A 57,671-nucleotide genomic window follows, 5' to 3' on the forward strand; every position below is an offset into this window, starting at 1 on the left:
ATGTTCAACCAGCACGCGAAATGGCTGGAAAAAGCGAAGAACGAACTCGACTGGCGCGCGCCCGTGCCTTCGGTGAACCTGCTGATCACGTCGCTGGTATGGCGTCAGGATCACAATGGTTTTACGCATCAGGACCCGGGTTTCCTCGATGTCGTCACGAACAAGAGTCCCGAAGTGGTGCGCATCTATTTGCCGCCCGATGCGAACTGCCTCCTGAGCGTGATGGACCATTGCCTGCGTTCCCGCGACTACGTGAACGTGATCGTCGCGGACAAGCAGCCGCACCTGCAGTATCTCGACATGGAGGCGGCGCTCGCGCATTGCGCCAAGGGCATTGGCATCTGGGACTGGGCGTCGACAGACCAGAACAGCGAGCCCGACGTGGTCATGGCGTGCGCCGGCGATATTGCAACCATGGAGTCGCTGGCCGCCGTGGAAATCCTCAAGGAGCGCTTCCCGGACCTCAAGATCCGTTTTGTCAATGTGGTCGACCTGTTCCGCCTGATGCCCGACACCGATCATCCGCACGGTTTGTCGGATCGCGATTTCGATTCCATTTTCTCGCGCGAAAAACCGGTCATCTTCAACTTCCATTCGTATCCGTCGCTGGTTCACAAGCTCACGTACAACCGCACGAATCACGAGAACATGCACGTGCATGGATACCGTGAGCGCGGCAACATCAACACGCCGTTCGAACTTGCGGTCATCAATCAGGTGGACCGCTTTTCATTGTGTGTCGATGTGATCGATCGTGTGCCGCGCTTGCGCGATACGGGCGCGCATACGAAGAACTGGCTCAAGGATCAGATCAACGAGAGCATTGGCTACGCGCACGCGGAAGGCATCGATCGCGATGAAATCCGCAACTGGGCGTGGAAGGGCTGACGCCATGGCACAGGACATCCTGGTGTTGAACAGCGGATCGTCGTCGCTGAAGTTTGGCGTGTATGCGCCGGACAGCGGCGACGAGAAAGCATGGTTGACGGGCAGCGCGAAAGGGATCGGGCGCGAGGATGGGTCGTTGACCATGCGTTCCTCGGACGGATCCATAGATGTTCAGCAGAGCCATGTAATGGAGTCGCAGCACGACGCGCTGCAGCACGTGGCCGACGCCTTGCATGAGCATCTCGGTCAACCGCTTGCCGGAGTTGGGCATCGCATTGTGCATGGCGGTCCGCACCTGCGAGCGCACGCGCTGATCACGGACAAGGTCACGCAAACGCTTCGCGACGCCGTGCAATTCGCGCCGCTGCATCTGCCGCAATCGCTCGCGCTGCTCGAACAGGCGCAGGAGATTTTCAACGATGTGCCGCATTACGCCTGCCTCGATACCGCGTTCCACCAGACCATGCCCGCGCGCGCCACGCACCTGGCGCTTCCCAGGCACTACGCCGCCGAAGGCGTAGTGCGCTACGGCTTTCACGGCCTCTCGTATGAGTCGATTGTGTCGAGTCTCGGCCATGATCTGCCTGAGCGGCTCGTGGTCGCGCATCTGGGAAGCGGCGCGAGCCTGTGCGCCATCCACAATGGCCGGTCAATCGATACCACCATGGGCCTGACGCCAACCGGCGGCATCCCCATGGCGACGCGCACCGGCGAACTCGACCCCGGCGTGTTCGTGTATCTGATGCGAACAGGCGGACTGGACGCCGACACGCTCGAGCATCTGATCAACAAGGAGAGCGGCCTGAAAGGTCTCTCCGATTCGAACGACGACATGCAGGCCCTGCTGCAACGCAGTGACGCGGACGCTGAACTTGCCATCGATATTTTTTGCACCGCCGTGCGCAAGACCATTGGCGCTTATGCGGCGTTGATGGGCGGACTAGACCGTGTGGTGTTCACGGGCGGAATTGGCGAACATGCCAGTTCGGTGCGCGAACGCATCTGCCAAGGCCTCGAATTCCTCCACGTCCGGTTCGACGTGATCGAGACGCAAGAGGAAAAGCAGATTGCGCGTCACTGCCGCACGCTGCTGACCGAAAGTATTTAGTAGGGAATGTGAATTGCTGAAGGCTTGGTCCATGTGAGTTCAAGGACGCCGGAGCATTCAATGCCAGACCGCAGCCGTCGCAGTTCGACATGCCGCTGACCGCGCCCGTACAGCACATTCACGGCAGCGACAGCGCACCGCTGAACTATTTCCTTCACGCGGCAGGTCCCGCGGCTGCTCCTACGCTTACGCTGGACTGGATTTTTACGGCTATCTGCGTTCTGGTATGCGTGATCGTCGGCGTCTTGCTGATCGTCGCAATCCTGCGTCGGCGGGCAAACGGGCCGCTCGATCAACTGGTTCCGGGCAACGATGGCATGCGATGGATCGTGATCGGCGTGGGTCTGTCAGTGCCCGTGCTTGTCGCCATGCTGGTCTATGCGCTCGTCACGCTCAACCGTGTCGCGACGCCCGCTGAAACGCCCGCATTGACGATTACAGTGACGGCGTACGACTGGTGGTGGAAGGTCGCCTACGACGATGCCGCCGACGCTTCCCTGCGTTTCGTCACCGCGAACGAAATTCATATTCCCGCTGGCGAACCCGTACGCATCAAGCTGAAAAGCGCGGACGTGATTCATACGTTCTGGGTGCCGAGACTTGCTGGCAAGACGCAGGCGATCCCCGGCCAGACCAATGAGCAATGGCTTCAGGCCGATGTGCCTGGGGTCTATCGCGGGCAATGTTCGCAGTTTTGCGGCGCACAGCATGCGCATATGGCGTTCGAGGTAGTCGCCGAAAACCGTGCGGAGTTCGCCGCATGGAGCGCGGCGCAAGCGCGCGTGCCCGCGTCATCGAACAATGCGAATGTCAGCGCCGGCAAAACCCTCTTCCTCGATAAATGCGCCGGCTGTCATGCTGTGCGCGGCTCGGACGCGCAAGGCACTCAGGCGCCCGACCTCACGCATCTGGACTCGCGCCGGCTGATCGCGGCGGGCACGCTTACGAACACGGCGGAAAACCAGCTTGCATGGATCACGGGTGCGCAACGCATCAAGCCTGACTCGCTGATGCCGGGCATTGCGTTGAAACGCGAAGAAGCGGCGAACTTGTCCGCGTATCTCGCCACACTCAAATAGACCAACGAGGAGCGACGGTTCATGAGCGACCTGTCATCGGTGGATTCGCGTGTTCCTGAAACCGGCCGCGTGCCCGAGGGAAGCGCGCGTGAAAAGCGTCTTGCCGAAATATGGGAAACGGCGCCCGGCTGGCGCGGCTGGTTATCGACGGTCGATCACAAAAGCATTGGCTTGCGTTATCTCGTGACGGCGTTCGTGTTCCTGCTGATGGGCGGCGTGGAAGCGCTGATCATGCGCGTGCAGCTTGCACGCCCTGACGCCACCGTACTCACCCCGGAGCAATACAGCCAGCTCTTCACCATGCACGGCGTAACGATGATTTTCCTCTATGCCCTGCCTGTACTTTCAGGGTTTTCCAACTACCTGTGGCCGCTGATCCTCGGCGCGCGCGACATGGCGTTCCCGCGCCTGAACGCGCTTTCGTACTGGCTGTTCCTCTTCGCGGGCATCTTCCTTTATTCGAGCTTTCCATTCGGACAAGCGCCCAACGCGGGATGGTTCAACTATGTGCCGCTGTCCGGCCTCGAATACAACACGGGTCCGAACATCGATATCTATGCGCTCGGCATGGTGCTGCTCGGTGCCTCGACCACGGTGGGCTCCGCCAATTTCGTGGTCACGCTGATCCGCATGCGCGCGCCGGGCATGTCGATCGACCGCGTGCCAGTGCTCGTGTGGGGCACGCTTACGGCATCGGGCGGCAACCTGCTGGCAGTGCCCGCGGTTAGCCTCGCGTTCTTCCTGCTCTGGCTCGACCGCCAGTTCGGCACGCATTTCTTCGATGTCCTCAACGGCGGCCGTCCCTTGCTCTGGCAGCATCTCTTCTGGATGTTCGCCCATCCGTGGGTCTACGCCGTCGTGCTGCCAGCAATGGGCATTGTGTCCGACGCGCTGCCGGTTTTCTGCCGCCGCCGGCTGGTCGGTTATACGCCCGTGGCGTTGTCGACGGTCGCGACCATGGTGATTGGTTTTATCGTGTGGATCCATCATATGTTCGCCACTGGCATTCCGGCGCTGGCGCTCGCGTTCTTCGGCTCGGCGAGCATGGTCATCGCGATTCCCAGCGCGGTGGCGACCTTCGCGTGGATTGCGACCATCTGGACGGGACGCCCCGTATTCAGGGTTCCGTTCCTTTACTTCGCGGGTTTCGTGCTGCTCTTCGTGATCGGCGGCGTCTCTGGCGTGATGACGGCCGCAGTTCCGCTCGACTGGCAACTCAACGATACCTACTTCGTCGTCGCGCATCTGCATTACGTACTGCTCGGCATCAACGTGTTTCCCGTGATTGGTGGCGTGGTGTTCTGGTTTCCGAAGTTCACCGGACGCATGATGACGGAACGATTCGGCAAGCTCACCTTCTGGGTGATGTTCATTGGTTTCAATCTCGGCTTTTTTCCGATGCACATAGCGGGACTGCTCGGCATGCCGCGACGCATCTATACGTACTCCGGCGACATGGGCTGGAACACGGTGAACATGGTGACGTCCATCGGCTCGTTCGTATTTGCGGCGGGGGTGCTGATGTTTATCGGCGACCTTGTGTGGAGCTATAAACGCGGGCCTGCCGCCGGCAAGAATCCGTGGGATGCGCCCACGCTCGAATGGTCGGTTTCGTCGCCCCCTCCGCCCTATAACTTCGCGACCATACCGGTTGTGGAAAGCGGTCATCCGCTGTGGGAAGAACGCATCGAAGCAGGGAATCCGCGTGCGCGCCGGAGCGTGCTCGACGAAGGCATGATCCTCGATCACGGCCGCGAAGCGCTCGCCACGCGCGCGCTCGACGGACGTCCCGACGCCATCCTGAAGATGCCCGGCGACTCTTACGCGCCGTTCTTCCTTGGCCTGTTCGCCATGCTGCTGTTCGCCGCCATGCTGTTGCACATCTGGTGGCTCGCGTTCGCCACGCTGTTGGGATTCGCCGCTTCGCTCGTGGCATGGCTGTGGCCCGAGCGTGCGCTCGTTCAACGCGAACCTCAGGGAGACGCGCTTGGCTGATCTGACGAACGATGCGTTGGACGCGGCGCGGCCGCTGCCCGTGGGCACGGCAGGACGGCACTCCGCCGGCTGGTGGGGCATGTGGATGCTGATCGCAACCGAGGCGGCGCTATTCGCTTATCTGATCTTCAGCTACCTGTATCTCTTCTCGCAGGGCGGCGGCAAATGGCCGCCCGACGGCATGCCGAAAATGGGGCCGGCGCTCTTCAATACCGCCGTGCTGCTGACCAGTAGCGTCTTCGTGGTGCTATGTGAGCACGCGGTGAAACGCGGAAGGCGACGCCTTGCAGTGATCTGGATGGGCATTGCAATCGTGCTGGGCATGCTGTTCACAGGCGTGCAATTGAAGGAGTGGCACGACCATCCGTACGGTCCCGCGTCTCATCTGTACGGCTCGCTCTACTTCACCATTACGGGCTTTCACATGTTGCACGTGGTGGCTGGGCTTATCGTGCTCGGCTTGCTGCTGGCGTGGACCGCGCTAGGTTACTTCGATGACCGGCGCCATACGGTGCTGACTATAGGCGGGATGTACTGGCATTTCGTCGATATCGTCTGGCTCTTCATCTTCACCACGCTTTATATCAGCCCTTACGTGCTCTAGGAGATACGCCGTGCCGGCACGCCGACCCACCACGCTTCAGGTCATGCAGCAGATATACGCGCTACTCGGCGCGCCGCTCGCGTGGATCGTGCAAATCTGCGTGTGCGAAGCGCTCGCGGCGCAGGCGTGTTATCCGGCGCAGGATCCATTGGCGCATCCCAGGCTGCCGGCCTTGCATGCCTACATTGGCGCGGTGAGTCTGGTGGCGCTTGCCGTCGCCTTGGGTGGCCTTGCCGCCGCCTGGCGCGGCTGGCGCTCGACCGGCGCGGGTAAGGAACCCGATCCCGACCGCAGGGCCGCACGCTTCGTGTATCGCGTTGCAATCCTCGCGAGCCCCATGTTCGTGCTCGGCCTGATTGCGACGGCGCTCGCCGCGCTTATTGTTTCGCCGTGCAAACCCTGGTGAGCCCGATGCGATCCGCCATCTTCGCCCTCCTGTGTCTGTTTGCGCTTGTAAGGCAAACTTACGCCCAGGATGCCGGTCAGGCGCTGATCGCACGCGGCGGCTATCTGGCGAAGGCTGCGGACTGCGCCGGTTGCCATACCGCGCCCCAGGGCGGCGCGCCCTTCGCGGGCGGCCTCGGCATGGCCTCGCCCTTCGGCACGATCGTCAGCAGCAACATCACGCCCGACAAACAATACGGCATTGGCGACTACAGCTATGACGACTTTGCGCGAACCTTGCGCGAGGGCGTGGCGCGCGGCGGCAAGCATCTTTATCCGGCGATGCCCTACCCGTCGTTCTCGAAGATCAACGACGACGACATGCACGCCCTCTACGCGTATTTCATGCACGGCGTTGAGCCCGTCGCCCGCGCTGCACCGCCGACAAAGCTGCCCTTCCCGTTCAATCAGCGCTGGGCGCTCGCCTTCTGGAATTTCGCATTCGCGCCAAATGGGCTGTATGTGGTCCGCGCGGATCGCGATGTGCAATGGAACCGTGGCGCGTATCTCGTGCAATCCCTGGGGCATTGCGGCGCGTGTCACACGCCACGCGGTCCGGCGTACGAGGAACGCGGCTACACCGAGTCGTCCCGGCAATACCTCACGGGCGGGACCAACGATCACTGGTTCGCCCCCAATCTCACCGGCGACACGGGCGCTGGCCTCGGCCGCATGCATGAGGATGAGATCGCGGCGTTCCTGAAATCAGGACATGGCGGCGGCCTGGTCAGCTTTGGCAGCATGGTGCAGGTCGTGGAAGACAGCACGCAATACATGAACGACGATGACCTGGACGCCATCGCGCATTATCTGAAGAGCCTGCCGCCGGAGAAACCCTCGGGGACGTACGAACCTCGATCGCTTGCGGCAAGGCAGACAACTGCGGCGGCGCGCACGGGTAATATCGAACGGCCCGGCGCGGGAGTCTACCTTTCGTACTGCGCCAAGTGCCACGGTGATCAAGCACAAGGCACGCCACAAGAGTATCCAAAACTCGCGGGCAACCCGTCCGTGTTGAGCGCCGACACCACGTCGCTGATTCGCCTCATGATCGAGGGCGGCAATTCGCCCGACACAAGACAAGGGCCGCCGCGCAAGAACATGCCCGCCTACGCGGGCACGTTGACCAACACCGAGATCGCACAGGTGCTGACGTTCATCAGGACGACCTGGGGTAACAATGCGTCCCCCGTCACCACGCGCGATGTGATCCGGCTACGCGAGGAGATTCACAAATAGTCGCGCGCTCAAGCCTGTTTATCTGTATCACCGCCGCGCTCACCACCCGTGTCACCGTCGTGCGTCTCCCCGCCATGCGCGCCGCGCCAGAAAAACACCTGCTCGACGGCGGCAATCAGCGCATCGAGCGAAACAGGCTTTGTCAGCGAAAGGTCGAATCCGTTTGCCCTTGACCCGGCCTCATCCACGCTTGCCAGGTAACCCGTCAATGCAATTGCGGGCAAGTTCGCGAACTGAGGGTTTGAGCGCACCTGGTCGATGAGTTCATGACCACTGATTCCAGGCATGCCGATGTCGCAAAGCAGAAGGTCGACAGGTTCATGATCGAGGTACGCAAGCGCTTCGCTGCCGCTGTGCGCAGTCATGACCACGGCGCCTTCGAGTTGCAGCAATGCGGCGAACGCAATCGCGGTTTCCGCGTCGTCGTCGACCACGAGCGTGCGCACGCCCGCCAGCAAACCGTTGCGCTCCTGTTCTTCCGTGGTGGTCCGGGCAGGCCGGCCTTCCACGAGCGGGAGCCAGACGCTCACGGAGGTCCCGCGCCCCGCGCCATCCGACTGCGCGAGCACGCGGCCCGCGTGCATTTCCACGAGTTGCTTGACCAGCGCGAGTCCAATTCCCATGCCACCGCCTGTCCTGCGGCGTGCTTCAATCCCCTGAGAGAACATCTCGAAGATGTGCGGCAACAACGACGCTTCGATGCCAATGCCGGTATCGGTCACGTCGATACGCAGTTCGTCGCCTTCCCGGCTTAAGCGCACGGAAACCGACCCGCCGCGCGGCGTGAACTTCAGTGCGTTGCTCAGCAGGTTCCACACGATCTGGTCGAAGCGTACCAAATCCACCTTGGTCCAAAGCGGCTCGTCCAGCCCGACGAACGACAGCGCAATACCGCGCGACGCGGCTTCGGCCTCGGCGGCGGCTGCAATGGTTGCAAGCATCTGTGCGACGTCGCCCGCCGCAAGATTGAGCGCGAGCTTGCCCGTGCGTACACGCGACAGATCCAGCAAGTCGTCGATGATCTTGGCCTGTCCCACTACGGCCCGCTGGATAGCCTGCGCTGCAAGCTGGATGACCTGCACGCCGCGCGCTTCCGGAATGCGCGACAACATCTCCGCCTTCACATGGATCAGGTTGAGCGGATGTTTCAATTCGTGCGACAGCACGGCCAGGAAATCGTCTTTCAACCGGTTCGCGGCTTCGGCTTGCGCGCGCACGGCACGCTCTTGTGCAAGCTGGGTCTGGCGTGCATCGTCCTGGGTCTTGCGATCGGTCAGGTCACGCAGGATCTTTGCGTATCCGGTGAATTTTGGATCGTTGAGCGGCGTCACCACGCCGCTGCAATACACGCGGCGGCCGCCCTTCGCGACGTGCCAGCGTTCGTCGTCGGCGCGCCCGTCGTGCTGGGCGATTTCACGCTCGCGCCCAGGGGCGCCTATCTCGCGATCCTTCGAGGTGTAGATCACTTCTATATTCAGCCCGACTGCTTCGTGCTCCGAATAACCGAACACACGCTCGGCGCCAGCATTCCAGCTCACGATACGGCCATCCGGGTCCTGCACGATGATCGCGAAGTCGTTGGTCGTCTGGGCTGCGAGCCGCAGGCGCTCTTCGCCGGCCCGCACGTTTGCCTCGGCGCTGCGGCGCGCGGTCGTTTCGATGAGACTCAGCAGCGCGCCGTCGATCCGATCGTCTGCCGTCCGGTATGGCAGCAAACGTGCGAGGAACCACCGGCCGTCGCTGGACGCCACTTCCCGCTCGATCAGCCTCAACGACTGGAATGTCGCGCTGACGTCATCGGCGAGTTCGGGGTAGTTCAGCTTGTGCGTGATGTCAAAGAGCGAGCGCCCCACGTCCGCGCCGATCAGGTTGAACACCGTGGCGGCGCTGGGCGTGTAGCGCTTGATGAACATCCCGCGGTCGACAAAGATCGTCGCAATGTCCGTGGACGTGATCAGGTTCTGCAGGTCGTCGTTGGCCTTGCCGGTTTCCTCGATTCTCGTCTGCAGTTCCGCGTTGACCGTGATGAGTTCCTCGTTGACCGACTGCAGCTCTTCCTTGCTGGTTTCGAGTTCTTCCGTTGCCGACCTCAGTTCCTCGTTGATGGCCTGCAATTCCTCGTTCGACGCTTTCAGTTCCTCGGTCGACGTTTCATACTGCTCGATAGTCGTCTGCAACTGCTCCTTGCTCAGGTGCAATTCCTGTTCGAGCTGCTGCATCACGGTCTCGTGGCCGGCATCGTATTGCGCCGCCACCACGTTTTCCGTCATCGCCTCCTGTACTTCATCGAACAGGACGAGGACGAAGTCCCCATCGGCGGCGGCGTCGTGAAACGGGCGCACCGTCATGTTCACGAAGGACGGATGCCCGTCACGCTGCAGCTTCACGCGGCGCGCTTCCACGCTGTTGCCTGTCTGCACAGCCTGAAACAGCGCCGTGCGCAGGTCGAGCCGCAGTTCGGGCAACACGACTGCAATCAGGTTGCTCGATGGCTCGCCGCCGACATAACGCAGGAAACGGCCGGCGTTGTCGGACATGTGAACGATCTTCGAATCCCGGTTCACGATCACGCTTGGCGGCGCATATTGTTCCAGCACGCGCTGGTGCAACGCGTTGAACGAGAAGTTGCGGCGTCCCGGAACCATCGCGTACGCCCGCTCCTCATTGCTCGGAGCCCGTCCCGCGTTTATGGTCGGCGAAGCCAGCGCAGGACGGTGCGGCAACTTGGCCGCCTTCGCGCGATACACCCGGTTCTTCTTGTCCACGATCGTGAACAGGTCTTCCACCGAGTCGGCCGATTCGGAACTGCCAAGAAACAGATATCCGTTGGGATAGAGCGCGTAATGGAACATTTCGAGCACCTGATGCTGCACGCTCCGGTCCAGATAGATCAGCAGATTGCGGCAGGAGACCATGTCGAGGCGCGAGAACGGCGGATCGCGCAGCACGTTGTGCATGGCGAACAGGATCTTCTCGCGGATGCTCTTCACGACCTCGTAGTGCGCGCCCGTCTTGACAAAGAATTGCCGCAACGAAGACGGCGGCACATCCGTCATGATCGACTCCGGGTACACGCCGGCCCGCGCGCGGGAGACCGCGCTTTCGTCGATATCGGTGGCGAACACCTGGATATTGGCCGTCGAGCGAAGCAACTCACGCTGCTCTGAAAGCAGGATGGCAAGCGAATACGCTTCTTCGCCCGACGAACATCCCGCCACCCACGCCCTGACCTGATCGCCCTCGTTCTTGCCCTGGAACAGCGCGGGCAAGACGTCGCGCCCGATAGATTCGAAAGCTTCCCGATCGCGGAAAAAGCTCGTCACGCCAATCAGCATGTCCTTGAGCAACGCGCCCGTTTCGCGGCCGTTTTCCCTCAACAGGTCACGGTACGCAATCAGGTCCGGTACGCCGTTCACTTGCAGACGCCGCTCGATGCGGCGCAACATGGTGGCGCGCTTATAAAAACGAAAATCGTGGCCCGTGCGCGATCGCAAAGTGGAAAGGATGTCTTGCAGCGCTACCTCTGCTTCACCCCGGCGGTCGGCTCGCTCATTCGGGCTCAACGAGGGTGGATCTGCCTCGGGCAGCGCAATACGCTTCGCGTTGTTCCATATATCCAGCAACCGCTGCGGCATTTCCACGACAGGCATCACCAGATCGACCTGGTCTGTCTGGATGGCGTTCTGTGGCATCTCGGCGTATTCGGCGTCGTTCGGTTCCTGCGCGAGCGTCACGCCGCCGCGCTCCTTCACGGTCGCGATGCCTACCGCGCCATCACTGCCGGTTCCCGACATGACGATGCACATGACATGCTGGCCATGCGCCTCGGCGAGACTGCGAAACATCCGGTCTATGCTGACCGGGCGGCCGGTGTTGGGTTCGACATCGCGTGCATTCAGATAACCGTCCGACATGGTCAGGTTCTTGCCCGGCGCGATGACATACACGTGATTCGGTTCAATTGGAATCGGCCCGCTGACCTGCAGCACACGCATGCGGGTCACGTTCTGCAGGACCTTGTCAGCGCTGCTGACGTGCTTCGCCGACATATGCAGGACGACAACGAACGCCATGCCCATATCCGCCGGGGCATTTTCGAAAAAACGCAGCAATGCCTGGACGCCACCCGCGGAGGCGCCTATGCCAACGACGGGAAAACTCAGCGAACTCGAACGGTGCGCGGAGCCGGGGCCGTCATCGGCCGCGTTCTCATGACCGGCGCCATTGCTCTTCGGCGGGACCGTCGATGTTGATATCTCACTCACTCCAGGGCCTCGCTCGTGACGCTTCAATGGTCGATAGATGCCGCTTCGCCTGACTCACAGCGGGGCAACGATGATCCTCGCGGGCGCATCCAAACGGATCCGACCGGCTAAAAACGCCATCCATGCTCGCTCGCTTGCTTGTGTCTCGCTTGGGCGGACGCCATTATATTCAAGCCGCGTTCAATAGGGACAGAAGGACGATTCTCGACAGACTTGCTTTCTCAACAGAAGTGCTTAATAGCCATGCGCCCGTCAAACCTGGAAGAAAGCGTTCCAGTCCGCTAATCAGAGCCGGCAAGGGCCGATGCGTGTTCAACCCGTTTTCGGTTTCACGCTGACTCATACACACGAAAGCATCACCACCAGGTGACACTGTATCGACTGCCCCATCCGGCAATTCCGCGCGCGGACCGATTGGCAATTTTAACTCCGATACGAGGCTGGCCGAGGCTTAACTCCGATACGAGGCTGGCCGAGGCATGCATCCAAAATGGTGCGCAATGCACATGCCGTTGGTAATCATCGTTTGCCCGAGGTTCGCGGCGTGCAAACGCGCTGCAACGTACCTGAAGAACTTTCAGTCTTCAGGGGAATGCGACGGTGTTTTCACAGCACTCGGAAATTCCTGCGTGTCCCCACTTTTAGTAAAGCAAATCCCTATGTTTAGCCGTCAACTTTTCCGTTGACGGCCCGTTAAAGTGTTTGGAGCAGTATGGAAAACCGATTCATTCGATGGAAACCGCGCCGTGGCATCACTTCCCCTCTTCGATCCGACCCTGCAAACTACCCTCGTGGCGCCCAGCAGCCGTGAACTGACGTACCGGGCACAGCGACTGATCGCCGATATGCGCGATAGCCTCACCGCAACGGTCACGCTCGCAGTCACCGGAGTGCTCGCAATTTTATTGCTTGAGGCGTGGGATCTTCCGGATACGCTGGTCCTCGGCCTCCAGGAGATCGTCGGCGTTGTCGTATTCGCTACGTGCACATGGCTCATGTATGAACGCGGCGAGAAAAAACTGCAGCTGTATTCATTCGAACCCGCAGACCACACCATGACGGGCGAAATACGCGCACTGCTCAATCGCCTGCCGGACGGAGCAGCGTATCAGCGCGCCATCGATGCCGAACAGCGCCCATACACGACAGGCGAACTGGACGAAATTCGTACGCGCGTGAGAGCTTTCTTCCCGGCTGAGTAAGGCAAGACGTCTTCGGCACTCAAAACAGTGATTTCTACGCGGACGTGAGCCCGTGGGACAGCGTCCCCGGTATCAGGTCCGCGTTTTGCGTTTTCAGGCGCATCGTGTCCTGCCCGAAAACGCCATGTCCGAAACTTTTTCGCGGCCGCTGGTCGTGTCCCCGCATTTCGACGACGCCGTCTTCAGTTGTGGCGCCCTGCTCGCCGCGCACGCCGGCGCGGTCGTTCATACCGTTTTCTCCGGCTGCCCGGCTGACCAAGTAACAACGGATTGGGACCGGCAGTGCGGCTTTGACAATGCGGCGCAAGCGATGCAAGAGCGTGCCCGCGAGGACGACCGGGCACTGCATACTCTCGGCGCAACGCCTGAGCGGGGCGGATTTCTCGACGCGCAATACGTGCCTTACGGCGCACATCCAACCACTGAGGCAATCGCGCGGACACTCGACGAAGCAGTTCACAGGTGCAGCACGCACACACTCCTCATTCCGTTCGGGCTCTTCCACTCGGATCATGAACTCGCGCATCGGGCTTGCATCGACGTCTGGCGGGCAAACCCCTCGCTCGAATGCGTCGCTTACGAAGATGCGCTCTACCGGCGCATGTCCGGACGCTTGCAAGCGCGCCTCGCGGAACTCGCCACGCGCGGTATCGTCGCAACGCCGGAGCCTTTGCATCGGCATGCGAATCAACGCGAACAAGCGCTCAAGCAAGATGCCGTCAGAGCATACGCGAGTCAGCTCAAGGCTTTCGGACCGGAGGGGTACGACGACGTCTTTTGCACCGAACGCTTCTGGAAGCTCGAGCAAGCCAAATGAAAAACGATGCACTGCGCATTGACCCAGACGCTGCTCCGCAAACGGCCCCGGGTCCGCGTATATCGGTCGTTGTGCTCACTTATAACCGCTGTGCGCAAGTACTCGAAACGCTCGGCCGGCTGTGCGCGTTACCGGAACGACCGCCCGTGGTGGTCGTCGACAATGGCTCGTCCGATGGCACGGCACAACGGATCGCCGAACGCTTTCCCCATGTCACGCTCGTGATTGCGCAGAAAAATCTTGGCGCGGCCGGTCGCAATCTAGGCGTAGCGAGCGTCATTACCGAATACGTGGCGTTTTGCGACGACGACACGTGGTGGCATGCAGGGTCGCTGCCGCGGGCTGTGGAGCTATTGGATCGAACACCGCGCGCGGGCGTGCTCAATGCGCGGGTTCTCGTTGACGAAGCCGGTGAAACCGATGACACGTGTAAGCTGATGGCGCGCAGCCCGCTTGATTCCACCGGTCTTCCGGGGCCTTCCCTGATTGGTTACATGGCGGGTGCATGTGTGTTTCGCACGTCGCTCTATCGGCAGATAGGGGGCTATGAGCCGCGCTTGTTCATTGGCGGCGAAGAAGAACTCGTGTCCCTCGACGTTCTGGCAAGCGGCTTCGCCATCGTGTATGCCGAAGAACTCATTCTTTACCATCATCCCTCGCCGCTGCGGGACAGCGGCTTGCGCAGGCGCATGCTCGCCCGCAATGCCGCGTGGGTCGCATGGATGCGCCTGTGGTGGCGTGAGGCGTGGACCGCCACGCGGTTCGCTTTCAATGTCATTCGCCGTGAAGGTGCTTTTCCTCGCGACGCCGTCACGCTGGTTGCAGCATTGCCGTGGGCGCTGTCCCGGCGCCGCAGGATTTCTGCTGACGTTTCGCGCATGCGCGAAGAGGTGTGGCGTGCCGAGCGTGACATCGCAGCCGAGAGATAACCCGGATACGCATTGCATCACTAACTAAATAAACAAGGATACGCACGCAAAATAAATGCGTGGGTATCGCAACGAACCAACGCTTCTATCGTTCACTCGGCGAGTGGCACAACGAATGCTGTGTCTGGTGCAGTCCGCAATTCGCCAGCGGCCGTCATTCTCCAGTAAAAGACCTTCTCCAGGGACGCCATCGTGAAGATCGCACTCGTCAGCGAACATGCGTCGCCGCTCGCCGTTGCCGGCGGCGTCGATAGCGGCGGTCAAAATATCTACGTCGCAAATGTAGCGCGTCAACTTGCCCGCAAGGGACATCAGGTCGATGTCTTTACGCGCTGTGACAGGTCGTTGTTGCCGCTTGTATCCCGCTTCGATGGGACACGTGTCATCAATGTACCGGCCGGTCCCGCGAAGCAATTGGCAAAAGAGAATTTACTGCCGTATATGGACGAATTCGCCCGTTTCGTGATCCAGTTTTTTCGCAATGAACGCACGCAATATGACGTAGTCCATGCGAACTTTTTCATGTCGGGCCTCGTGGGATTGCGCGTGAAGCAAGCCCTGGGCATACCTCTGGTGACGACCTTCCATGCGCTGGGTCGCGTGAGACGCCTGCATCAGGGAGCAGACGACGGCTTCCCGGACGACCGCTTCGCCATAGAAGACGCGCTCGTTCGGGGTTCGGATTCGATAATCGCCGAGTGTCCACAGGATACGTCCGACCTGGTGTCGCTTTATGAAGCGGACCCGGCGCGGATCGATCTCGTGCCGTGCGGCTTTGACAGCGACGAATTTCATCCTGCTGACAAACACGCGGCACGCCTCGAACTGGGCTGGCCGCACGACCGCTTTATCGTGCTGCAGCTTGGACGCATGGTGCCGCGCAAGGGCATTGACAACGTGGTGCGGGCCATTGGCCTGTGCAACAGGAAACTGGATGAAGACGCACATCTCTATGTGGTCGGCGGTAACTCGGATGAAGCGAACGAAATCGCAACGCCCGAGATCGGCCGCTTAAGAGGCGTTGCACACGAGTGTGGCGTGCCGGAGAACGTTCACTTTCTCGGCCGTCGCTCGCGCGCTCGTCTGCGTCTTTATTACAACGCGGCGGATGTATTTGTCACAACGCCATGGTACGAACCGTTTGGCATCACTCCGCTTGAGGCAATGGCATGCAGCACGCCGGTGATAGGCGCGGACGTGGGCGGCATTCGCTACTCGGTCGCGCATGGCGAAACCGGATTGCTCGTTGCGCCGAAAGATCCATTGGCGTTGGCGCATGCACTCGTCACGTTGAAGACCGACCCTCAGCGCGCACGCTCGATGGGGGAAGCAGGCCTTGTACGTGCCCGCGAGATGTTCACATGGGACGGTGTTACGGACACCTTGGCAAGCGTCTATGCGCGCGTCTCGGGCATTGCTGCGAGCGAAGCGGATGTGACAAGACAACGCGCGGCCGGAGGCGCATCGGCATGACGTCCCGGCGCGTAATGCATGAACCGCGGAAGCGTCGAGCGGCTGTGTTCCTCGACAAGGATGGCACCTTGCTCGTCGATGTTCCGTACAACGTAGAACCGGAACTGATGCAACTCGCGCCCGGTGCGTTCGAGGCACTGCAGATTTTCGCGCGCATCGGGGTTCCGGTTTATGTGATCAGCAACCAGAGCGGCGTGGCGCTCGGCAGGTTTCCTGTCGAAGCCTTGAATGTCGTCGAAATGCGGCTGCACGAACTTGTGAAGAGATGCGGCGCGAGCCTGTCCGGCATCTACTGGTGCCCGCATCACCCACAAGGCAGTATCGCGCCCTACAAGCGCTCGTGCAGTTGCCGGAAGCCCTCACCCGGCATGTTGCTGGCGGCGGCAGACGATCATCACATCGCACTGGATTCGAGCTGGTTCATCGGCGACATTCTGGACGACGTCGAAGCAGGCAATCGCGCGGGGTGCCGCACCATCTTGCTGGACAACGGCAATGAAACCGTCTGGCGTCGCGGGCCGTATCGCGAACCGTTTTGTGTCGCGGGCGATCTTCAGCAGGCGGCGCTCAAGGTTCAAAGCGCCCTGCAGGCGACGGAGCTTGTGCAATGAAAGAAGCGCCCGTGGTCAACATCGTCATGGATTCCCATGCGCGCGCACCCGCGGCGCAGCCGGCACGTCCTTGGGGCGAGGAAGTCAGGCGCATTCTCTGCGTCCGGCTCGACAACCTGGGCGACGTGCTCATGACCACACCCGCCTTGCATGCGTTGCGTATATCGGCGCCGGGTCGCCACATCACACTGCTCGCATCGCGTTCGGGCGCACAGGCAGCCGGTTACGTCGACGACATCGACAATGTGATCGACTACGACGCACCCTGGATCAAGAACGATCGCGCAGCCGATGCGGCCGTCGATCTCGACATGTGTACATGTTTGCGCAACGCGCGCTTCGATGCGGCCGTGATCTTCACGGTCTATAGCCAGAATCCGATGCCGGCCGCGATGCTGTGCCATCTGGCGGGCATTCCGAGACGGCTTGCGCATTGCCGTGAAAACCCCTATGCCCTGCTGACGGACTGGGTCGCCGAACCAGAGCCGCAGACGGGAATACGTCACGAAGTCGAACGGCAACTGAGCCTCGTGCAGCACATTGGCGCGCATTCGGCCGACCAGCGCATGCACTTCAACGTGCGTGCGCACGATACGGCGTCGCTCACGACCAAACTCGCCGAGCGCGGAGTTTCGCTCGACACACCCTTCCTCACGATGCATCCCGGCGCGACGGCAGCTTCCCGGCGTTATCCGGCGGAGCGGTTTGCGCAGGCGGCCGCAAAGCTCGCAGAGTCGACTGGCTGGCCCGTGTTGATTACCGGCGGTCCAGGTGAAGCCGAGCTCTGCGCTCAGGTTGGCGGATCGCACGAAAAGACCGTCAATCTGGCGGCCACGCTTGAACTCGGAGAGCTCGCCGCGCTGATTGCGCGCACGAAGGTACTGATATCGAATAACAGCGGTCCCGTGCATATTGCGTCCGCACTTGGAACGCCAGTCGTTGACCTGTATGCGCTCACGAATCCTCAGCACACGCCTTGGAAAACACCGCACGTCGTACTCAATCACGATGTGCCATGCCGGTGGTGTTACCGCAGCGTATGTCCCGAAGGACATCATGCGTGCCTCACTGGCGTACCGGTGGAGGAAGTCGTCAATGCAGCCATGCGGCTTCTGCGCGACGCGGAATCGCCGGCAGCAGCACAGGCCTTACTTGCAACCTCATGAACCCTTTTCTCAATCAAGGCGACAGGACATGTACACATTGGGAATCAACGCGGTGTATCACGATAGCGCCGCTGCGCTGATCAAGGACGGTACGGTCGTTGCGGCCGCTGAGGACGAGCGCTTCACGCATATCAAGCATGCAAAGCGGCCGGTGCCGTTTTCGACGTGGCAATTGCCGTTCGACGCCATCGACTATTGTCTGAAGGAAGCGGGGATCGAACTTGCCGATGTCGATCACGTCGCCTATTCATACGACCCGAAACTGCTTTCGTCGATGCCCTCGCACGTAGGTGCGACCATCGAACTGCCGCTCGAACCTGGCGTGAAGCCGCTGACCAATCCCTCGGAATCGCCGTGGGATCCCTTGTTCTTAAGCTACATAGTGAACGCGCGCGCGCAATTGGTGGACGGCGCACCGCATCATCTGATGAAACGCTTTCGGAGCGGCGGCCGCAAACCGCGCTTCGAATGGCATTACGTCGACCATCATCTTTCCCATGAAGCGAGCGCGTTTCTGGCCGCGCCTTTCTCCAATACCGCAGTGCTTACCATGGACGGACGCGGTGAAGGAGTGACGACCAGCCTCGGGAAATTCGTCAATGGAGAATACACGCGGCTCAGGCAGGTCGAGCTGCCGCATTCGCTAGGCCTTCTTTATGAAACGGTAACGAGCTATCTGGGTTTCCTGCACTCTTCCGACGAATATAAGGTCATGGCGCTCGCCTCATACGGCAGGCCTGAGTACGTCGATGTATTCCGGCAGATCGTGAAGTACCGGCAGGACGGAACCTATACGGTCGATGCGCCTCGCCTTGTTGACCGCTTTGGCCCACCGCGTGAACGTGGTGGGCCGCTTGCGCAGCGGCACTTCGACATCGCCCATTCCCTGCAAGTCGTGCTAGAGGAAACCGTGCTGAAACTGGCCGGATGGCTGCACGAACAAACCGGTCTCGGCAATCTCTCGATGGCCGGAGGCGTGGCGCTGAACTGCGTGATGAACTCACGCGTCCGTGATCGCGGCCCGTTCAGCGACGTCTGGGTGCAACCCGCATCGGGCGATGCCGGAACCGCGCTGGGCGCGGCGCTCTGGACCGACTATCGCAAGCGTGCAGAGGCCGGCGACCGTTCGCGCAAGTGGCAAATGGATAACGCCTACCTTGGACCCGCGTTTGCCGACGAAGAGATCGAACGACTGCTCAAGTGGACGAAAGCGCCGTATCGGCGGATGCGCGACGTGGCGGCGGAGACTGCAGACATCCTCGCGCAAAACAAGGTCATCGGCTGGTATCAGGGCCGCACGGAGTTCGGCCCGCGAGCGCTTGGTGCACGCTCCATTCTTGCGTCGCCCGTGGATCCGTCCATGCAGGCGAAGCTCAACGAAATCAAGGATCGCGAAGACTTCCGGCCGGTCGCGCCCGTTGTCATGGAGGAATACGCAAACGAATGGTTCGTGGACGGTGGCGTGGCGCCATTCATGTTGTTCGTTTTCGACGTGCGTCCCGCGAAGGAAACGCAAATTCCCGCCGTGCGTCACGTCGATGGAACCGCGCGCGTGCAGACGGTGAACCGCCAACAACATGCGCTTTACTATGACCTGATCGACGCCTTCCGCAAACGAACCGGCGTGCCGGTGCTTGTCAACACGTCGTTCAACACGCGCGGTGAGCCGATGGTGAATTCCCCACGCGATGCACTGGAATCTTTCTGGACTTCGCCGCTGGATGCACTCGTGATCGGCTCGTTCCTGATCGAAAAAAACGGAGTTCGCGCATGAGCACGTTCACGGCGGATTCGCTCGATACCTTCGAGAACGCAGAGTCCGGCGCAAACGCGCTGGCAGCCGATTCCACATTTTCCGCAACGCCGGACATCTCCGTGGTCGTTCCAACCTACAGGCGCCCGGCAATGCTCGAGCGTTGTCTTGCGTCCATCCTGACGCAAGACTTCGATCCAGCGCGCTTCGAAATCATCGTGTGCGATGACGGTCCGGACGAAGCCACTCGCGCGAGCGTTGAACGTATCGCGCTCGGGCATGCGAACACCGGACCTCATGTGCGATACGTGGCCGTCACCGCGACCCAGGGGCCTGCCGGCGCACGCAACGCGGGATGGCGTCTTTCGCGAGCGAACAACATAGCGTTCACCGACGACGATACACAGCCCGATGCACGCTGGTTATCGTCGGGGGTGAAGGCGCTTGCGGCGGGGGCCGACGCGGTATCGGGGCGCATCATCGTGCCATTGGGTGCTCGCCCGACAGACTACGAGAACGACGCCGCCGGTCTCGCCAATGCCGAGTTCGCAACAGCCAACACGTTTGCGCGGCGGTCCGCGCTGGAACGTATCGGAGGGTTCGATGCAAGGTATACGTCGGCCTGGCGTGAAGACTCCGACTTGCAGTTCGCATTCATGGAAGCAGGCGTCCCGATTGCCCGCGCCGAAGACGCAATCGTGCTGCATCCCGTTCGCCCGGCACGCTGGGGCGTGAGCATCTCGCAGCAAAGGAAGAGCCAATTCGACGCGTTGCTTTATAAAAAGTATCCTGCACTTTTTAAGGCCCGCATCCGCAGCGCGCCGCCATTGCTGTATTACGCAATCATCGTGGCCGCTATCGTCACCCTCGCCGGCAGTGCTTACGGTCATCATCGGCTTGCGGGATTTGCAGCTGTTGCATGGATCGCTATGACAGCATGGTTTTGCACCCAGCGTCTGCGGCATACGTCGCGCGCGCCTTTTCACGTGATGGAAATGGCATGCACGTCAATTGTCATTCCTTTCCTTTCGATCTATTGGCGGCTCTACGGCGCGCTGAAATTCAGGGTGCTTTTCTTATGACCGAACGCATCGCGATCTTCCGCGCATTGCAGTTGGGCGACATGCTATGCTCCGTTCCCGCACTGCGCGCATTGCGCCGGGCGAAACCCGACGCGCATATTGCATTGATCGGCTTGCCTTGGGCGCAGAGCTTCGTCATGCGCTATGCGCATCTCGTCAATGAATTGATCGTGTTCCCCGGCGCTGTCGGCTTTCCCGAGCAAGCCGAGACGGATGAGTATCTCGAACGCTTTTTGGACGAGATGCGCGCGCGGCGTCTGGACCTCGCCATTCAGATGCATGGAAGCGGCGGCGTTGCAAACGACATTGCCGGGCGAATGGGTGCACGCGCCAACGCGGGTTTCGTTCAGCCTGGCGAAGTGAAGCGTGATGGCATGTTCATCGAATGGCCGGATACGCTCAACGAAATCCTGCGCTATACCGCCTTGATGAGCGCCTTGGGCATCGGCTCTCACGACACGAGCCTCCAGATTCCCTTGAAGGTCGAAGATCTGGCCGAATACCACGAGCTTGTTCGCCGTTTCGACTTGAGACCGGACCGCCTTGTACTGATCCATCCGGGCGCTCAACTGCCATCGCGCCGATGGCCTGCGGAGCGCTTCGCTCAGGTAGCCTCAGCGCTTGCCGGCGAAGGCTGGCAGATCGCGATCACGGGCGCCGCCAGCGAACACCCGCTTGCTTCGGTCGTCGCTGCCGCAACCACATGCCGCCCGATCAATCTTGCAGGAAAAACGTCGCTTGGAGGTCTTGCCGCGCTCGTATCCAATGCCCGGCTGGTGGTCTGCAACGACACCGGTTTGTCGCACGTCGCCGCCGCGATGAGGACATGCAGCGTGGTAATCGCATCGGGCAGCGACACGCGCAGATGGGCGCCACTCGACCGAGACCGGCATCACGTTCTTGCGGACTATCCATCATGCCGCCCGTGTGCGTTTCGCGAGTGTCCCTACGGGCATCCGTGTGCGCGCAACGTGCGTGTTGAGCATGTGGTCGAGGCCGCCCTTCATCAACTCTTTCAGTTCTCGACCGCTCATGCCGAATAACGCTCCCCGGCGCCTGCGCGTTCTTACATGGCATGTGCATGGCAACTATCTTTACTACCTGACTCAGGCGAATCACGACTTTTACCTTGTGACCAAGCCCGGCAGTCCACCCGGTTACGCCGGCGCTGGCGGCGTCTTGCCATGGGGCGCCAACGTGCATGAGGTGCCTGCGGATCAAGTGGCATCGCAGGAATTCGATGTGATCCTGTTTCAGCATAAAACCCAATGGGACGACGACCGCATTAACGTCCTGAACGACGAACAACGCCATCTGCCGCGAGTTTATATAGAACATGATCCGCCGCAGGAAAACCCGTTCGCGCAGCAGCACTGGGTGAATGATCCCAACACGCTGCTGGTCCACGTGACGCATTTCAACCAGCTCATGTGGGATTCCGGCGAAACGCCGACGCGTGTGATCGAGCATGGCGTAGTCGTGCCCGAGGGCGTGCGTCATACCGGGGAGAAAGAACGTGGCGTGGTGGTCATCAATCATCTGCGGCAACGCGGCCGGCGTCTCGGCAGCGACATCTACGCCGATGTAAAAAACCACGTACCGCTGGATCTGGTCGGCATGGACGCACAGTCCGCGGGCGGCCTGGGCGAGATCGGCAATCTGGACCTGGCGGCATTTACCGCGCAATACCGCTTCTTTTTCAATCCAATCCGCTGGACCAGCCTCGGTCTCGCGATAGTCGAGGCCATGACCATCGGCATGCCGATTATCGGACTGGCGACAACCGAACTCGCGACGGTCATACGCAACGGAGAAAGCGGTTACATCGATACGAACGTGCCCGCGTTGATCGACGTGATGCAACGCCTGATTCGCGATCCGTCCGAAGCGCGACGGCTAGGCGACGGCGCGCGAAAAGTCGCAATGGAACGCTTTCACATAGACCGGTTCGTCAAGGACTGGGACGAGACGCTGCGGTATGTCGCGACTTAACCTTGAGCACTTGGGGGCATCATGAAAGAACATCATCGCAAGCGCATTCTGGTGACGGGCGGCGCCGGGTTCCTGGGCTCGCATCTGTGCGAGCGGCTCGTGGCGCAGGGACATGATGTCCTCTGCGTGGATAACTTCTATACCGGCACCAAAGACAACATTGCGCACTTGCTGGATTGCGCGAACTTCGAACTGATGCGTCACGACGTGACGTTTCCGCTCTATGTGGAAGTGGACGAGATCTACAACCTTGCATGCCCTGCCTCACCCATCCACTACCAGCACGACCCCGTGCAGACCACGAAGACGAGCGTCCATGGCGCGATCAACATGCTCGGTCTCGCCAAGCGGGTGAAGGCGCGCATCTTCCAGGCTTCCACGAGCGAAGTCTATGGCGACGCGCGCATTCATCCGCAAAAGGAAGATTATTGGGGTCACGTGAACCCGCTTGGTCCACGCGCCTGTTACGACGAAGGCAAGCGCTGCGCCGAAACACTCTTCATGGATTACCGGCGGCAACACGGCCTGTCGATCAAAATTGCACGAATCTTCAATACATACGGTCCCCGCATGCATCCCTCGGATGGCCGGGTCATCTCCAACTTCATGATGCAGGCGCTTGCCGGCAAACCGGTCACCATCTACGGCGACGGCTCGCAGACGCGTTCATTCTGTTATGTGGATGACATGATCGACGCATTCATTCGCCTCATGAACAGCCCGGAAGAAGTCACAGGGCCGATGAATCTCGGCAATCCGCACGAGTTGTCCATGCTGGCGATTGCGCGAAAAATAATCGAGTCGACAGGGTCGTCTTCCGAAGTCATGTTCGAGCCGCTGCCGATGGACGATCCATGTCATCGGCAACCGGACATAACGTTTGCCCAGAACACGCTCGGCTGGCAACCCGCCACCGGACTCGACGATGGATTAAAACGTACCGGAGACTATTTTCGCCGGTTGACCCAGGCGGCTGCGGCCCGGGCGAAGCTGCCGTCCATGGCGTGACTTGCAGCGCGCGACGCCCGTGTGATTGGACGCCACGCGTGCCGACTAGCTCTTCGAAGGAAGCACGCTCGACAACACCTGTTTAGCCGTATCGAGTATCACGCTGCCTTGATCCGGATCGCCTTGCAACAACGTGGAAGCAAAAGCCTTCGCCTGCTTCACGGTGATATGCGGCGGCAGCGGCGGCACGTTCGGGTCCGTTTTCACCTCGACAAGAACCGGCCGGTCTGAAGCAAGCGCTTCATCGAACACAGCGCCGAGCCGCTCGGGATCGTCCACGAAGATTCCTTTCATGCCGATCAGTTCCGCGAACTTGTGATAGGGCACGTCGGGAATCTGTTGCGACGCCTCGAACTTCGGGTCGCCTTCCATCACGCGCTGCTCCCACGTCACCTGATTCAGATCCTGATTATTGAAAACGACACAGACCCATGCGGCGTCAGCTGGCTGCCGATATTTCATCAATGTGATCAACTCGGCCATGTTATTCATCTGCATGGCGCCGTCGCCGACCATTGCGATCACAGGCCGGTCACGATACGCAAAACGCGCAGCAATCGCGTACGGAACCGCAGCGCCCATTGACGCGAGTCCGCCCGAAAGCGAGCACATCATGCCGCTCCTGACCTGAATATCGCGGGCATACCAGTTTGCGCACGATCCGGAATCGCTTGTCACGATGGCATTTTCCGGCAGCCGCGATGAAAGCTCGACCGCCACGCGTTGCGGATTGACCGGCGTGGCGCTTTGCATTGCTCGGTCGTGAAGGGTCTCGTGCCAGTTCCGGTTCCACCGGGAAATCCGGTCACGCCAGCTATTTGCCGTCTTTTGCTCGAGGAGCGGCAACAGCGCCCGCAAGGTCTCGGCTGCGTCGCCCTGCAGGTTGACATCCATTGGATAACGCAGGCTCAGCATGTCGCCTTTCACGTCGATCTGGACACCCCGCGCCTGCCCCTCCTTCGGCAAGAATTCCGCGTACGGAAAACCCGAACCGATCATCAGCAAGGTATCGCATTCGGTCATCAGCTTATAGCTCGGCTCGGTGCCGAGCAGACCGATCGAACCCGTAACCCAGGGGAGATCGTCGGGTAGCACGGCCTTGCCGAGCAGCGCCTTGGCGACACCCGCGCCGAGCCTGTCGGCGACCGCGATCAGTTCGTCTCCTGCTTCGAGCGCACCCGCGCCCGCGAGTATGGCGACGCGCCTTCCTTCGTTGAGCACCGCGGCCGCGCGTTCCAGATCGGCGGCGTATGGCACTATTTTCGGCGCGGTCCATCCCACGCCCGAGTGCAACGTTCCGTGTGCACGGCCGGGCTCTTCATACGGCGTCTCCTGCAAATCGTTCGGTAAAATGATCGCTGTCACGCGGCGTTCGGATAGCGCAATCCTGACTGCCCGGTCAACGAGATGGCGCACTTGCGAAGGCACGCTCGCCTGCTGCACGAACGAACCAGCCACGTCCTTGAACATCGAGGCCAAATCCAGTTCCTGCTGGTAGTGGCCGCCAAGCGCGGACCGCGCCTGCTGCCCGACGATAGCAAGTACCGGCATGTGGTCCATGCGTGCGTCGTAGAGTCCCGTAATCAGGTGCGATGCCCCAGGCCCCGAAGTCGCAATGCATACGCCCAACTCGCCAGTGAATTTTGCGTGCGCGCATGCCATGAACGCGGCCATTTCCTCGTGCCGTGCCTGGATGAATTCGATCTTGTCGGGCGCGCGGCCCATTGCGCCGAATACGCCGTTGATGCCGTCACCGGGATAACCGAACATCCTGCGAACGCCCCACGCGTGGAGCCTCGCTACGATAAAGTCGCCTACTGTCTGCGTCACTGCAGCCTCCTGTACGTTTGCGTGCGTTCACTCGACGCAAGGCCCGCGCCCGGCCTCAGTCGCGACGCACATGAAAAAGCGCGACTCGAAGAGCCGCGCTTTCTTCATACAGCCACGCCTGAAGGTGTCACTGTCCCTTCGTGTCGCTGCTTGCGTTTGCTCCGGGCATGTTGGTTGTGTCGGTTGCGGATTTACGCGCCATCTTCTTGTGAGTCTTGCCGCTTTTTGCCATGGTTCCGGAAGCCGGATCGCCGCCGCTTGTCACGCCCGCGGTCGCAGCGCTATGCGCGTTGCCGCCGCCCGACCCACCGTTGCCATTGCCTCCGCCTGCACCGCCACCGCTTTGCGCAAGCGCGGCAGTGGATAAAGCTGCGAACAAACCTGCCATCAAGATTCGTTTTCCATCTTTCATGGAATCACTCCAATGTTGTATCGAATGGATTTCGCGCTGGCTGCTTACTGCGCCGTGACACCCTTCTTCGCCGCAAGCGCCTGCGCCATCTTGTAGTGATCCTCGATCGTGGGCAGCGCCTTGGTCGCAGCCTTCTTCAAGTCCGCGTTTTGTCCGTCCGAGATTTCCTTCTGGAATGCGTCGACAGCCTCCTTGTGGCCTTCAACGCCTACCTTGCTGATATAGGCCGTGTCGAATTCCTTGCCCTTCAGCGGCTTCAACGAATCAAGGATCGACGTGTCCGAGTTGTCCTTGGGTACGGTGACGCCCTTCGGTGCGGCCATCTTCAACTGCACAGTCAGTTTGGTGTGATCCATCATCATGTGCCGCGCGAACGACTTCACGTCCTTGTCGCTGGAATTGGTCATGGCGATCTTGGCTGCATCTATTTCCGTGGACGATGACATCGAGGCCGCCTGCACAAATGCCTTGTCCTGATCCGGAAGCGGATTTGCCATTGTGGTGGAAGCAGCTTGCGTCTGCGCATGAACCAGCGGCGCGCTTGTTATCAGGCAAGCTGCGAGCAATGCGGAAAGAGTCGTGGTCTTCATTCGGTTCTCCGTAGATCGAAATTGAAAGTCGTATCGGAGACACAGCAACCCTCATACCAAGCGGGCATGTTAGTATTTTACTGTACATCCATACAGTAATCATGCCCGAGCAATCCTGCTATGTCGTCGCGGTCCGCGCGCTTTGCGAATTCACCGCGAAGCAGGGCGACCTCGACTTGCGCTTCACGCCATCGCCTACCGCACAACAGGGCATGGCCGGGCACAAGGTTGTCGCCGGGCGTCGCAACGACCGCTACCAGACGGAAATCACACTGTCCGACACCTTCGGCGCGCTGCATGTGCGCGGTCGCGCCGATGGATACGACCCCGGCCTGAACCAGCTCGAAGAGATCAAGACGTATCGCGGGAAACTGGATGCGATCCCCGAAAACCATCGGCATTTGCATTGGGCGCAAGCGCGAATCTACGGGTGGCTGTGCTGCAGGAAAATGGCGCTCTCCGAAATCAACATCGCACTGGTTTATTTCGATATCGCCAGCGAGAAAGAGACCGTATTTGCGGAAACACAATCCGCTGATGCGCTGCGTGAGCATTTCGAACTGCAGTGCGCCCGGTTTCTTTCTTGGGCGCAACAGGAGATGGCGCACGCTTCACAACGCAACGCCTCGCTCGATGCAATGGTTTTCCCGCATGCGTCGTTTCGCACCGGCCAGCGCGAACTGGCAACGTCGATCTATCGCGCCGCCATGCATGAACGCTGCGTGATGGCGCAAGCGCCAACAGGTATTGGCAAGACGCTCGGCAGCCTGTTTCCGCTTCTCAAAGCGTGGCCCGCGCAACAACTCGACAAGATCTTCTTTCTTACGGCCAAGAGTTCGGGCCGCCAGCTCGCACTTGACGCCCTGACCACGCTTGGCCGTACAACACCACTGCGCGTCCTTGAACTGGTTGCGCGCGACAAGGCCTGCGAGCATCCCAACCAGGCCTGTCACGGCGAGTCCTGTCCCCTTGCGCGCGGTTTCTACGATCGTCTTCCCGCCGCTCGCACGGCGGCGTTGAAAGTGACGCAACTCGATCGCGAGAAGCTACGCGAGGTCGCCCTCGAACATTCGGTATGTCCGTATTACCTGAGCCAGGAACTGGCGCGCTGGAGCGACGTGATGGTCGGCGACTACAACTATTACTTCGATACCAGCGCAATGCTCTTCGCGCTTGCCGAATCGAAGGAATGGCGTGTAAGCGTTTTGGTCGACGAAGCGCACAATTTGGTCGAACGGGCGCGCGCAATGTACTCGGCAACGCTTGACGAAGCGCGTTTTCGCAGCGTTCGCGGCGGTGCGCCTGCGCCGCTCAAGCGCGCGTTCGATCAGGTGGGGCGTGCATGGAAAACGCTCTCGGGCGCCCAGACCATTGAATATGCAGTGCATGAAACGCTGCCGGCGCAGTTGCTTGCGACGCTGGAAAACATGGTGGCAGTCATCACGGAATTCGTCGGCGAGCAGCCTGCCGCGCTCGATCGCGACACGTTGCGTTTTTACTTCGACGCCATGCATTTCGTGCGCATTGCGGAGCGTTTCGACACGCATTCCCTCTTCGATATCACCCTCGCCGGCGCGCGCCAACAGAGCGTGCTTTGCCTGCGTAACCGCGTGCCAGCGCCCCATCTCAAAGCGCGCTTTGCACGGGCGCACTCGGTGGCGTTATTCTCGGCCACGCTCGCACCCACGCATTTTTATCGTGACATGCTTGGCCTGCCCGAAACCTGCATGAACGTGGACGTCGCCTCGCCGTTTCATGCGGATCAGTTGCAGGTTCGCGTGGTGGCGAACGTCTCCACGCGTTATCGTGATCGCGAGCGGTCCGTGCCGCAACTCGTCGAACTCATTGCCGCACAGTATCGTCGGGCGCCAGGCAACTATCTCAGCTTTTTCAGCAGCTTTGAATATCTCGAACAGGTCGCAAGCGCGTTGCGCCGCGAATATCCGGACATCGAAGTCTGGCAACAAACGCGCGCGATGAGCGAAGCAGATCAGCAGGGATTTCTCGCGCGTTTCACCGAGACCAGCAGCGGCGTTGGTTTTGCGGTGCTCGGCGGATCGTTTGGAGAAGGTATCGATCTCGCGGGGAAACGCTTGATTGGCGCGTTTATCGCCACGCTTGGATTGCCGCAGATCAACCCGGTCAACCAGCAGATGAAAGCGCACATGGAGCAGCAATTTAGCGCGGGATACGACTATACCTATCTGTTTCCGGGCCTGCAGAAGGTGGTGCAGGCGGCTGGCCGTGTGATCCGGGGACAACATGACCGTGGCGTTCTTTATCTCATCGACGACCGCTTTGCGCACGCCGAAGTGCGCCGGCTGTTCCCTGCATGGTGGGAAGTGCAAATCGTGCGTCACGTGAGCATGCCTCGGGCACCGGTATTGCTCTGAGTACGTGACCCCCCACACACGGAGCCATCATGGCCGACACAAAAAAGCAGGATGCGCTGACAATGCTCGAAGAAGAGCATCGCGCGGTAGAAAAGCTATTCGATGCCTTCGAGCGCGCCGAGGAAGACGATCTGGAACGCAAGGCGACTCTCGTGCAGCGTGCCTGCGAACTGCTGACCATGCATGCGATCGTGGAGGAAGAGATTCTCTATCCCGCCGCGAAGGATGCGCTGGACAAGGACGACAAGGACGATGTCAACGAAGCGTACGTGGAACACTTTCTCGTCAAGACGCTGATCGAGAAGTTCACGACCATGCAGGCTGGCGACGAAGGTTTCGACGCCACCTTCAAGGTGCTGACCGAAAACGTGAAGCACCATGTGGAAGAAGAAGAGTCGGAACTGTTCCCGGAACTGCGTAAAACCAGGCTTGATCTCGTGGCAATGGGCGAACGCATTGCAAAACGCCGCGCGGCGCTGCAAAATAAAATTACCGAGGTTGCCACTTCACACTGACGGCGCGCGGGGCATTGAACCCGGCAGACGTATTGAACGGTCTGCAGCTTTGCTAACATGCAAAACAACTGCCGATCAGATCAACACGTCCCGCATCGCGGGCACGGCTTTCCCTGGAGGGCAACTTGTGACCCTATTCGTCTATATAAACACCGCTGGCCATCATCAGGCTCGCGAAAGCGACCTGATTGAAATCGACGCAGCAGGTTTTCTTGTCGACATGGGTTCCGTGCTGGTCGATCAATGCAGCAACGCATTGGTATCGACTGCCCGTCCGGCGTTGCAGCAGGTCATTCGCCGCATCAAGCCGGGCGATACGCTGGTGGTGGCCCGCCTGGGCTACCTCGGAAATGGCGTGGGCGATGTGGTATCCACACTCAGCAGGCTCGCGGCCAAGCGCGCGCACGCCATCTGCCTCGACTCGGGCAAGAACGACTTATGCATCAACGGCGACGACTCGCCAATTCGCATGCTGCAGCTCGCCGCAGAACTCGAACGCGATGCAAAACGCGCCCGCGCGCTCGACGCCGCCGCCATTGCGAAGCAAATCGGTGCTCCGCAGGGACGGCCGGCGTCGTTGTCTGCTTTGCAACGGCAGCAGGCGCTGAGCGCGCTCGCTGCGGGCAGCACCGTGACGGCCGTTGCGCGAGTGTTCAGTACGTCGCGCCAGACGATTATCCGGTTACGCGACGCGAGTCCCAGACCGATGACAACGCGGGATAGCGTCGTGTGACAAGCGGTTTGGCTTGACGTGCGTATAGATGTACCGCTCTCCAACACCACATCGCTTCAGCGCGCGGTTCGAGAATTAGAGAGCAACATCCGGCGTGCACAGGAACGGCAAGTCGCGCAAACTCGGCGCATTGAATTCGCCAGGAAAAACCGCCGATGGACCTTCTGAATACCGATCTCGCAACACGCGTCGACACAATCGACTGGCGCCGATTAGAAGATGATCTGAATCAATTCGGATGCGCGACCGTCGATCAACTCCTCACCGCCGGGGAATGCGACACGCTCTCAGCGCTTTATGCGCAGGACGCGTTGTATAGAAGCCGCGTGGTCATGGCGCGTCACGGATTCGGGCGCGGTGAGTACAAGTATTATCGCTATCCGCTTCCCGAGATTATTGGCACTTTGCGGGAAACGGTTTATCCGCATCTTGCGCCAGTCGCGAATAGATGGAATGCGCTTATGGGTATCGACGCGCGTTATCCGGCCGATCACGCGGATTTTATAAATCGATGCCACGCCGCGGGGCAAACCCGCCCCACGCCTTTGATCCTTCAATATGCCGAAGGCGACTACAACTGCCTGCATCAGGATCTATACGGCGAGCACGTGTTTCCAATACAGTTGGCGATCCTGTTGTCCGTTCCGGGACGGGATTTCACGGGCGGCGAATTTGTCATGACCGAGCAGCGGCCGCGCATGCAGTCGCGGGCCGAAGTTGTGCCCCTGGCACAGGGCGATGCCGTGATCTTCGCCGTGCATCACCGCCCGGTGAATGGCACGCGCGGGGTGTATCGGGTCAATCTGCGGCATGGCGTAAGCCGGTTGCGTTTCGGGCACCGGCATACGGCGGGCGTGATTTTCCATGACGCGACGTGACTTGACGTGAACCAACCCATTGCAGGTCAGGTCACCAACTCACTCATTCTCGTCGAAGTAATGCCCAAAACGAACCTGCTTCGTCTTGATATAGCGTTCGTTTTCCTCGCGCATTGGAATGGCCAGCGCCACGCGCTCGCATACCGGAATGTCGTGCTTCAAAAGAGTATCGAACTTCGAAGGGTTATTGCTCATCAGGCGCACTGAACGTACATCCAGCGCCCGCAAGATCGCGGCGGCGGAGTCGTATTCCCGGGCGTCGTCCGGAAGACCGAGGTGCAGGTTGGCGTCGACGGTGTCGTAGCCCTGCTCCTGCAACGCATATGCACGGATCTTGTTTGCGAGACCAATGCCACGCCCTTCGTGACCGCGCAAATAAAGCAGGATCCCACGGTTTTCCGCCGCGATATACCGCATCGCCAGGTCAAGCTGCTCGCCGCAGTCGCACCGGTACGAGCCGAACACATCGCCGGTGACGCATTCCGAATGCAGGCGGCACAGCACGGATTCGCCATTGCTGACATCGCCCATCACGAGCGTCAAATGCTCCGCACCCGTGCTTTTCACGCGATACACATGCGATTCGAACACGCCGTAACGCGTGGGAATCGTGGCCTTCGCCACGAGTTCGACGCATTCGTCGTTGGCAGCAACCGCTGCGACAGCTTCGGCAGTGGATGCCGTTGAATCGGAAACGTTTTTCATGTTCTCTTGTACAGCATTGAAAGGCGTGAACCGCATGCCGGGATGTTTTTGGGCCGCCGGCTGAACCGGTAACTTTATCAATATGCGGTGTCGCCCGGTCCGACATGTTAAAACGCCGGGGAAATATTTGCAGCCGGCGCAACCCGCAACCTTCGCTTTGCGCATGAAAGCGCACGAGTTCGACTCGAATCCGGCATATGGAAAGAAGAACGTCTCGCTTCGATAAAAATTCCCCGGTTGGTAAAGTACATGACTACCTAGCCAACTACTCCAGTCATCGTCCATGCCCAATCCAAGCCGCCTGCCCCGTTTGTCTTTCATTCCCGCCCAAATGGCCCGCGCCGCGGCGTCCGTGCTGATTGCTCTGGGCGCATCAGGCGCCATATCGGGCGCGGCGCACGCGGCGGGCGGCACGTTCGTGTTCTGCTCGGAGGGCAGCCCGGCCGGCTTCGATTCCGCGCAATACACCACCAGCACCGACTTCGACGCCGGCGCGCACGCGGTCTACGACACACTGGTCGAATTCAAGCGCGGTTCACTGGACCTCGTTCCAGGCCTTGCAGAAAGATGGGACGAGTCCGCCGACGCGAAGACCTTCACGTTCCACCTGCGACACGGCGTCAAGTTCCAGACAACCGACTGGTTCAAGCCGACGCGCGACTTCAATGCAGATGACGTCGTCTTCACGTTCAAACGCATGATCGACCCGGAAAACGCCTTTCAGAAAGCGCACCCGGTCAGCTTCCCGTATTTGAGCGACCTCGGATACGACAAGAACATTGCATCGGTGGAAAAACTCGATGACTACACCGTGCGCTTCACGCTGCACACGTCCGACGTGGTTTTTGTGCGAAACATTGCGATGGAGTTCGCATCGATTCTCTCGGCGCAATACGCCGACCAGTTGCTCAAGGCGGGCAAGACCGAAGACCTGAACCAGAAGCCCGTGGGCACCGGCCCGTTCGTGTTTCGCGACTATCAGAAAGACGCAACCATTCGCTATGACGCGCATCCGGACTTCTGGAACAAGAAGGACGTGCATATAGCGAAGCTGGTGTTCTCCATCACGCCCGACGCCGCCGTGCGCATGCAGAAACTGACGAGCGGCGAATGCCAGATGACTTCGTACGCCCGTCCCGCGGACATCCAGAGCGCGCGCAACAATCCCAAGCTGACGGTGTTGTCAAGTGTCGGGTTCAACGTGGCTTATGTAGGTTACAACACCACGCACAAGCCGCTGGATAACGTGCTCGTCAGGCGTGCACTGGATATGTCCATCGACAAACAGGCGATCCTGAAGAGCGTCTATGAAGGTGCGGCGACCGTTGCGTCGAACCCCATGCCACCTTCGCAATGGTCCTACAACACGGCGCTGAAAGACGCGCCATACGATCCGGCAAAGGCACGCAACCTGCTCAAGGAAGCGGGTTTTCCGAACGGTTTCGCCATTTCGCTCTGGGCCATGCCCGTGCAGCGCGGCTATAACCCGAACGCGCGTCTCATGGCGCAACTGATCCAGTCGGACTGGGCGAAAATTGGCGTGAAGGCGAACATAGTCTCGTACGAATGGGCCGAATACAACAAGCGCGCGAAGCAGGCCGGGGAACACGACGCCATCCTCTACGGCTGGATGGGCGACAACGGCGATCCGGATAACTGGCTTGGCACCACGCTGGGCTGCGATGCCGTTCACGGCAGCAACATGGCGAAGTGGTGCAACAGGCAATTCGACGATCTGCTTGGCAAAGCGCGCCTGATCACCGACCAGAACGCCCGCACGAAGCTTTATGAACAGGCGCAAGTCGTGTTCAAGGACCAGGTGCCTTACACGCCGCTTGCCCACGCCAATGCGTTCCAGTTGATGACAAAGAACGTAAAAGGCTACGAGCTGAGCCCGTTGGGCGGACACCGGTTCGACGGGGTATCGCTGGACTGATTTTCAGGCGCGGTAGGGCACGGCGGCGGCCAGAAACAGCCGCCGTCTGGATTTTATGCCGCCTTACGCCGGCTGCTCGAAACTCCCGGGACTCTTGTCCGTCGCGCTCCATTTCGGCGTGCGGGTCTTGTCGGCTTTCTGCAAACCGGCCTTCAGCCCTTCCAGATCGAAATCCTTCGTGTAGACCGGCGTTCCGGGCTGATGCCGCCATGAATTGTCGATACCGCCGTTGTCGAAAGCATCGAAGCCCATTTCATTCACCAGTTGCATTACGACCGCCTTGGCGTCGGCGTTGTCGCCCGAAACCGGCAGCGCAATGCGTCCCTGCGTGCCTTCCGGCTTGCCGTTATTGCGCAAATGCGCCGCATAGATGTTGTTGAACGCCTTGATGACCGGACGCCCGATCTGCTTCGCAACCCACTCGCTTTCCAGCATTCCGGACTCGATCCCGTCGATCCTGCCATCGCGCTCTCGCGGATAATAATTGCCGGTATCGATAATCACGGTGGTATCCGGCACGTCCGCAAACAGACCGGCAGGCAGATTCAGCACCTTCTTTTCCGGAATCGTCACCACGATCACGTCCGCGTCGCGCACGACATCGGCGAGTTCGGCAGGTTTCGCGCCGGTTTCCGCCGCGACGTCAGCCAATGTATCCGGCCCCCGCGAATTGCCGATCAGCACGTCGTGACCGCGCTCGGTCCAGCGCAGTGCCAATACTTGCCCGATATTTCCCGCACCAATAATTCCGATTTTCATATCGCCTCCGTTCGTTGAAAAAGCACGCCGTGCAAGGCGCGCAACGCCTATGCCCGATTGTGCCCGACGCGCTAGAATGCCGCCGCGGCGTGCGTCATAGGCAATTCACATCGGCGTCATTGAATCATTCGATTTTCCTAATTAAGGGCAAACCCGCATACTTCGTCTCATTCCTTAACTACTTCAACCACTTCAACACAAGGACATACGCAATGCCGATCATCAACAGCCAGGTCAAACCGTTCAAGGCAACCGCTTATCACAATGGCGATTTCGTAACCGTCACCGACGAAAGCCTGAAGGGCAAGTGGTCCGTGCTGGTGTTCTACCCGGCTGACTTCACGTTCGTCTGCCCGACGGAACTCGGCGATCTGGCCGACCGTTACGCAGAATTCAAGAAGCTCGGCGTGGAAATCTACGGCGTGTCGACCGACACCCACTTCACGCACAAGGCATGGCACGACACGTCGGACACGATTGGCAAGATCCAGTATCCGATGATCGCCGACCCGACGCTGGCAATCTCGCGCAACTTCGACGTGCTGATCGAGGAAGAAGGCCTGGCCCTGCGCGGCACGTTCGTGGTCAACCCGGAAGGCGAGATCAAGCTGTGCGAAATCCACGACAACGGCATTGGCCGTGACGCGGGCGAATTGCTGCGCAAGGTTCAGGCAGCGCAGTACATTGCGGCACACCCGGGCGAAGTTTGCCCCGCCAAGTGGACGCCGGGCGCTGAAACGCTGACCCCGTCGCTCGACCTGATCGGCAAGATCTAAGCTTTTTCAACGACGCATTACGTCTGAAAAACTGCTGTAAAGCGCTGTACTGTCCGGGCCGTTCGCGGCCCGGATGTCTGTCAGCACGCCTCCAGAACAAAATCATCTTTAAACGGACTCGAAACCGCCATGCTGGAAGCCAACCTCAAGACTCAGTTGAAAGCGTATCTGGAAAAGGTCAGCCGGCCGATCGAGATCGTCGCTTCCCTTGACAGCTCGCCGAAATCGGCCGAGTTGAAAGATCTGCTCAGTGAAATCGCCGCGCTGTCGGACCGCATCGCGGTGATCGAAAAGCGCGACGATTCGGAGCGCAAGCCGTCGTTTTCCATCGGCGAACCGGGCAAGCCCACGGGCATCCGCTTCGCGGGCATTCCGATGGGCCATGAATTCACATCGCTCGTGCTGGCGCTGCTGCAAACCGGCGGCCACCCGGTCAAGCTCGACGACGCCGTGATCGAACAGATCCGCGCGCTCGACGGCGACTATCAGTTTGAAACGTATATCTCGCTGTCATGCCAGAACTGCCCGGAAGTCGTGCAGGCGCTGAACGTGATGGCGCTCATCAATCCGCGCATCCGCCAGGTCACCATCGACGGCGCGCTGTTCCAGGACGAAGTCGAACAACGCCAGATCATGGCCGTGCCGACCGTCTACATGAACGGCGAAGTGTTCGGCCAGGGCCGTACCGGCGTGAAGGAAATTTTGGCCAAGCTCGACAGCAACGCTGGCGCGCGGGCCGCGAAGGAACTCGAAGGCAAGGGCACGTTCGACGTGCTGATCGTCGGCGGCGGCCCGGCTGGCGCGGCTGCGGCCATCTATTCGGCGCGCAAGGGCATCTCGACGGGCGTGGCGGCGGAACGCTTCGGCGGCCAGGTGCTGGATACGCTCGCTATCGAAAACTTCGTCTCGGTGAAAGAGACCGAAGGACCCCAGTTCGCGACGGCGCTGGAACAGCACGTCAAGAGCTACGACGTCGACATCATGGACGTGCAGCGCGCCGAAGCACTCGTGCCAGGCAAGATTCATGAAGTGCGCCTGGCCAACGGCGCAGTGCTGAAGGCAAAGACGATCGTGCTGGCGACCGGCGCGCGGTGGCGCGAAATCAACGTGCCGGGCGAGAAAGAATATCGCAATCATGGCGTGGCGTATTGCCCGCATTGCGACGGTCCGCTCTTCAAGGGCAAGCGCGTGGCCGTGATCGGCGGCGGCAATTCCGGCGTTGAGGCGGCGATCGATCTGGCCGGTATCGTGAGCGCGGTGACGCTGATCGAATTCGGCGCCGAGTTGCGTGCCGATGCCGTTTTGCAGCGCAAGCTGCGCAGCCTGAAGAACGTGACAATCGTGACGCAAGCGCAGACCACGGAAGTCACCGGCGACGGCAAGAAGGTCAACGGGCTTTCCTATAAGGATCTCCGCTCGGGTGAAGCGAAGCACATCGAACTGGAAGGCGTGTTCGTGCAGATCGGCCTCGTGCCGAATACCGAATGGCTCAAGGGCACGGTGGAATTGTCGCGCCACGGCGAAATCGTGGTCGACGCCAAGGGCGCAACGTCGGTTCCAGGCGTATTCGCCGCTGGCGACGTCACGACGGTGCCGTACAAGCAAATTGTGATTGCAGTGGGCGAAGGCGCGAAAGCATCGCTTAGCGCGTTCGATTATCTGATCCGCAATTCAGTGCCGGATGAAGTCGAAGCAGGTGCTGAAGAAGCGGTCGCGTGATTTTAATTTTATTGCCGGCTGGATATTAATCCGCTAGGTATTCTGGCTTTACCGGAACGCCCGATCATCGCGATGCGATTGATTATCGGGCGTTTTGCTTTTCCCGCGTTTTTTCTCAGTTTTTCCTCACCAATCCTCTGAGGAAATCTAAAGTTTTCTTTTGCCATGCCGTAGAAGCTTGAAACATCAGCCTTCGAGGTGAGCGGTCATGGGAATCCTGGACAACACCCTTTTTACTTTCTTTCGCGGCGACGCGCGTGCAAATCCTGCTGTAAGCCAACGGCTTGAGCGGACGCTGGAGCGTGAAAGCGCGTTACGGCGTGAACTGGCGCAATTGAAAACACGGGTAGCGGCAAGTGCGCCGGAACTGCAGGTCAAGATGGATCTCATGCAGTTCGATGTCACCCAGGAGAAAGCCGCGGTTGCCAGCCTTACCGCTGCGTTGATGCAGTCGCAGGAAGATCTGGAACTGGAGAAAGCGAACCGCTCGGCCGCCATCCATTTGCTCAAGAAACATGGCGTGGTGGACGGCGTGGCGTATTCCAGCTTCACGCGCGAGGAACGGGTCGAATTGATTGCATCGGCGATGGATGAAGTCGTGGGCAGCGAGACCACCCTGCGCTGGAAAGCCCGCTCGCCGGCCAGCGCAAAATCGAGTCCAAGGAAAGGCGCGTGAAGGGACATTAATCATCGAGGGTGCGCGTTCTGCCAACCCCACCTTTCCGATATGTTTAGCTCGGATCGATATTTAAGATTCGCATATGCCGATGTTAGCCTTCAAGGCAATCGGCAGGCGTCATGAAGCATTTCTTCGCGCACTGCCTGTCAGTGTCATTTAGCGAGGAGCGTCATTCGTGAGCGTCGAATTCATCGGCATGATCCAGCAGCACAAGGTCTCGGAAACCCATCTAGCGCGCGGCCCGGCTGTCGATATTGGCTACACCCGCGACTTCGCGCAGGCCCACGAGAAAGCCGGCTTCGACCGCATTCTCGTGCCCTATCAGTCGACCAGCCCCGACGCCATGCTGACGGTCGCCTACGCGGCCGGCGTCACGGAGCGCATTCATTTCATGCTTGCGCATCGTCCGGGATTTGTCGCGCCCACACTTGCCGCACGCCAGATCGCGACGCTCGACCAGTTGAGCGGCGGCCGCCTTGCGGTGCACTTCATCTCGGGCGGCAGCGATGTTGAGCAACGCCGCGACGGCGACTTTCTTTCGCACGACGAACGCTACGCCCGCACCGACGAATATCTGCATGTGCTGCGCCGCGTTTGGACCGAATCAAAACCCTTCGATCACGAAGGCCGCTATTACCGCTTTGAACAAGCGTTCTCCGAAGTAAAACCGAAGCAAGCGCCATACGTGCCGATCTACTTTGGCGGAGCATCGACGCCGGCCCTTGAAGTGGCTGGCAAGCATGCGGACGTGTACGCGCTCTGGGGCGAGTCGAAGGATCAGGTTCACGAGCAGGTGACACGCGTTCGAGCCGAAGCGGCCAAACACGGGCGTGACGTGCGCTTCTCGGTATCGTTCCGGCCGATTCTCGCGGCCACCGAAAAGGCCGCATGGGAACGCGCCGACCATATCCTCGCAGAAACACGGCGGCTGCGCGCGCAACAAGGTCTGGGCGAAGCGACGCCTCAGCAAAGCGAAGGCGCACGTCGCCTGCTCGCGGCGGCGGGAGACGGCGTGCGCGCCGATGACCGCCTCTGGACCGGTGTCGCAAAAGAAATTGGCGGACGTTCGAATTCAACAGCGCTCGTAGGCACGCCTTCACAAGTTGCAGAAACGCTGGCTGAGTATCACGCGCTGGGCGTCACCACATTCCTGATTCGCGGCTTCGATCCGCTCGAAGACGCGCTCGACTATGGCCGCGAACTGATCCCGCTCACCCGCGAGCTGACATCGCGGGTTGCACATGCCGCTTGAAAAGTTGCGGGGGTTTATCGGCGAGATTGCGCAGCTTGTCGATGACCGTTTGCCCGAAGCGCAATTGCTCGAACGCGGCGCGGCATTGCTTGGCGCATTGATCGCTGAAGATGACTGGCTGCCCGATGCCTACGCGCAACCGTCGCCTGACCGGTATCAACAATTTCTGCTCTACGCCGATGCGCGCCAGCGCTTTTCGGTCGTCAGCTTCGTCTGGGGACCGGGGCAGCAAACCCCGGTTCACGATCACACGGTCTGGGGACTCGTGGGCGTATTGCGCGGCGCCGAGCTCGCGCGTTCCTACGTTCGCGATGACCATGGCGCGCTGATCACGAAAGGCGAGGACGCGCTGCTCGAACGCGGCGCGGTCGCAGCGGTGTCTCCGCACATTGGCGATATTCATCGCGTGAGCAATGCGTTCGATGACCGCGTATCGATCAGCATCCACGTGTACGGTGCGAATATCGGCGGCATCTCGCGGCATGTCTATCCCGCCGATGGTCCGCCGAAACCGTTCGTCTCCGGCTACACCAACGACACGCTTCCCAATCTCTGGAACCTCTCGAAGGAACGACTTCACTCATGAGCGCCATCCCTCTGCGCAGTTTCAACGACGTGCGCGAAGCCCTTCTTTCAAAGCGCGAAATCGCGTTCCTCGATGTACGCGAAGAAGATTCGCACGCGCAGCGCCATCCGCTGTTTGCCGCGAATTTGCCGCTTTCGAAGATCGAGCTGGATGCCCTCACCAAGCTGCCGCGCAAGAGCGTACCGATCGTGCTTCTGGATGACGGCGAAGGTCTCGCACCACGCGCGGCGCGCCGTTTCGAAGCGCTCGGTTATACCGATGTGTCAGTTTTCGATGGCGGGCTGAAAGGCTGGGAACGTGCTGGCGGCGAAGTCTTTCGCGACGTCAACGTCCCGAGCAAGGCGTTCGGCGAGTTGGTGGAAGCGAAGCGGCACACGCCGGCGTTATCGGCCGAAGCCGTCAATGCCCTGCTGAAAAGCGGCGAGGATGTCGTCGTGCTGGACGCCCGCCGCTACGACGAATATCAGACGATGAACATTCCCGGCAGCATCAGCGTGCCGGGCGCTGAACTCGTATTGCGCGCACGCGCGCTCGCGCCTGATCCGAAGACGCGCGTGATCGTGAATTGCGCGGGGCGCACGCGCAGCATTATCGGTACGCAGTCGCTCGTGAATGCGGGGCTTCCCAATCCTGTATCGGCATTGCGTAACGGCACGATCGGCTGGCTGCTTGCAGGCCAGACGCTCGCGCATGGCAGCGCCACGCAGTTCGCCGCCACCGACGGCCGCGCGGACGAAGCACTGCATGAAGCGTCGCGGGAATCGGCGCGTTCGGTGGCGGATCGCGCCGGTGTCAAGCGCACGACCTACGCCGACGCGCAACGCTGGGCGCAAGACACGAACCGCACGACCTATCGCTTCGATGTACGCACGCCGGGCGAATACGAACACGCGCACGCACCCGGTTATCAAGGCGCGCCGGGCGGCCAGCTCGTGCAGGAAACGGAGATGTTCGCGCCCGTTCGCGGCGCGCGCATCGTGCTCTTCGACGACGACGGCGTGCGCGCCAACATGACGGCGTCGTGGCTCGCGCAGATGAACAACGACGTTTATGTGATCGATGACGCAAGCAGCGCCCCGCTCACCGAACACGGTCCGTGGCGCGGCGCAAAACCGCAGCCCTCCGCCCTCCCGGGGATCACCGCGAAAGATCTCGCCAGGCTGCTGGACGATCCATCGAGCCAGACGATCGTGCTCGACTTCACCGCAAGCGCGAATCATGTGAAGGGACACATTCCGGGCGCATGGTGGGCCGTGCGCTCGCGCCTGCCCGAAGACTTGCCCGCATTGCCGGACGCGAAGCAATACGTCGTCACCTGCGCATCAAGCGCGCTGGCAGCCTACGCCGGCCCCGAGGTTGCGGCGCTGACCGGCAAGCCTGTCTTGCTGCTTGAGGGCGGCACGGCGTCATGGATTGCGGCCGGCCTGCCGCTCGAAAAAGGCGAGACACGTCTGGCTTCGCCGCGCATCGATCGATACAGGCGGCCGTATGAAGGCACCGACGGGCCCCACGAAGCAATGAACGCGTATCTCGAATGGGAATACGGCCTCGTCGCGCAGTTGGAACGCGACGGCACGCACGGCTTTTTCGTGATCTGAAGTAAAAGGAATGACGCGCGCGGGCGTGACGCGCGTCATTCCAAGAGCGACGATTAGCAAAGCAGAACTATGCGTTTGTCTAATGTCCCGGCGATCCGTATTGTGAATCTTTTCTCTTGCATGGATGATTCATGAAACGACGCAGTCTTCTGCGCAGTCTTCTGCTTAGCGCCGCCCTGACTGCTTTCACGGCGCTCACGCCGCTTGTCTCGAACGCCGAAACCGTTTTGAAAGTCGGCGACCAGCAGTTGCAGACGCGCGGCATTCTTGAGGCATCGGGACAGTTGAAAGACGTCCCGTACACCATTGAGTGGTTCAACTTTCCCGCAGCACAGCCGCTAGGTGAAGCATTGAATGCAGGCGCAATCGATGTCGGCGGTTTGGGCGACGCGCCATTGATCTTCGCTTACGCGGCAGGCGCACGCGTTCGCGCCGTGGCCGCCACGCGCTCTCAACCTGTCGACCTTGCGATCCTCGTGCCGGAAGGCTCGCCGATCAAAAGCGCGGCCGACCTGAAGGGCAAACGCATTGCAACCACGCGCGGGTCGATCGGCCATTTCCTTGCCGTCGCCACGCTGGAACGCGCGGGCATCAAGCTCTCCGACGTCACGTTCCAATACATGCAGCCTGCCGACGCCAAGTCGGCACTCGAATCAGGCAACGTGGACGCATGGTCCACGTGGGATCCTTACGTTGCGCTCGGCGAGTTGCGCGACAAGAACCGCAGCGTGGCGAACGGCGTGGGCCTCTCGTCGGGTCTGAGCTTTCAGGCCGCAACCGATGCATCGCTTGCAACCAAGCGCGCGCAAATCGATGACTTCGTGCATCGCGTGGCGGAAGGCCAGCGCTGGGCGTTGACGCATCCGGATGAAGTCGCGGCAATCCAGTCGCGCGTGACGCACTTGCCGGTCGATGTGCTCAAGGTCGTTTATCAGCGCGCGCAGTTGAAGCCAATCGTGATCGACAAAGCCGTGATCGCCGAACAGCAACGCACCGCCGACCTGTACGTTCGCGCGGGCGTGATCAAGACCACGCTCGATGTCACGCCAAGCTTCGATACCCAATTCACCGCGCACTGACGGGTCCTCTCATGACCCTCTGTTCACGCTTGCACAACAACCCGGCGCGCACTTGCCGAAAAGCATTCGCCGTACCGCATTCGCCACGCTTCAATACTATTTTTGAGGAAACGTCATCATGAGCGTTGAATTCATCGGCTATGTCAGTCATCAGGAATCGAGCGAAATCCACTTGCCGCAAGGACCCGCAGTCAATCCGCCGTACATCGCGGCAGTTGCCCAGGCGCATGAATATGGCGGCTTCGACCGCGTGCTGATTGCGCATTCGAGTGCGTCGCCGGACGGCTTTCAGATCGCATCGTTCGTGGCGCAGCAGACGAAACGGCTGGGTATCCTGCTTGCGCATCGGCCGGGCTTTGTTGCGCCGACACTCGCCGCACGCCAGCTCGCGACGCTGGATCATTTCAGCGCGGGACGCACGGCGGTCCACATCATTTCCGGCGGCGACAATACGGAACAGCAACGCGACGGCGATTTCCTCGAACACGACGACCGATACAAGCGCACCGACGAATATCTCGACGTCGTCAAGCAATCGTGGACAAGCGAAAAACCATTCGATCACGATGGCGAGTTTTATAAGGTACGTGGCCATCGCTCGTTGATCCGCCCTGTGCAAAAGCCCCACCTGCCGGTGTATTTCGGCGGATCGTCGGAAGCCGCCATACAGGTTGCAGGCAAACATGCAGACGTGTTGGCGCTCTGGGGCGAGTCGCTTGCGCAAGTCGCCGAGACCATCGAACGCGTGCGTGCCGCGGCCCGTGTGCATGGACGCGAGCATGCAATCCGCTTCAGTCTCTCGCTGCGGCCGATCATTGCCGCCACGGAGGATGCTGCGTGGGCGCGCGCCGAATCCATCCTGGAACGGGCGAAACAAGTGGTAACGAGCAATCCTAACTTCACGCGCCGCCCGAGCGAGCCGAAAAACATCGGCTCTCAGCGTCTGCTCGCCGAAGCGGCGAAAGGCACGGTAGTCGATAAACGGTTGTGGACAGGGATCGCCGCACTGACAAAAGCGGCGGGCAATTCCACGTCGCTGGTGGGTACACCCGCGCAAGTGACCGAAGCGTTGATCGAGTACTACCGTCTTGGGATCTCGACATTCCTCATTCGCGGTTTCGATCCGCTTGAAGACGCGCTTGCTTATGGACGCGATCTTTTGCCGCTCGTGCGTGCCGCCGTGGCAAAAGAAGAAAGCGCGGGCGCCGTGGAGGAACGGGAGACGGTCCACGCCTGAATTCAGGCACTGTGAAACCGGTGATCCGGGCAAGGATGCTTGCCCGGATCATCACACCTTCGCGAGATAGTCCGATACGTTGATCTTCTGCGGCAAGACGCTGCGTGCCGCGAGCCAGTCCGCCGCTTTCTGCAGGTCCTGAACAAAGGCCTTATCGGCGACGCCATGCATATTGAACTTGCGCTTCATGCCCGCAAGCGTATTGCGGACCTCGTCGCTGTAATGACCTTGCTGCTGCGCAATGGTCTCGGCTTCCTGCGAATTGTCCGACGCCCATTTCGCCTCCTGCTGATAAGCCGCGTTCACCGCCTTCACGATATCGGCGTTGTCTTCCGAAAACTTGCGCGTGGTCACGTACGAGTTGAAATCGATCTGGAAATCCAGGTCGCGCCCTTCCAGGAAGATGTTATGGCCTTTGTAGTTCGCACGCGCAATATCGACGCCGGGACTCCACATGGACCATGCATCGATCTTGCCTTGCGAGAACGCCGGCGCTGCATCGGGCGGATTGAGGTACACCATCTTCACGGCATCGCGCGGCACCTTGTGCTTTTCGAGCGCGGCCACCAGCAGAAATTCTCCAAGTCCCGAGCGATTCACCGCAACGGTCTTGCCGACGAGATCCTCGACCTTGTCGATACCCGACCCATCCTTCGCAATGATCGCCGTGCTACGCGGATCGACCACGCAAAACTGCGTGAACACAAGTGGCGAACCTGCGATCATGGCCGCGAGCGCGGGCGTCGTGCTGCCGCCGAAACTGAAGTCCGCGCTGCCGCCGGTCACAGCGGCGAGCGACGGCGCGTGATTCGGAAACGGTCCGATCCATTGCACCTTGATGTTGTCCCTGGCCAGCGTCTTTTCGAATTCGCCGCGGACCTTCGCGAGCATCGGCAAGCCGCCGAGTCCCCATCCAAGGCGCACGGTATCGGTCTTGCGGCTGCCGCACGCAGCGAGTCCGGTTGCCAACACCGATGCAGCGACGGTGCTTTGAAGAAAACGGCGGCGGGACCACGGAGACTTGCTTGCGATTGACATGGCGGTTTGATCTGGAACGGGTGAACGGGATCGTGCCCGACGTTCAGGCGGGCGAGAGGCGACAGTGAAACAAGTTGAATGGGCTAATGAGCGGCAGTATCGGCGTCAACACCGAGTTGCGCGAGCAGCGTGTCGCGCAAGGCCGCCCTGGTCTGTTCCGTCACCCGATACTCGGCGGCAATCGCACCGTCACGCATGATCAACGCGCGATCGGCGAGCGCGATGGCTTCATCGACGTCATGCGTGACGAGCAACACACCGGGCTGATGGCGTTCTATCAGATGCTTCACCAGCCGCTGCATCCTGATTCGCGTGAGCGCGTCGAGCGCGGCAAAAGGTTCGTCGAGCAGCAGCAACTGGGGCTCCTGCACAAGCGCACGCGCAAGCGCAACGCGTTGCGCCTGACCACCAGACAAGTTGCGAGGCCAGTCTTCAAGGCGTTCGCCAAGGCCCACTTCCGCGAGCGCGGCTTGTGCGGCGGCACGGCTTTGCGGACCAGGCGCGAGACCAAGCGCGACGTTTTGCTCAAGCGTTTCCCATGGCAGCAGGCGCGGTTCCTGAAACACGATGGCAGGCAGGCGCGGCCCGTCGATAGAACCGCCATCAACGGGATCGAGTCCTGACAGCGCCCGCAGCAACGTGGTTTTGCCACAGCCGCTTTCGCCGAGCAGCGCGACGAATTCGCCGCGTTCGATCCGCAGATTCAGGCTATCGATCACAACACGCTTGCCATACAAGCGTTGCAGGTGACGAACGACGACGGCCGCGCCTGATGGTTTCGACGGTGCATTCATGAGCGCGGAGCCTTTGCAAAGTTCACGTGCCACGACAGCAAGCGGCGTTCGAGGAAGCGCGCGAATGCATCGGCCAGCACGCCGATCACGGCATAGATCACAATGGTCATCACGATCACATCGGTACGCAGGAATTCGCGTGCGTCCATGGCGAGAAAACCGATACCCGTGCTGGTCGCAATCGTCTCGGCCACGACCAGCGCGAGCCATGCGGTGGCGAGCGCATAACGAACGCCGGCCAGCACCGAAGGCAACGCGCCCGGCAATACGATGCGGCGGATCAGCGTACGGTTCGACAGCCCGAGCACGCGGCCAAGTTCGATCAGCTTGGGATCGACCTGTCGAATGCCCAGCACCGTATTGATATAGATGGGAAACATCACGCCCAGCGAGACGAGAAAGATCTTGCCCGCCTCGCCCACGCCGAACCATACGATCACCAGCGGCAACACGGCGAGAAACGGAATGGCGCGCAGCATCTGCACGTTGCGGTCTAGAAAAGCCTCTGCGACTTTTGAAAAGCCGACAGCTGTACCGAGCGCAAAACCAATCGACCCGCCGATCACGAATCCTGTTGCGGCGCGCAGCAGGCTGACCGCCATATCGCCGAGAAGACGCCCTTCCTTGACAAGCTGGAATGCCGTGAGCGCGACCTTCGATGGCGCCGGCAACACGTTCGGCGACAACGCGCCGAGACGTGCGAACAGTTCCCATACGATCAGCAACAAGACGGGCATGCCCCAGGACACATAGCGCAGCCACGGCGCTAGCGCGGCGGCATGGTTGGCTTTGCGGGCGATCGGCGGCAGCACATCGGCATCGCGATCATCGGCGGCATGGAGAACGGATGACCCGCGGGCGAATACTTCTGCCATGGGTGGAAGACTCCTTTTGTCCATAGTCCAGCAGCAACAAGCTACTAGCCACACGATGTTAAACAAAAGGAAAAATACTGGAACCACATAAAACTTCTATGCTTAGAACGCGTGCCGCGCTAAGACTTCAACCCTCCGCCGCCCGCCCGTGCGCCAGCGCCATCTGAACGAACTGCCTGCCCATTGGCGACAATACGCCCACACGGCGCGTAACGATGCCAAAGGTCTGCGACTTCGACTTGAACCCGATCGGCACGATACGCAGCATCCCATGCTCGCAAAAAACCCGGGCCACGCCCGCAGGCAACACCGAAACCAGGTCGGCGCTGCATCGAAGCAAAGTCACTGTGACAAAGGTCGACGCCGTGGAAATCGCGCTCATCGGCACTTGCGCGCCGGCCAGGTCCATCTCGCGCGCGAGCATCGCCTGCATGGGCATTGCGCTCGGGTATGTCACCCACCTGTGCCCGGCGAGGTCCGCAAAGCTCAGGTCACCGGAAGGAAACGGCGGGTGGTCGTAACCCACCACCACCGACAACGGCTCGTCCCCAAGCGGCTGATAGTGATACTTCGACGGCTCGTCGCTCACGATCGAGCGGCCGACCACGAGGTCCAGGCGTCCTTCATCGAGCAGCGACAGCATGCGCGCGCTCGTGTCCTCGACGATTTCTATCGATAACCCCGGGTTGCTCTCCTGCAAACTGTTCAGGACCGGCACGACCAGATCCGGCACCGATCCCATGATGGCGCCTACCGCCAGCCGCCCGCCCGTGCCGGAGCGAATATCCGCGACTTCCTGGCACAACGCGGTCAGGTCGGCCGCGAGCAACCGCGCGTAGCGGATCACGCAATGCCCGAACTGGTTCGGCACGAGCCCCTTCTTCGCGCGCTCGAACAGCGGCCCTTCGAGCATGGATTCGAGTTCGGCCAGCGCCTTGCTCGCGGCGGATTGCGTCATCGACATCGCGCTCGATGCCTTGTGCAGCGACTTGTGATCGTCAAGCGCAATGAGCAGTTGAAGCTGCTTCATGCGCAGGCGGCTCATCAATACGTCCAGCGTCGATTTCATGGCGATAAACGGAAGGTTTTGGGTGAGTCGCGAAAGCGATCACGAGATGGAAAGGTTTCACTATACAACGCCAGCACGCTCGCCCTATAGTGGCCCCAAATCAGAATTGGAGACTTTCATGACCCAACCGATCTATCGCGGCGTGTTCCCGGTCGCGCCCACCGTCTTCGATTCCGCCGGACGGCTTGATTTGAACGGCCAGCGCCGCGCGATCGACTTCATGATCGACGCCGGATCGCACGGCCTGTGCATCCTCGCCAATTTCTCCGAGCAGTTCGCCCTCACCGACGACGAACGCGCCGCCGTGCAGAAAACGGTGCTCGAACACGTGGCTGGCCGCGTGCCGGTGATCGTGACGACCACCCATTTCAGCAGCGACGTCTGCGCGGCGCGCAGCCGCGCGGCGCAGGACGCGGGCGCAGCGATGGTCATGGTCATGCCGCCATATCACGGCGCGACCATCCGCGTGGGCGAGCGCGGTATCTACGAATTCTTCGACCGGGTTTCAGACGCAATCGATATCCCGATCATGATCCAGGACGCGCCCGTCGCCGGTACGCCGCTCTCCGCGCCCTTCCTTGCCAAGCTCGCGAAGGAAGTGCAGAACGTCTCGTACTTCAAGATCGAGACGGCGCAGGCGGCATCCAAGCTGCGTGAACTGATCGAAGTCGGCGGCGACGCGGTCGTGGGCCCGTGGGATGGCGAGGAAGCGATCACGCTGATTCCGGATTTCGATGCAGGCGCAACCGGCGCAATGACCGGCGGCGGCTATCCGGACGGTATCCGCAAGATCGTCGATGCGTACACGGCCGGCGACACGGAACGCGCCGCCGACCTTTACGAGCAGTGGCTACCACTGATCAATTACGAAAACCGCCAGTGCGGCCTTGCAGCCTGCAAGACGCTGATGATGGAAGGCAGCGTGATCCGTTCGGACGCAACGCGCCACCCTTTCGCGCCGATGCACCCCGCCACGCGCGCCGGCCTTCTTAAAGTCGCACGCCGGCTTGACCCGCTCGTCCTGAGCTGGGGCAAATGACGCATACATCCACGCCTCTTTACACACTGACACTATCCAAGGATTCGAATCATCATGGAAATTTCCAGCGATCTGTTGATCGGCAAACAGCGTGTTCACGGCACGAACGGCGCGATCAAGGGCGTCGATGCGGCCACCGGTGAACCACTCGCCCCGGCCTTTGGTGGCGCGACGCTGGCGCAGCTTGAAGACGCATGCGCGCTTGCCTGGGCAGCGTCGGATGTGTATCGCGAATTGCCGCTCGAGACACGCGCCAGATTCCTCGAAACGATCGCGCAGAACATCCTTGATATCGGCGATGTGCTGATCGAGCGGTGTGTCGCGGAAAGCGGCTTGCCGCGTGGGCGCATTGAAGGCGAGCGCGGCCGGACTGTCGGCCAGTTGCGCATGTTCGCGGCAGTCGTGCGTGAAGGCGATTTCCTTGGCGTGCGTATCGATCCGGCGCAGCCGCAGCGTCAGCCGCTGCCGCGCGTGGACCTGCGCCTGCGTTACGTGCCGCTCGGCCCGGTCGCCGTATTCGGCGCGAGCAATTTTCCGCTGGCGTTCTCGGTGGCTGGCGGCGACACCGCTTCCGCATTCGCCGCAGGTTGCCCCGTGATCGCGAAGGCGCACTCGGCGCATCCGGGTACGTCGGCGCTGGTCGGCGCGGCCGTGCAAAAAGCGGTCGCGGATTGCGGCTTGCCTGAAGGCACGTTCTCCCTTCTCTTCGATAGCGGCCGGGATATTGGCCAGGGTCTGGTGTCGGACCGGCGCATCAAGGCAGTCGGTTTCACCGGCTCGCGTGGAGGCGGCACGGCGCTGATGAAGCTCGCGGCCGCGCGTCGCGAACCCATACCCGTCTACGCGGAAATGAGCAGCATCAACCCTGTCCTGCTTTTTCCGAACGCGCTGAAGAATCGCGGTGCGGCAATCGGCAAGGCGTTCGCAAGCTCGCTCGCCCTGGGCGCCGGTCAGTTCTGCACGAACCCGGGACTGGTCCTCGCGGTCGATGGACCCGATCTCGACGCTTTCATTCAAGCAACCTCGGCCGCGCTCGCCGATATTCCCGCAGCGACCATGCTGACGCCGGGCATTCATCGCGCGTATGTATCGGCGCTCGGCAAGACGGCCGAACACAGCGATGTCAAGACGCTCGCGCGCGGCGGCGAAGCCAAGGGCGCAACGCAGGGGCAAGCGGCGCTGTTCTCGACGACCGCCGCAGCATTTCGCGCCAACGCGGAGTTGCAGGAAGAGATCTTCGGCGCGGCTTCGCTGATCGTGCGTTGCCCTGACCTTGCCACCCTGTTCGATCTGATCGAAGAACTGGAAGGTCAGTTGACGGCAGCACTGCACATCGATCAAGCCGACTACGCCGATGCCGCCAAGATCCTGCCCGCACTCGAACGCCGTACGGGGCGGATTCTCGTGAACGGGTTCGGCACAGGTGTGGAAGTGGGCCACGCAATGGTCCATGGCGGTCCGTTTCCATCCACCGCCGATGGACGTTCCACGTCGGTCGGCAGCCTCGCCATCGATCGTTTCCTGCGCCCAGTGAGCTATCAGGACATGCCCGATGCATTGTTACCCGATGCGCTCAAGACGGAAAACCCGCTTGGCCTGAATCGTCGTATCGACGGCAAGCTGCAGTTGGGCAAATAGAGTTGTTCCAGTCTTCGGGGCGGCGGTCGACTGCTGCCCCGAACGCCGATCCATTCGTGTGCGGAATCTCCACGAGCGCACGTCTACACCTTCCCCTCCAGCGCATACCCCTGAAAAAAATCCAGTTTTGACCGCGCACATTTGCGTGCTGCGCAACGCATGGCGTTGCTCCGAGCCGGCGTAATCGGACAGAACCTAGCTCGCTGACGACGAATCCGCAGGTCGCTTTTACATGTCGATGCGCGCCTTGAGCGACAAAGCCAGCACGGGCATTTACCGGCCTTGTTCGCGCGCCAGCCGCGCATGGACGACGTCATGGACGATGTGTTGACGGCATCGCGGAGATGTCACATATTGGTTCCGGCTCGCTTGGCGCATGTCCAGCCTAGGGAGTCCGAAGCAATATCATCATACGAGCGCCGATTCGTCTGAATTAACCGGACGCGCAAGCGGTATGGACAACCCTTGTGTCCCGGGAGGTTTTTCGCATGGCCCGTCTTTTCTTTCCCTCTTCTCTCAAATCCGCGACGTGCATGCGTTGCGGCAATTCCATGCCAGACGACGCCGAGACATGCCCGCATTGCGGCGCCGATCACGGCGGCGGCTCCATCGTGGCCGGGAAGACCGCAACGTTCTCAAACGGACTGCGCCTGCCGCTCGTGGCGCGCCGGGGATCGCTGGCGGCGCCCTCGCCCTATCCCAGTCTGCCTGAAGAAGCCGAACTCGCCGGGACCGGCGAGCATCGCTGGGACAACTCGAAGAGCATCACGCTTGCCGCTGTCATGTTGGCATTGATCGCCGGTGGCGTGATTTATTCGCAAACTGGCGAGCGTGAAGGCACAAGCACGCCGACGCCAACCGGTCACAGTGCCTATGGCGCCATCGATATGAAAGCAGCGCAAGGCGCGTCCGCGCCGGAATCGGCGGCTGTAAACCGTTTCGCGGCCGCACCGCCGGCAAAACCGGCAGCGCAGACACAGACGCAGACGCCGGCCGCCGCGGCGCCCACGGTCGCGACAATACCGGCGGCGACCATAGACAATCTGCAGGCCACGCGCGACGCCATGGAACGCGGCGACCTGAGCACCGCCCGCCGCCGTTTCTCCAGGATTCCGGCGGCGCAACTGGGCGCGGGCAACATCCAGCGCACCCAGTCCGAGCTTGCGAGCCTGGAGCACACCCGCGACAGCCTTCTGCAAACAGCGCGCGGTTGCGAGGCAACGGGCTCGTGGATATGCGTGCGCCAGAATGCGCGTGACGTGCTGGCAATCGATGCGAGCAATGTCGAAGCACAAACGCTTGTCGAGCACGCGATCACGCGTTCGGGCTGGCTGAACAAGACGCCGCCCGCGACGGCGCATGCTGCGCCGAAATCAGGTGGAACTACGCCGCTGGCAACGGCGACTTCACCCGCGTTTGTCGCGGGACAACACCCCGGCGCCGCGACGGCATCAATACCCGCGCCTGCGCGAAAAGTTGTGCCGCAGCCTGCCGTGCAATCGCGTCCCATCCCCGTCATGCCCGCCACGGTGACAGCCACTACACAACCGGCGCCCGTCGCCTCGGACTCGACGCGTGTGAGCACGGGATCGCATGCGCCGCTGGCTTCATCCAGATATGTGCCGGCGTCTCAACCAGCGTCCTTGCCTTCAACATCGACATTCATTCCGATGCCCGATGGCCCGGAAGCGGCGACCGTACGCGCTGTGTCACCTGCCGCACCGGCGGCCGTCCGTACACCGTCGGTGGACACCGCAACGTCTCGCACCGCGAATCAGCCCGCGCCCGTCACCGAGTCGACTCCCGTGCGTGCGGCAGTGGTCCAGCCGTCGATACCGTCCACCTCGGCCGCGCCCGTCCGCAACACCACGGATCCCGACGCCGAAGAGCGCGCGATCCTCGAATCCGGCTGGACCAAAGGGCAATCGCAGAAGCCACCTTCTCAATCACAATAGACCTGAGACGCACGGCATACGAGAAGTACACGATCAAACAAGGAGACCTGGAGGAGACAAAACGGCCGTGCCAGGAGACGCGAGCCACACTGATCAATGCGTGCAATAAACGTAGCCAAACACATTAAAAAGACTCACACGACATCATGCGCAAGACCGTACTCATGCTCGTCGCCCTGCTCGGGCTCTCGGGCTTCGTGGGCAGCGCCCACGCGCAAGCCGATTACAAGATCGTCACCGGACCTGAACGCGGCACCTATATCCAGATCGGCCAGGACCTGGCGAAATGGGTCGCGGATCCCATCAACATGAGCCTGGACGTGCTGGCGTCGAAGGGCTCCGCCGAGAACGTGCAACGCATGCGTTACGAGCCGGGCGTGAAATTCGCGCTCGTGCAATCGGACGTGTACCAGGCCTATCTGGATATGGCGAAAGCCGGCAACGCCGAAGCGGGCAAGATCATTGAGCCGCTGCGTCTCATCATGCCGCTCTATAACGAAGAGATCTACTTCGTGGTCCGTTCCGATTCGCCGATCAACTACATCCACGAGATCAAGGACAAGAACATCAGCGTGGGACTGATCGGAAGCGGCACCGCGCAATCGGCAACCACGCTCTACAAGCTGATGTTCAACCAGCCTATTCCGGAAGCGCAGGCGCAGCACTACAGCAATGAGGACGCGCTCGCCAAGCTGATCGTGCGCAAGCTCGACGTGGCGATCATCGTCGCGGGTCAGCCGGCGAAGCTTTTTCAGGATCTGAATCCGGAGTTGCTGAGCCAGATCAAGCTGCTCAAACTCGATCCGTCAGTACCCGAGACGGCGCGCGCCGAGCAGACCTATTTTCCGGCGACGATCCGCACGACGAGCTATCCGAACTGGATCAAGGAAGACTCGCCGACACTGACGGTGAAGGCGTTCCTCGTGACCTACGACTACAACCTGCGCGGTACGGTTGGAGCAATGACGCAGTTCGCGGATTCGCTCTGTACTCACTTCGATGAACTGCAAGCCAACGGTCATCCGAAATGGAAGCAAGTGAAGCTGGAACTGCCGCCCTTGAGCCGGGGATGGAAATACTACCCGCCGATAGAAAAGCATTTGCGCGCGTGCATCAAGAAGACCGCATCGGCCAGCACCCCGCCGGTGACACAGCGCGCACCCAGGCGCGCCTGCACCGATGCCGAAAAAGTGCTGATGCTCTGCAACGAGTAACTACTTCGTCACGAGCTCGGCTTCCTGAGGAACAGCCGCGCCGCCAACGGGCATGCTGCCCGCTACGTCGGTCACGCGCGGCTGCAGGAGCAATGCAACCAGCCCGCTCCATCCGGTCTGGTGCGACGCGCCCACGCCGCGCCCCGTGTCGCCGTGAAAATACTCGTGAAACAGCACGAGATCATCCGAACGCGGATCGGCCTGCAATTGCGGGTATGCCGCCATCACCGGACGCCGGCCGTTCTTGTCCTTGAGGAACAGGCGCGTCAGGCGCTTTGCGAGTTCATCGGCGATTGCGCTCAGCGAAAGCTTTTCGCCCGATCCCGTAGGATATTCCACGCGGAAATCATCGCCGTAATATCGATGAAACTCGTAAAGCGATTCGATCAGCAGGTAGTTGACCGGCATCCAGACCGGTCCGCGCCAGTTCGAGTTGCCGCCGAACACACGCGAATCCGATTCCGCCGGCAGGTACTTCACGCAAAAACGGTCGCCGTTATGCTGCAGCACGAACGGCTCGTCCTGATGCACCCGTGACAAAGCGCGCACGCCATAGTCGGAGAGGAATTCGGTTTCATCGAGCATGCGCTTAAGCAACGCTTTCATGCGATGCCCGCGCAATACCGAAAGCAGCAGGCTATTGCCCTTGCCCGGTTCGTCCCATCGCGACACGAGCTTCGCCAGATCCGGACGATGCTCGAGGAACCATGTGAGGCGATCGCGCAATCCAGGCAAGTGACCGTGCAGATGTTCTTCGAGCACATGCACTGCGAACAACGGAATCAGGCCCACGATAGAGCGAATGCGCATCGGCACGCTGGTGCCGTCGGGAAGTTGCAGCACGTCGTAGAAGAACTCGTCGCGTTCGTCCCAGAGACCGGTTTCGCAGGTATCGCTGCAACTGACGGCTTCGGCTATGTACAGAAAATGCTCGAAGAACTTCACGCCGATATCGACAAAAACGTGATTCGCAACCGCAAGTTCGAGCGCGATGCGCATCAGGTCGAGCGCGTAAGCGGCCATCCACGCGGTGCCATCCGATTGATCGATACGGCCGCCCGTTGGCAGCGGCGCCGACCGGTCGAAGATGCCAATGTTATCCAGCCCGAGAAAACCGCCCTGGAAAATGTTGCGGCCATCGGTGTCCTTGCGGTTCACCCACCACGAGAAGTTCAGCAGCAGCTTGTGGAAAACAAGTTCGAGAAAGTCGCGATCCGTCTTGCCCGTAATGGCGCGATCGATTTCGTAGACACGCCATGTGGCCCATGCGTGGACCGGCGGATTGGCGTCGCCGAAAGCCCATTCGTAAGCAGGCAATTGCCCGTTCGGATGCTGGTAGCGATCCTTGACCAGCAGCAGCAACTGGCGCTTTGCAAACGCAGGATCGATCAGTGCGAACGCTGCTGCATGAAAGGCCAGATCCCACGATGCATACCACGGGTATTCCCATTTGTCGGGCATGGAAACAATGTCCGCGTTGCACAAATGCCGCCAGTCGGCGTCGCGGCCACGCTTGCGGCCAGCGGGTGGCGTAGGCTGCAACGGGTCGCCGTCCATCCAGCGCGTGATATCGAACATATAAAACTGCTTGGACCACAACATGCCCGCAAGCGCCTGACGCTGCACGAGGCGCTGGTCGGCGTCGTCCATTTCGTGCTGCAGGCCAGCGTAGAACGCATCCGCTTCCGCAATGCGGCGGGCGAACAGTGCATCGATATCAAGCGGCTGGCGGTCCGTATCGGCATCGGCTTCGGGACGCCAGCGCAGGGTGATAATCGAGCGGCCATACGCGGGCACTTCGATATGCGCGTGCGCAGCGGCGCGCGTGCCGGCATCGCGGCGAATGGCGTTTTCCTCGCCATGAACGATGTAATCGTTGAAGCCGTCCTTGAACGGTCCCGCGCCTTCTGAGTTGAAAAGACGCCTGACGTTGGTCTCGTTCTCGCAGAACACCCAGTCGACCGTCGCGCCGTTGCGTGCTTGCGCCGTCACGACCATGGGCGCGTGGCCGTTGCAATGCGCGATCACGCGTGTGCCTTTCGCATCGGACTGCAACTTCAGCGATGGCTTCTCCGCATTTTTCCACGACCATGTGTTGCGCGCCCAGATCTGCGGCAACAGGTCGATGATCGCCGGATGATCCGCACGATTCTCGACCGTCACCCGCATCACGATGTCCTCGGGCGTATGCTTTGCATATTCGATGTGGACATCGAAGTACTTGTTGTCCTCGAAGACTCCTGTATCGAGCACTTCATACTCGGGCATGTCCGCGCCGCGCCGGCCGTTTTCCGCAACGAGATCGTCATAGGGAAAAGCCGCCTGCGGATACTTGTACAGCATGCGCATATAGGAATGCGTGGGCGTGCCGTCGACGTAGAAATAAAGCTCCTTCACGTCCTCGCCATGATTGCCCTGCGCGTTCGTCAGACCGAATAAACGCTCTTTCAGGATGGCGTCGCGACCGTTCCACATGGCGAGCGACACGCACCAGTTGAGCTTGTCGTCGCTGAATCCCGCAATGCCGTCCTCGCCCCATCTGTACGCCCGGCTGCGCGCATGATCGTGCGGAAAATAGTCCCAGGCCGTGCCGTTCTCGCTGTAATCCTCGCGCACCGTGCCCCATTGACGCTCGCTGAGATACGGGCCCCAGCGTTGCCAGCGCGAACAGTCGGTGGAATGAAGACGCGATCCTTCGATGGTATCGAGCGACTTGGTGGCGCGCAGTGGCGGCATGGTGCGTCCTTTGGTTTTGCGTGACAGTAAGACCGATAATCTAGCGCTTTTGCGCGACATCGGCATTAATCGTCAGGTATCGGTAACAAGCAGGCGTTCAATGCGCATCAGTTCGCCGAGCGACCACGCCTGGAACGGCGTGCCCCCGGGCGTATGCGGCGCATCGCCGTCCGCGACTTCCGAGACATGATCGAGCCCCGCCCGGTGCAAATGATCGTGCAGCGGTTTCAGGAAACGCTCGCGGGCCTGCGCCTTGCACGCTGCGTCATTGCCATGCACTCGCAGCCATGCCTCCACGAAGGCCCCAAGCAGCCACGGCCATACAGTGCCCTGATGATAGGCGCCATCGCGTTCGAGCGGCGTGCCGGTGTATCGGCCCTTGTAAGCAGGATCTTGTGGCGACAACGTGCGCATGCCCATTGGCGTAAGCAAAAGCTGCTCGCATTGGTCGACGATGGCACGCGCGCTGTCCGGGTTGTCGATCAACGAAAACGGCAAGCCGCCCACCGCAAAAAGCTGGTTCGGCCGAATGGAATGATCGATTTCACCGGATTCGTGGTCGACGTCCACGACATCGTAAAGCGCGCCGCTGGCGGGGTCGGTGAAACGTTGTTGAAACGCGTGCGCCGCGCGCGTGGCCGCTTCGATTCTGCGCGGATTCCACGCAGCGGCAACGCGCAATGCATTGATCCACAACGCCTGCACTTCAACCGGCTTGCCGATGCGCGGCGTCACCACCCAGTCGCCCACTTTTGCATCCATCCACGTCAGTTGGACGCCGGGAACGCCGGCGCGCAGCAGGCCATCTTTGGGATCGGCGGCGATCTGATAACGAGTGCCGCTGGTGTAGCCGTCGAGGATTGCATCCACGGCCTGCCGCAAGCGCTCAACTGTTTTTTCGCCGGCGTGTCCCGTTGCCAGATAGTCGTGAACCGCGATCACGAACCACAACGAGGCATCGACCGAGTTGTATTCCGGCGCGCCGCCGCTGTCGGGAAACCGGTTGGGCAGCATGCCTTCCGAGATCGTGCCGGACCATTCGAGCAGGATCGATTCGGCGTCGCCGAGACGGCCCGACGCAATCAACAAGCCGCGCATTGCGATGAACGTGTCGCGGCCCCAGTCGGTGAACCATGGGAATCCCGCGAGGATGGTGGTGCCTTCGTTTCGCGCCACGATGTAGCTGTCGGCGGAACGTTCAAGCATGGAGGAAAAAGCCGCGCGGCGCGCTCGCTCGGTCTCGGCAATTTGCGTGGCGGTCGCTTCGGCGCTTGTCGTCGCGCCCTCATTCGCACTCAACACGAGTACCGCTTCCCCACGCGATAAATCGAAGGAAAAAACGCCGGGTGTCGCGAGGTCTTCATTGAAATCCATGCCGCGTTCGCGCTCGACCGTGTAGCAAAAGTTGCGATACCAGTCGGGCGCGTGGACATACGATCCATTCGATGCCGCGACCACGGCGGGCACATCGCCATAGGCTTGCCAGCGGATCTGATCGCCACTTTGAACGTAGTCGAAATTGAACGCCGCATTCTCGTGATGCAGCGCGTGATAGTCGCGGCCCGACATCAAGGGCCGCACTTTCAACGTCAGCGCGCCGTTATCGAGCCGCCAGCGAAGCACCGTGCGCGCGCTCGCTTTCCCGACAAGAACCTCGGCCGTGAGTATCTGAGTGTCGCCGATCTTGAAGCGCCATGTGGGCCACGGTTCGGTGTCGAATGAAAGCAGGCTCGCCGATATATCCGGCCACACCGATCCTTCGCCATAGCGCTGCATGGTAAGCGGAATGCGGGTGTTTCCCGATGCATCTTCCAGCCACGCTTCCACGCCGTTCACGAGCACCATGCGTCCCGTGGGCGGTTGCGTGGCGCTTAGCAATAACGCGTGGTATCGGCGGGTGCGCTCGGTGCCCGCCGTCCCGGAAGCGAAGCCGCCGAATCCGTCGGCTTCGAGCCATTCGTCGTTGAGACGTCCTTCGCGA

Annotated in this window: 47 protein-coding genes (2 of these 47 only partly in view); 35 read left to right on the forward strand and 12 right to left on the reverse strand. The window is 60.7% G+C overall.

The features are described 5' to 3' along the window. From ACRWA7_RS10045 to ACRWA7_RS10075, 7 genes are all read left to right on the forward strand, one after another. On the forward strand, positions 1-888 hold the 3' end of the coding sequence (locus tag ACRWA7_RS10045) for a phosphoketolase family protein (RefSeq protein WP_060856746.1). It extends 1,500 nt beyond the left edge of the window; the window shows 888 of its 2,388 coding nt (coding positions 1,501-2,388); its start codon lies off the left edge, out of view; it ends in the stop codon at positions 886-888. A 4-nt stretch (positions 889-892) separates the two neighbouring features. Beyond that, entirely contained in the window at positions 893-1,996 is a 1,104-nt protein-coding gene (locus tag ACRWA7_RS10050; RefSeq protein ID WP_438392526.1) for an acetate/propionate family kinase, read from the forward strand. An 89-nt stretch (positions 1,997-2,085) separates the two neighbouring features. Beyond that, a complete protein-coding gene (gene coxB, locus ACRWA7_RS10055) occupies positions 2,086-3,075 on the forward strand; it encodes a cytochrome c oxidase subunit II (RefSeq protein WP_438392527.1) in 990 nt (329 codons plus the stop codon). A gap of 21 nt (positions 3,076-3,096) precedes the next feature. After that, entirely contained in the window at positions 3,097-5,070 is a 1,974-nt protein-coding gene (gene ctaD, locus ACRWA7_RS10060) for a cytochrome c oxidase subunit I (protein WP_438392528.1), read from the forward strand. Continuing rightward, positions 5,063-5,674 (forward strand): cytochrome c oxidase subunit 3, encoded by a 612-nt coding sequence (locus ACRWA7_RS10065; protein ID WP_438392529.1) that lies wholly within the window; start codon positions 5,063-5,065, stop codon positions 5,672-5,674. Before ctaD ends, ACRWA7_RS10065 begins: the two co-directional genes overlap by 8 nt. A gap of 10 nt (positions 5,675-5,684) precedes the next feature. Next, entirely contained in the window at positions 5,685-6,080 is a 396-nt protein-coding gene (locus ACRWA7_RS10070; RefSeq protein WP_438392530.1) for a hypothetical protein, read from the forward strand. 5 nt (positions 6,081-6,085) lie between these two features. Continuing rightward, positions 6,086-7,357, forward strand: a complete 1,272-nt coding sequence (locus ACRWA7_RS10075; protein WP_438392531.1) for a c-type cytochrome — start codon at positions 6,086-6,088, stop codon at positions 7,355-7,357. Positions 7,358-7,365: 8 nt separating this feature from the next. On the opposite strand, the gene ACRWA7_RS10080 is transcribed toward ACRWA7_RS10075, so the two are convergent. After that, positions 7,366-11,520: a CheR family methyltransferase gene (locus ACRWA7_RS10080; RefSeq protein ID WP_438392745.1), complete on the reverse strand. Its 4,155-nt coding sequence runs from the start codon at positions 11,518-11,520 to the stop codon at positions 7,366-7,368. An 848-nt stretch (positions 11,521-12,368) separates the two neighbouring features. Here ACRWA7_RS10080 and ACRWA7_RS10085 point away from each other — a divergent pair. From ACRWA7_RS10085 to ACRWA7_RS10135, 11 genes are all read left to right on the forward strand, one after another. Next, complete coding sequence (locus tag ACRWA7_RS10085; protein ID WP_060856635.1) at positions 12,369-12,824, forward strand: hypothetical protein; 456 nt, start codon at positions 12,369-12,371, stop codon at positions 12,822-12,824. Positions 12,825-12,948: 124 nt separating this feature from the next. After that, positions 12,949-13,641, forward strand: coding sequence for a PIG-L family deacetylase (locus ACRWA7_RS10090; RefSeq protein ID WP_438392532.1), 693 nt, complete (start codon positions 12,949-12,951; stop codon positions 13,639-13,641). Continuing rightward, the gene (locus tag ACRWA7_RS10095; RefSeq protein ID WP_438392533.1) at positions 13,638-14,570 is read left to right on the forward strand and encodes a glycosyltransferase family 2 protein; all 933 of its coding nucleotides are present in this window, start codon (positions 13,638-13,640) and stop codon (positions 14,568-14,570) included. The genes ACRWA7_RS10090 and ACRWA7_RS10095 overlap by 4 nt, the downstream gene beginning before the upstream one ends. Positions 14,571-14,762: 192 nt before the next feature. Further along, the gene (locus tag ACRWA7_RS10100; RefSeq protein WP_438392534.1) at positions 14,763-16,043 is read left to right on the forward strand and encodes a glycosyltransferase family 4 protein; all 1,281 of its coding nucleotides are present in this window, start codon (positions 14,763-14,765) and stop codon (positions 16,041-16,043) included. 14 nt (positions 16,044-16,057) lie between these two features. After that, positions 16,058-16,654, forward strand: coding sequence for a D-glycero-alpha-D-manno-heptose-1,7-bisphosphate 7-phosphatase (locus ACRWA7_RS10105; RefSeq protein WP_438392535.1), 597 nt, complete (start codon positions 16,058-16,060; stop codon positions 16,652-16,654). Continuing rightward, positions 16,651-17,820 carry a glycosyltransferase family 9 protein gene (locus ACRWA7_RS10110; RefSeq protein ID WP_438392536.1) on the forward strand — a complete coding sequence of 390 codons (1,170 nt, stop codon included), beginning with the start codon at positions 16,651-16,653 and terminating at the stop codon, positions 17,818-17,820. The genes ACRWA7_RS10105 and ACRWA7_RS10110 overlap by 4 nt, the downstream gene beginning before the upstream one ends. 28 nt (positions 17,821-17,848) lie before the next feature. Continuing rightward, positions 17,849-19,594 carry a carbamoyltransferase family protein gene (locus ACRWA7_RS10115; protein WP_438392537.1) on the forward strand — a complete coding sequence of 582 codons (1,746 nt, stop codon included), beginning with the start codon at positions 17,849-17,851 and terminating at the stop codon, positions 19,592-19,594. A 131-nt stretch (positions 19,595-19,725) separates the two neighbouring features. Next, a complete protein-coding gene (locus ACRWA7_RS10120; protein ID WP_438392747.1) occupies positions 19,726-20,655 on the forward strand; it encodes a glycosyltransferase in 930 nt (309 codons plus the stop codon). Next, positions 20,652-21,698 (forward strand): glycosyltransferase family 9 protein, encoded by a 1,047-nt coding sequence (locus ACRWA7_RS10125; protein WP_438392538.1) that lies wholly within the window; start codon positions 20,652-20,654, stop codon positions 21,696-21,698. The genes ACRWA7_RS10120 and ACRWA7_RS10125 overlap by 4 nt, the downstream gene beginning before the upstream one ends. After that, entirely contained in the window at positions 21,688-22,647 is a 960-nt protein-coding gene (locus tag ACRWA7_RS10130; RefSeq protein ID WP_438392539.1) for a glycosyltransferase, read from the forward strand. Before ACRWA7_RS10125 ends, ACRWA7_RS10130 begins: the two co-directional genes overlap by 11 nt. A 21-nt stretch (positions 22,648-22,668) precedes the next feature. Beyond that, positions 22,669-23,655 carry a UDP-glucuronic acid decarboxylase family protein gene (locus ACRWA7_RS10135; protein WP_438392540.1) on the forward strand — a complete coding sequence of 329 codons (987 nt, stop codon included), beginning with the start codon at positions 22,669-22,671 and terminating at the stop codon, positions 23,653-23,655. Between the two features lie 45 nt (positions 23,656-23,700). Here ACRWA7_RS10135 and ACRWA7_RS10140 read toward each other — a convergent pair whose 3' ends face one another. From ACRWA7_RS10140 to ACRWA7_RS10150, 3 genes are all read right to left on the reverse strand, one after another. Beyond that, positions 23,701-25,485 (reverse strand): thiamine pyrophosphate-requiring protein, encoded by a 1,785-nt coding sequence (locus ACRWA7_RS10140; protein ID WP_438392541.1) that lies wholly within the window; start codon positions 25,483-25,485, stop codon positions 23,701-23,703. Positions 25,486-25,612: 127 nt separating this feature from the next. Continuing rightward, complete coding sequence (locus ACRWA7_RS10145) at positions 25,613-25,897, reverse strand: hypothetical protein (protein WP_438392542.1); 285 nt, start codon at positions 25,895-25,897, stop codon at positions 25,613-25,615. A gap of 44 nt (positions 25,898-25,941) precedes the next feature. Then, the gene (locus ACRWA7_RS10150; RefSeq protein WP_060856647.1) at positions 25,942-26,487 is read right to left on the reverse strand and encodes a DUF4142 domain-containing protein; all 546 of its coding nucleotides are present in this window, start codon (positions 26,485-26,487) and stop codon (positions 25,942-25,944) included. 101 nt (positions 26,488-26,588) lie between these two features. Between ACRWA7_RS10150 and ACRWA7_RS10155 the strand changes: the two genes are divergently transcribed. From ACRWA7_RS10155 to ACRWA7_RS10170, 4 genes are all read left to right on the forward strand, one after another. Continuing rightward, on the forward strand, positions 26,589-28,880 hold the full coding sequence (locus ACRWA7_RS10155; protein ID WP_438392543.1) for an ATP-dependent DNA helicase: 2,292 nt from the start codon (positions 26,589-26,591) through the stop codon (positions 28,878-28,880). 29 nt (positions 28,881-28,909) lie between these two features. After that, entirely contained in the window at positions 28,910-29,395 is a 486-nt protein-coding gene (locus tag ACRWA7_RS10160; RefSeq protein WP_438392544.1) for a hemerythrin domain-containing protein, read from the forward strand. A gap of 127 nt (positions 29,396-29,522) precedes the next feature. Further along, on the forward strand, positions 29,523-30,128 hold the full coding sequence (locus ACRWA7_RS10165) for a recombinase family protein (protein WP_438392545.1): 606 nt from the start codon (positions 29,523-29,525) through the stop codon (positions 30,126-30,128). Positions 30,129-30,283: 155 nt separating this feature from the next. Continuing rightward, complete coding sequence (locus tag ACRWA7_RS10170; protein ID WP_060856651.1) at positions 30,284-31,006, forward strand: 2OG-Fe(II) oxygenase; 723 nt, start codon at positions 30,284-30,286, stop codon at positions 31,004-31,006. Positions 31,007-31,045: 39 nt separating this feature from the next. On the opposite strand, the gene ribA is transcribed toward ACRWA7_RS10170, so the two are convergent. Beyond that, on the reverse strand, positions 31,046-31,711 hold the full coding sequence (gene ribA / locus ACRWA7_RS10175) for a GTP cyclohydrolase II (RefSeq protein WP_060856749.1): 666 nt from the start codon (positions 31,709-31,711) through the stop codon (positions 31,046-31,048). 283 nt (positions 31,712-31,994) lie between these two features. Between ribA and ACRWA7_RS10180 the strand changes: the two genes are divergently transcribed. Next, entirely contained in the window at positions 31,995-33,647 is a 1,653-nt protein-coding gene (locus ACRWA7_RS10180; RefSeq protein WP_438392546.1) for an ABC transporter substrate-binding protein, read from the forward strand. 63 nt (positions 33,648-33,710) lie between these two features. Here ACRWA7_RS10180 and ACRWA7_RS10185 read toward each other — a convergent pair whose 3' ends face one another. Continuing rightward, complete coding sequence (locus ACRWA7_RS10185) at positions 33,711-34,406, reverse strand: NADPH-dependent F420 reductase (RefSeq protein WP_438392547.1); 696 nt, start codon at positions 34,404-34,406, stop codon at positions 33,711-33,713. A 212-nt stretch (positions 34,407-34,618) separates the two neighbouring features. Between ACRWA7_RS10185 and ahpC the strand changes: the two genes are divergently transcribed. From ahpC to ACRWA7_RS10225, 8 genes are all read left to right on the forward strand, one after another. Then, positions 34,619-35,182, forward strand: coding sequence for an alkyl hydroperoxide reductase subunit C (ahpC, locus tag ACRWA7_RS10190; protein ID WP_060856654.1), 564 nt, complete (start codon positions 34,619-34,621; stop codon positions 35,180-35,182). Between the two features lie 129 nt (positions 35,183-35,311). Next, positions 35,312-36,901, forward strand: a complete 1,590-nt coding sequence (gene ahpF / locus ACRWA7_RS10195; protein ID WP_438392548.1) for an alkyl hydroperoxide reductase subunit F — start codon at positions 35,312-35,314, stop codon at positions 36,899-36,901. A 208-nt stretch (positions 36,902-37,109) separates the two neighbouring features. Then, a complete protein-coding gene (locus ACRWA7_RS10200; RefSeq protein WP_438392549.1) occupies positions 37,110-37,577 on the forward strand; it encodes a hypothetical protein in 468 nt (155 codons plus the stop codon). A 178-nt stretch (positions 37,578-37,755) separates the two neighbouring features. After that, complete coding sequence (locus ACRWA7_RS10205; RefSeq protein WP_060856657.1) at positions 37,756-38,832, forward strand: LLM class flavin-dependent oxidoreductase; 1,077 nt, start codon at positions 37,756-37,758, stop codon at positions 38,830-38,832. Beyond that, positions 38,822-39,418 (forward strand): cysteine dioxygenase, encoded by a 597-nt coding sequence (locus tag ACRWA7_RS10210; protein ID WP_438392550.1) that lies wholly within the window; start codon positions 38,822-38,824, stop codon positions 39,416-39,418. Before ACRWA7_RS10205 ends, ACRWA7_RS10210 begins: the two co-directional genes overlap by 11 nt. Then, complete coding sequence (locus ACRWA7_RS10215; RefSeq protein ID WP_438392551.1) at positions 39,415-41,016, forward strand: rhodanese homology domain-containing protein; 1,602 nt, start codon at positions 39,415-39,417, stop codon at positions 41,014-41,016. The genes ACRWA7_RS10210 and ACRWA7_RS10215 overlap by 4 nt, the downstream gene beginning before the upstream one ends. Positions 41,017-41,147: 131 nt before the next feature. Further along, positions 41,148-42,095 (forward strand): ABC transporter substrate-binding protein, encoded by a 948-nt coding sequence (locus tag ACRWA7_RS10220; RefSeq protein ID WP_438392552.1) that lies wholly within the window; start codon positions 41,148-41,150, stop codon positions 42,093-42,095. Positions 42,096-42,213: 118 nt separating this feature from the next. Beyond that, positions 42,214-43,332 (forward strand): LLM class flavin-dependent oxidoreductase, encoded by a 1,119-nt coding sequence (locus tag ACRWA7_RS10225; protein WP_438392553.1) that lies wholly within the window; start codon positions 42,214-42,216, stop codon positions 43,330-43,332. A gap of 51 nt (positions 43,333-43,383) precedes the next feature. Here ACRWA7_RS10225 and ACRWA7_RS10230 read toward each other — a convergent pair whose 3' ends face one another. From ACRWA7_RS10230 to ACRWA7_RS10245, 4 genes are all read right to left on the reverse strand, one after another. Next, entirely contained in the window at positions 43,384-44,370 is a 987-nt protein-coding gene (locus tag ACRWA7_RS10230; RefSeq protein WP_438392554.1) for an ABC transporter substrate-binding protein, read from the reverse strand. 83 nt (positions 44,371-44,453) lie between these two features. Then, complete coding sequence (locus ACRWA7_RS10235; protein WP_438392555.1) at positions 44,454-45,164, reverse strand: ABC transporter ATP-binding protein; 711 nt, start codon at positions 45,162-45,164, stop codon at positions 44,454-44,456. After that, entirely contained in the window at positions 45,161-46,039 is an 879-nt protein-coding gene (locus ACRWA7_RS10240) for an ABC transporter permease subunit (RefSeq protein ID WP_082850522.1), read from the reverse strand. Before ACRWA7_RS10240 ends, ACRWA7_RS10235 begins: the two co-directional genes overlap by 4 nt. 127 nt (positions 46,040-46,166) lie before the next feature. Continuing rightward, positions 46,167-47,108, reverse strand: a complete 942-nt coding sequence (locus tag ACRWA7_RS10245) for a LysR family transcriptional regulator (RefSeq protein ID WP_438392556.1) — start codon at positions 47,106-47,108, stop codon at positions 46,167-46,169. 118 nt (positions 47,109-47,226) lie between these two features. Here ACRWA7_RS10245 and ACRWA7_RS10250 point away from each other — a divergent pair, with 118 nt between their 5' ends. From ACRWA7_RS10250 to ACRWA7_RS10265, 4 genes are all read left to right on the forward strand, one after another. Then, entirely contained in the window at positions 47,227-48,147 is a 921-nt protein-coding gene (locus ACRWA7_RS10250) for a dihydrodipicolinate synthase family protein (RefSeq protein WP_438392557.1), read from the forward strand. 54 nt (positions 48,148-48,201) lie between these two features. Further along, positions 48,202-49,785 (forward strand): aldehyde dehydrogenase (NADP(+)), encoded by a 1,584-nt coding sequence (locus tag ACRWA7_RS10255; protein ID WP_438392558.1) that lies wholly within the window; start codon positions 48,202-48,204, stop codon positions 49,783-49,785. A gap of 551 nt (positions 49,786-50,336) precedes the next feature. Then, positions 50,337-51,740 carry a hypothetical protein gene (locus ACRWA7_RS10260; RefSeq protein ID WP_438392559.1) on the forward strand — a complete coding sequence of 468 codons (1,404 nt, stop codon included), beginning with the start codon at positions 50,337-50,339 and terminating at the stop codon, positions 51,738-51,740. A gap of 164 nt (positions 51,741-51,904) precedes the next feature. Continuing rightward, positions 51,905-52,954 carry a TAXI family TRAP transporter solute-binding subunit gene (locus ACRWA7_RS10265; protein ID WP_438392749.1) on the forward strand — a complete coding sequence of 350 codons (1,050 nt, stop codon included), beginning with the start codon at positions 51,905-51,907 and terminating at the stop codon, positions 52,952-52,954. Here ACRWA7_RS10265 and ACRWA7_RS10270 read toward each other — a convergent pair whose 3' ends face one another. After that, positions 52,955-55,690, reverse strand: coding sequence for an MGH1-like glycoside hydrolase domain-containing protein (locus tag ACRWA7_RS10270; protein WP_438392560.1), 2,736 nt, complete (start codon positions 55,688-55,690; stop codon positions 52,955-52,957). It lies immediately after the preceding gene. Between the two features lie 72 nt (positions 55,691-55,762). Next, positions 55,763-57,671 carry the 3' portion of an amylo-alpha-1,6-glucosidase gene (locus ACRWA7_RS10275; RefSeq protein ID WP_438392561.1) on the reverse strand. It continues 23 nt past the right edge of the window, so only the last 1,909 of its 1,932 coding nucleotides appear in the window; the start codon falls outside the window, past its right edge; its stop codon occupies positions 55,763-55,765.

Source organism: Caballeronia sp. DA-9, from assembly GCF_051615025.1.
Lineage (GTDB): Bacteria > Pseudomonadota > Gammaproteobacteria > Burkholderiales > Burkholderiaceae > Caballeronia > Caballeronia sordidicola.

Bases quoted from the DNA above. Each gene is read 5' to 3' on its own strand.
- ACRWA7_RS10050 (WP_438392526.1), top strand. From the start codon at position 893: ATGGCACAGGACATCCTGGTGTTGAACAGCGGATCGTCGTCGCTGAAG.
- coxB (WP_438392527.1), top strand. From the start codon at position 2,086: ATGCCGCTGACCGCGCCCGTACAGCACATTCACGGCAGCGACAGCGCA.
- ctaD (WP_438392528.1), top strand. From the start codon at position 3,097: ATGAGCGACCTGTCATCGGTGGATTCGCGTGTTCCTGAAACCGGCCGC.
- ACRWA7_RS10075 (WP_438392531.1), top strand. From the start codon at position 6,086: ATGCGATCCGCCATCTTCGCCCTCCTGTGTCTGTTTGCGCTTGTAAGG.
- ACRWA7_RS10090 (WP_438392532.1), top strand. From the start codon at position 12,949: ATGTCCGAAACTTTTTCGCGGCCGCTGGTCGTGTCCCCGCATTTCGAC.
- ACRWA7_RS10095 (WP_438392533.1), top strand. From the start codon at position 13,638: ATGAAAAACGATGCACTGCGCATTGACCCAGACGCTGCTCCGCAAACG.
- ACRWA7_RS10105 (WP_438392535.1), top strand. From the start codon at position 16,058: ATGCATGAACCGCGGAAGCGTCGAGCGGCTGTGTTCCTCGACAAGGAT.
- ACRWA7_RS10110 (WP_438392536.1), top strand. From the start codon at position 16,651: ATGAAAGAAGCGCCCGTGGTCAACATCGTCATGGATTCCCATGCGCGC.
- ACRWA7_RS10115 (WP_438392537.1), top strand. From the start codon at position 17,849: ATGTACACATTGGGAATCAACGCGGTGTATCACGATAGCGCCGCTGCG.
- ACRWA7_RS10120 (WP_438392747.1), top strand. From the start codon at position 19,726: ATGCTCGAGCGTTGTCTTGCGTCCATCCTGACGCAAGACTTCGATCCA.
- ACRWA7_RS10125 (WP_438392538.1), top strand. From the start codon at position 20,652: ATGACCGAACGCATCGCGATCTTCCGCGCATTGCAGTTGGGCGACATG.
- ACRWA7_RS10130 (WP_438392539.1), top strand. From the start codon at position 21,688: ATGCCGAATAACGCTCCCCGGCGCCTGCGCGTTCTTACATGGCATGTG.
- ACRWA7_RS10135 (WP_438392540.1), top strand. From the start codon at position 22,669: ATGAAAGAACATCATCGCAAGCGCATTCTGGTGACGGGCGGCGCCGGG.
- ACRWA7_RS10145 (WP_438392542.1), bottom strand. From the start codon at position 25,897: ATGAAAGATGGAAAACGAATCTTGATGGCAGGTTTGTTCGCAGCTTTA.
- ACRWA7_RS10150 (WP_060856647.1), bottom strand. From the start codon at position 26,487: ATGAAGACCACGACTCTTTCCGCATTGCTCGCAGCTTGCCTGATAACA.
- ACRWA7_RS10155 (WP_438392543.1), top strand. From the start codon at position 26,589: ATGCCCGAGCAATCCTGCTATGTCGTCGCGGTCCGCGCGCTTTGCGAA.
- ACRWA7_RS10160 (WP_438392544.1), top strand. From the start codon at position 28,910: ATGGCCGACACAAAAAAGCAGGATGCGCTGACAATGCTCGAAGAAGAG.
- ACRWA7_RS10170 (WP_060856651.1), top strand. From the start codon at position 30,284: ATGGACCTTCTGAATACCGATCTCGCAACACGCGTCGACACAATCGAC.
- ribA (WP_060856749.1), bottom strand. From the start codon at position 31,711: ATGAAAAACGTTTCCGATTCAACGGCATCCACTGCCGAAGCTGTCGCA.
- ACRWA7_RS10180 (WP_438392546.1), top strand. From the start codon at position 31,995: ATGCCCAATCCAAGCCGCCTGCCCCGTTTGTCTTTCATTCCCGCCCAA.
- ACRWA7_RS10185 (WP_438392547.1), bottom strand. From the start codon at position 34,406: ATGAAAATCGGAATTATTGGTGCGGGAAATATCGGGCAAGTATTGGCA.
- ahpC (WP_060856654.1), top strand. From the start codon at position 34,619: ATGCCGATCATCAACAGCCAGGTCAAACCGTTCAAGGCAACCGCTTAT.
- ahpF (WP_438392548.1), top strand. From the start codon at position 35,312: ATGCTGGAAGCCAACCTCAAGACTCAGTTGAAAGCGTATCTGGAAAAG.
- ACRWA7_RS10200 (WP_438392549.1), top strand. From the start codon at position 37,110: ATGGGAATCCTGGACAACACCCTTTTTACTTTCTTTCGCGGCGACGCG.
- ACRWA7_RS10210 (WP_438392550.1), top strand. From the start codon at position 38,822: ATGCCGCTTGAAAAGTTGCGGGGGTTTATCGGCGAGATTGCGCAGCTT.
- ACRWA7_RS10215 (WP_438392551.1), top strand. From the start codon at position 39,415: ATGAGCGCCATCCCTCTGCGCAGTTTCAACGACGTGCGCGAAGCCCTT.
- ACRWA7_RS10220 (WP_438392552.1), top strand. From the start codon at position 41,148: ATGAAACGACGCAGTCTTCTGCGCAGTCTTCTGCTTAGCGCCGCCCTG.
- ACRWA7_RS10225 (WP_438392553.1), top strand. From the start codon at position 42,214: ATGAGCGTTGAATTCATCGGCTATGTCAGTCATCAGGAATCGAGCGAA.
- ACRWA7_RS10230 (WP_438392554.1), bottom strand. From the start codon at position 44,370: ATGTCAATCGCAAGCAAGTCTCCGTGGTCCCGCCGCCGTTTTCTTCAA.
- ACRWA7_RS10235 (WP_438392555.1), bottom strand. From the start codon at position 45,164: ATGAATGCACCGTCGAAACCATCAGGCGCGGCCGTCGTCGTTCGTCAC.
- ACRWA7_RS10240 (WP_082850522.1), bottom strand. From the start codon at position 46,039: ATGGCAGAAGTATTCGCCCGCGGGTCATCCGTTCTCCATGCCGCCGAT.
- ACRWA7_RS10245 (WP_438392556.1), bottom strand. From the start codon at position 47,108: ATGAAATCGACGCTGGACGTATTGATGAGCCGCCTGCGCATGAAGCAG.
- ACRWA7_RS10250 (WP_438392557.1), top strand. From the start codon at position 47,227: ATGACCCAACCGATCTATCGCGGCGTGTTCCCGGTCGCGCCCACCGTC.
- ACRWA7_RS10255 (WP_438392558.1), top strand. From the start codon at position 48,202: ATGGAAATTTCCAGCGATCTGTTGATCGGCAAACAGCGTGTTCACGGC.
- ACRWA7_RS10260 (WP_438392559.1), top strand. From the start codon at position 50,337: ATGCCAGACGACGCCGAGACATGCCCGCATTGCGGCGCCGATCACGGC.
- ACRWA7_RS10265 (WP_438392749.1), top strand. From the start codon at position 51,905: ATGCTCGTCGCCCTGCTCGGGCTCTCGGGCTTCGTGGGCAGCGCCCAC.
- ACRWA7_RS10270 (WP_438392560.1), bottom strand. From the start codon at position 55,690: ATGCCGCCACTGCGCGCCACCAAGTCGCTCGATACCATCGAAGGATCG.